The organism is Xenorhabdus koppenhoeferi (assembly GCF_900116635.1).
Classification (GTDB): domain Bacteria; phylum Pseudomonadota; class Gammaproteobacteria; order Enterobacterales; family Enterobacteriaceae; genus Xenorhabdus; species Xenorhabdus koppenhoeferi.
Genome location: NZ_FPBJ01000003.1, coordinates 1 through 57,671 on the forward strand (window position 1 = coordinate 1; position 57,671 = coordinate 57,671).

General features: G+C 43.3%; 42 protein-coding genes, 1 tRNA gene and 2 pseudogenes (1 of these 45 running past the window's edge). 16 read left to right on the forward strand and 29 right to left on the reverse strand.

The genetic code is table 11. The features are described from left to right. Positions 1 to 219: 219 nt before the first annotated feature. From BM329_RS01415 to BM329_RS01425, 3 genes and pseudogenes are all read left to right on the forward strand, one after another. Positions 220 to 1,068 carry a MurR/RpiR family transcriptional regulator gene (locus BM329_RS01415; protein WP_092547830.1) on the forward strand — a complete coding sequence of 283 codons (849 nt, stop codon included), beginning with the start codon at positions 220 to 222 and terminating at the stop codon, positions 1,066 to 1,068. Positions 1,069 to 1,282: 214 nt separating this feature from the next. After that, on the forward strand, positions 1,283 to 2,725 hold the full coding sequence (pyk, locus tag BM329_RS01420; RefSeq protein WP_092547832.1) for a pyruvate kinase: 1,443 nt from the start codon (positions 1,283 to 1,285) through the stop codon (positions 2,723 to 2,725). 252 nt (positions 2,726 to 2,977) lie between these two features. Beyond that, positions 2,978 to 3,121: pseudogene (locus BM329_RS01425) on the forward strand (ATP-binding cassette domain-containing protein); the annotation flags it as partial. A gap of 157 nt (positions 3,122 to 3,278) precedes the next feature. On the opposite strand, the gene lpxM reads toward BM329_RS01425, so the two are convergent. From lpxM to znuA, 3 genes are all read right to left on the reverse strand, one after another. After that, a complete protein-coding gene (gene lpxM, locus BM329_RS01430; protein ID WP_092547834.1) occupies positions 3,279 to 4,247 on the reverse strand; it encodes a lauroyl-Kdo(2)-lipid IV(A) myristoyltransferase in 969 nt (322 codons plus the stop codon). A gap of 123 nt (positions 4,248 to 4,370) precedes the next feature. Next, positions 4,371 to 5,684 carry a murein DD-endopeptidase MepM gene (gene mepM, locus BM329_RS01435; RefSeq protein WP_092547836.1) on the reverse strand — a complete coding sequence of 438 codons (1,314 nt, stop codon included), beginning with the start codon at positions 5,682 to 5,684 and terminating at the stop codon, positions 4,371 to 4,373. A 20-nt stretch (positions 5,685 to 5,704) separates the two neighbouring features. Next, a complete protein-coding gene (gene znuA / locus BM329_RS01440; protein WP_092547837.1) occupies positions 5,705 to 6,661 on the reverse strand; it encodes a zinc ABC transporter substrate-binding protein ZnuA in 957 nt (318 codons plus the stop codon). 76 nt (positions 6,662 to 6,737) lie between these two features. Here znuA and znuC point away from each other — a divergent pair, with 76 nt between their 5' ends. Beyond that, a complete protein-coding gene (znuC, locus tag BM329_RS01445; protein WP_092547844.1) occupies positions 6,738 to 7,496 on the forward strand; it encodes a zinc ABC transporter ATP-binding protein ZnuC in 759 nt (252 codons plus the stop codon). Further along, positions 7,493 to 8,278 (forward strand): zinc ABC transporter permease subunit ZnuB, encoded by a 786-nt coding sequence (gene znuB / locus BM329_RS01450; RefSeq protein ID WP_092547846.1) that lies wholly within the window; start codon positions 7,493 to 7,495, stop codon positions 8,276 to 8,278. Before znuC ends, znuB begins: the two co-directional genes overlap by 4 nt. A 63-nt stretch (positions 8,279 to 8,341) precedes the next feature. Here znuB and BM329_RS01455 read toward each other — a convergent pair whose 3' ends face one another. From BM329_RS01455 to aspS, 16 genes are all read right to left on the reverse strand, one after another. Beyond that, positions 8,342 to 9,067, reverse strand: a complete 726-nt coding sequence (locus tag BM329_RS01455) for a thioesterase II family protein (RefSeq protein ID WP_281245118.1) — start codon at positions 9,065 to 9,067, stop codon at positions 8,342 to 8,344. Positions 9,068 to 9,147: 80 nt separating this feature from the next. Then, complete coding sequence (locus tag BM329_RS01460) at positions 9,148 to 12,438, reverse strand: non-ribosomal peptide synthetase (RefSeq protein WP_092547852.1); 3,291 nt, start codon at positions 12,436 to 12,438, stop codon at positions 9,148 to 9,150. Then, entirely contained in the window at positions 12,435 to 13,652 is a 1,218-nt protein-coding gene (locus BM329_RS01465; protein WP_092547854.1) for an aromatic ring-hydroxylating oxygenase subunit alpha, read from the reverse strand. The genes BM329_RS01460 and BM329_RS01465 overlap by 4 nt, the downstream gene beginning before the upstream one ends. Next, the gene (locus BM329_RS01470; RefSeq protein WP_092547857.1) at positions 13,652 to 14,665 is read right to left on the reverse strand and encodes a ketopantoate reductase family protein; all 1,014 of its coding nucleotides are present in this window, start codon (positions 14,663 to 14,665) and stop codon (positions 13,652 to 13,654) included. Before BM329_RS01470 ends, BM329_RS01465 begins: the two co-directional genes overlap by 1 nt. Position 14,666: 1 nt before the next feature. Then, on the reverse strand, positions 14,667 to 15,917 hold the full coding sequence (locus tag BM329_RS01475; protein WP_092547860.1) for an MFS transporter: 1,251 nt from the start codon (positions 15,915 to 15,917) through the stop codon (positions 14,667 to 14,669). Further along, positions 15,914 to 21,592, reverse strand: a complete 5,679-nt coding sequence (locus BM329_RS01480) for an aminotransferase class III-fold pyridoxal phosphate-dependent enzyme (protein ID WP_092547863.1) — start codon at positions 21,590 to 21,592, stop codon at positions 15,914 to 15,916. Before BM329_RS01480 ends, BM329_RS01475 begins: the two co-directional genes overlap by 4 nt. Before the next feature lie 4 nt (positions 21,593 to 21,596). Beyond that, positions 21,597 to 26,540 carry a type I polyketide synthase gene (locus BM329_RS01485; RefSeq protein ID WP_092547866.1) on the reverse strand — a complete coding sequence of 1,648 codons (4,944 nt, stop codon included), beginning with the start codon at positions 26,538 to 26,540 and terminating at the stop codon, positions 21,597 to 21,599. A gap of 43 nt (positions 26,541 to 26,583) precedes the next feature. After that, entirely contained in the window at positions 26,584 to 27,546 is a 963-nt protein-coding gene (locus tag BM329_RS01490; RefSeq protein WP_092547868.1) for a TauD/TfdA family dioxygenase, read from the reverse strand. Positions 27,547 to 27,571: 25 nt separating this feature from the next. Further along, positions 27,572 to 28,741 carry a pyridoxal phosphate-dependent aminotransferase gene (locus BM329_RS01495; RefSeq protein ID WP_092547878.1) on the reverse strand — a complete coding sequence of 390 codons (1,170 nt, stop codon included), beginning with the start codon at positions 28,739 to 28,741 and terminating at the stop codon, positions 27,572 to 27,574. A 32-nt stretch (positions 28,742 to 28,773) separates the two neighbouring features. After that, the gene (gene blsG, locus BM329_RS01500) at positions 28,774 to 29,952 is read right to left on the reverse strand and encodes an arginine 2,3-aminomutase (RefSeq protein WP_092548139.1); all 1,179 of its coding nucleotides are present in this window, start codon (positions 29,950 to 29,952) and stop codon (positions 28,774 to 28,776) included. Positions 29,953 to 30,342: 390 nt separating this feature from the next. After that, entirely contained in the window at positions 30,343 to 31,350 is a 1,008-nt protein-coding gene (gene ruvB, locus BM329_RS01505; RefSeq protein ID WP_092547881.1) for a Holliday junction branch migration DNA helicase RuvB, read from the reverse strand. A gap of 34 nt (positions 31,351 to 31,384) precedes the next feature. After that, entirely contained in the window at positions 31,385 to 32,002 is a 618-nt protein-coding gene (gene ruvA, locus BM329_RS01510) for a Holliday junction branch migration protein RuvA (protein WP_092547883.1), read from the reverse strand. An 80-nt stretch (positions 32,003 to 32,082) separates the two neighbouring features. Then, positions 32,083 to 32,604, reverse strand: coding sequence for a crossover junction endodeoxyribonuclease RuvC (gene ruvC, locus BM329_RS01515; protein WP_092547885.1), 522 nt, complete (start codon positions 32,602 to 32,604; stop codon positions 32,083 to 32,085). A gap of 105 nt (positions 32,605 to 32,709) precedes the next feature. Further along, positions 32,710 to 33,453, reverse strand: coding sequence for a YebC/PmpR family DNA-binding transcriptional regulator (locus tag BM329_RS01520; protein ID WP_092547887.1), 744 nt, complete (start codon positions 33,451 to 33,453; stop codon positions 32,710 to 32,712). Between the two features lie 93 nt (positions 33,454 to 33,546). Continuing rightward, on the reverse strand, positions 33,547 to 33,981 hold the full coding sequence (gene nudB / locus BM329_RS01525) for a dihydroneopterin triphosphate diphosphatase (protein ID WP_092547889.1): 435 nt from the start codon (positions 33,979 to 33,981) through the stop codon (positions 33,547 to 33,549). After that, a complete protein-coding gene (aspS, locus tag BM329_RS01530; RefSeq protein ID WP_092547891.1) occupies positions 33,981 to 35,750 on the reverse strand; it encodes an aspartate--tRNA ligase in 1,770 nt (589 codons plus the stop codon). The genes nudB and aspS overlap by 1 nt, the downstream gene beginning before the upstream one ends. Before the next feature lie 268 nt (positions 35,751 to 36,018). Here aspS and BM329_RS01535 point away from each other — a divergent pair, with 268 nt between their 5' ends. From BM329_RS01535 to cmoB, 3 genes are all read left to right on the forward strand, one after another. Further along, positions 36,019 to 36,417, forward strand: a complete 399-nt coding sequence (locus BM329_RS01535) for an MAPEG family protein (protein WP_092547893.1) — start codon at positions 36,019 to 36,021, stop codon at positions 36,415 to 36,417. 204 nt (positions 36,418 to 36,621) lie between these two features. Then, positions 36,622 to 37,404: a carboxy-S-adenosyl-L-methionine synthase CmoA gene (gene cmoA / locus BM329_RS01540; RefSeq protein WP_092547895.1), complete on the forward strand. Its 783-nt coding sequence runs from the start codon at positions 36,622 to 36,624 to the stop codon at positions 37,402 to 37,404. Continuing rightward, the gene (gene cmoB, locus BM329_RS01545; RefSeq protein WP_092547897.1) at positions 37,401 to 38,372 is read left to right on the forward strand and encodes a tRNA 5-methoxyuridine(34)/uridine 5-oxyacetic acid(34) synthase CmoB; all 972 of its coding nucleotides are present in this window, start codon (positions 37,401 to 37,403) and stop codon (positions 38,370 to 38,372) included. The genes cmoA and cmoB overlap by 4 nt, the downstream gene beginning before the upstream one ends. A 118-nt stretch (positions 38,373 to 38,490) precedes the next feature. Here cmoB and cutC read toward each other — a convergent pair whose 3' ends face one another. Next, entirely contained in the window at positions 38,491 to 39,243 is a 753-nt protein-coding gene (cutC, locus tag BM329_RS01550) for a copper homeostasis protein CutC (protein ID WP_092547899.1), read from the reverse strand. A gap of 302 nt (positions 39,244 to 39,545) precedes the next feature. On the opposite strand from cutC, the gene argS reads away from it, so the two are divergent. Beyond that, entirely contained in the window at positions 39,546 to 41,276 is a 1,731-nt protein-coding gene (gene argS, locus BM329_RS01555; RefSeq protein ID WP_092547901.1) for an arginine--tRNA ligase, read from the forward strand. 129 nt (positions 41,277 to 41,405) lie between these two features. On the opposite strand, the gene murJ is transcribed toward argS, so the two are convergent. Further along, complete coding sequence (murJ, locus tag BM329_RS01560; RefSeq protein WP_092547904.1) at positions 41,406 to 42,944, reverse strand: murein biosynthesis integral membrane protein MurJ; 1,539 nt, start codon at positions 42,942 to 42,944, stop codon at positions 41,406 to 41,408. A 303-nt stretch (positions 42,945 to 43,247) separates the two neighbouring features. Further along, a complete protein-coding gene (gene rimJ / locus BM329_RS01565; RefSeq protein WP_092547907.1) occupies positions 43,248 to 43,835 on the reverse strand; it encodes a ribosomal protein S5-alanine N-acetyltransferase in 588 nt (195 codons plus the stop codon). Positions 43,836 to 44,009: 174 nt separating this feature from the next. On the opposite strand from rimJ, the gene mdtH reads away from it, so the two are divergent. Together mdtH and BM329_RS01575 are read left to right on the forward strand one after the other, a co-directional pair. Continuing rightward, a complete protein-coding gene (gene mdtH / locus BM329_RS01570) occupies positions 44,010 to 45,215 on the forward strand; it encodes a multidrug efflux MFS transporter MdtH (protein ID WP_092547910.1) in 1,206 nt (401 codons plus the stop codon). Between the two features lie 83 nt (positions 45,216 to 45,298). Next, positions 45,299 to 45,862, forward strand: a pseudogene (locus BM329_RS01575) (lipoprotein). Between the two features lie 314 nt (positions 45,863 to 46,176). Here BM329_RS01575 and BM329_RS01580 read toward each other — a convergent pair. Further along, positions 46,177 to 46,719 (reverse strand): TorD/DmsD family molecular chaperone, encoded by a 543-nt coding sequence (locus BM329_RS01580; RefSeq protein WP_092547913.1) that lies wholly within the window; start codon positions 46,717 to 46,719, stop codon positions 46,177 to 46,179. A gap of 83 nt (positions 46,720 to 46,802) precedes the next feature. Beyond that, the gene (gene ghrA / locus BM329_RS01585) at positions 46,803 to 47,744 is read right to left on the reverse strand and encodes a glyoxylate/hydroxypyruvate reductase GhrA (RefSeq protein WP_092547916.1); all 942 of its coding nucleotides are present in this window, start codon (positions 47,742 to 47,744) and stop codon (positions 46,803 to 46,805) included. A gap of 312 nt (positions 47,745 to 48,056) precedes the next feature. Between ghrA and BM329_RS01590 the strand changes: the two genes are divergently transcribed. Continuing rightward, positions 48,057 to 48,146 (forward strand) — tRNA-Ser (locus tag BM329_RS01590). A 309-nt stretch (positions 48,147 to 48,455) separates the two neighbouring features. Further along, the gene (dauA, locus tag BM329_RS01595; protein ID WP_092547919.1) at positions 48,456 to 50,162 is read left to right on the forward strand and encodes a C4-dicarboxylic acid transporter DauA; all 1,707 of its coding nucleotides are present in this window, start codon (positions 48,456 to 48,458) and stop codon (positions 50,160 to 50,162) included. Positions 50,163 to 50,255: 93 nt separating this feature from the next. Here the strand turns inward: dauA and kdsA are convergent, their stop codons facing one another. The 5 genes from kdsA to hemA all read right to left on the reverse strand — a co-directional run bounded on the left by kdsA (position 50,256) and on the right by hemA (position 55,248). Beyond that, positions 50,256 to 51,110 carry a 3-deoxy-8-phosphooctulonate synthase gene (gene kdsA, locus BM329_RS01600; protein ID WP_092547922.1) on the reverse strand — a complete coding sequence of 285 codons (855 nt, stop codon included), beginning with the start codon at positions 51,108 to 51,110 and terminating at the stop codon, positions 50,256 to 50,258. Positions 51,111 to 51,231: 121 nt separating this feature from the next. Then, complete coding sequence (sirB1, locus tag BM329_RS01605; protein ID WP_092547925.1) at positions 51,232 to 52,041, reverse strand: invasion regulator SirB1; 810 nt, start codon at positions 52,039 to 52,041, stop codon at positions 51,232 to 51,234. Continuing rightward, the gene (prmC, locus tag BM329_RS01610; protein ID WP_092547928.1) at positions 52,025 to 52,873 is read right to left on the reverse strand and encodes a peptide chain release factor N(5)-glutamine methyltransferase; all 849 of its coding nucleotides are present in this window, start codon (positions 52,871 to 52,873) and stop codon (positions 52,025 to 52,027) included. The genes sirB1 and prmC overlap by 17 nt, the downstream gene beginning before the upstream one ends. Beyond that, positions 52,873 to 53,955, reverse strand: coding sequence for a peptide chain release factor 1 (prfA, locus tag BM329_RS01615; RefSeq protein WP_092547931.1), 1,083 nt, complete (start codon positions 53,953 to 53,955; stop codon positions 52,873 to 52,875). The genes prmC and prfA overlap by 1 nt, the downstream gene beginning before the upstream one ends. Before the next feature lie 30 nt (positions 53,956 to 53,985). Next, a complete protein-coding gene (gene hemA, locus BM329_RS01620) occupies positions 53,986 to 55,248 on the reverse strand; it encodes a glutamyl-tRNA reductase (protein WP_092547934.1) in 1,263 nt (420 codons plus the stop codon). A 273-nt stretch (positions 55,249 to 55,521) separates the two neighbouring features. Here hemA and lolB point away from each other — a divergent pair, with 273 nt between their 5' ends. The 3 genes in view from lolB to prs are tightly spaced (at most 59 nt apart) and all read left to right on the forward strand, a layout consistent with a single transcriptional unit that may run on beyond the window. Then, positions 55,522 to 56,139 (forward strand): lipoprotein insertase outer membrane protein LolB, encoded by a 618-nt coding sequence (lolB, locus tag BM329_RS01625; protein ID WP_092547937.1) that lies wholly within the window; start codon positions 55,522 to 55,524, stop codon positions 56,137 to 56,139. Then, entirely contained in the window at positions 56,139 to 57,059 is a 921-nt protein-coding gene (gene ispE, locus BM329_RS01630) for a 4-(cytidine 5'-diphospho)-2-C-methyl-D-erythritol kinase (RefSeq protein ID WP_092547940.1), read from the forward strand. The genes lolB and ispE overlap by 1 nt, the downstream gene beginning before the upstream one ends. Before the next feature lie 59 nt (positions 57,060 to 57,118). Continuing rightward, positions 57,119 to 57,671: the 5' portion of a ribose-phosphate diphosphokinase gene (prs, locus tag BM329_RS01635; RefSeq protein WP_143101199.1), read on the forward strand. The gene runs 395 nt beyond the window's last position; only the first 553 of its 948 coding nucleotides appear in the window; it begins with the start codon at positions 57,119 to 57,121; its stop codon lies beyond the right edge, outside the window.

Genomic DNA, 57,671 nt, shown 5'->3' on the forward strand with positions numbered 1-57,671 from the left:
AAATATCGTGGCGGCGGTATGCAGGCGTGCTCATGGTTAGTTCACTCTGTTTATGGAATGCAAATCTTATTATCGCACAAAATAATTTATGACGACATTATCTAAGTTACCCGGTTTTTACCACTGCCAGCCTTCAATAACAAGTAGTATATTTTCATGAGAATGACATAGATTTCTCCTGTTAATGAAATCGTTAAAAACGAGGTTAAACCGCGTCTTATGAACACATTGGAACGGCTCCAAAATAGTCTTGATGTTTTGAGTAAGTCAGAAAAAAAAGTTGCGCAGGTCATCCTTGCCTCACCCCAGACTGCTATCCATTCAAGCATCGCTACTCTGGCCAAAATGGCGAATGTGAGTGAACCTACGGTTAATCGTTTTTGTCGTCGTCTGGACACCAAAGGATTTCCCGATTTTAAATTGCATCTGGCACAAAGTCTTGCCAATGGTACTCCCTATGTAAATCGCAATGTGGAAGAAAGTGACAGCGTCACATCTTATACCAATAAAATTTTCGAATCAGTCATGGCAAATTTGGAAACGGTTAAAACTAATCTGGATATCGCGGCAATTAACCGGGCAGTTGATCTGCTGACCCAAGCCAGAAAGCTCTCTTTTTTTGGCTTGGGATCATCGGCGGCGGTAGCTCATGATGCGATGAACAAATTCTTTCGCTTCAATATTCCGGTAACCTATTTTGACGATATTGTGATGCAACGAATGAGCTGCATTAACAGTACCGAAGGAGATGTTGTTGTGCTGATATCCCATACAGGACGAACGAAAAATCTCGTGGAAATAGCCAAACTGGCCCGTGAAAATGATGCGACAGTGATAGCCATTACTTCAACAGGTTCCCCATTGGCACAGGAAGCTACCCTCTCTATCCTTCTGGATGTCCCTGAAGATACCGATATCTATATGCCGATGGTTTCCAGAATTGCGCAACTTACCATCATTGATGTGCTGGCTATCGGTTTTACACTGCGCCGAGGCTCAAAATTCAGGGATAACTTGAAGAGGGTCAAAGAAGCATTACGTAATTCCCGGTTTGATAAACATCAATAAATCATAAAATAGACTGTGTTTTTGTTCACTATTTATCAATTCTCCAGACTGATAGCATAGAAAGGTTTCCCGCATCTACATCTTCTACAGTGCGGGGTTGATAATCAAGAAATTAAATGGTTATCCTACGATAATCGGAAACTCATATACCCAATGGATTTCGAATTGTAGTTCGAAAAACGAAGGGATACTTCACAGGTCAACGGAGTAATACATGTCCAGACGGCTCAGAAGAACGAAAATCGTCACTACACTTGGCCCAGCAACAGATCGTGATAGCAATTTAGAAAAAGTTATCAGTGCGGGAGCCAATGTCGTCCGCCTCAATTTTTCTCATGGTACAGCAGAAGATCATATCCAACGTGCGAATAAAGTACGTGAAATAGCTGCCCGCTTAGGCTGCCACGTTGCCATCTTAGGTGATCTTCAAGGACCCAAAATACGCGTATCCACTTTTAAAGAAGGAAAAATTTTCCTCAACGTTGGGGATAAATTCCTGCTGGATGCCAATCTGGGTAAAGGAGAAGGAGATAAAGAAAAAGTCGGTATCGACTATAAAGGTCTTCCATCTGATGTTACGATCGGCGATATCCTGCTATTGGATGACGGGCGGGTTCAATTGAAAGTGCTGGATGTTCAGGGCATGAAAGTCTTCACAGAAGTTACGGTAGGAGGCCCGCTTTCTAATAATAAAGGGATTAATAAACTGGGTGGCGGGTTATCAGCCGAAGCGCTGACTGAAAAAGATAAGGAAGATATTATCACTGCGGCCAAAATTAGTGTTGATTACCTCGCCGTTTCTTTCCCCCGTTCAGGTGAAGATCTGAATTATGCCCGCCGACTCGCGCGTGATGCAGGTTGTGAAACCCAAATCGTCGCTAAAGTGGAACGCGCTGAAGCTGTCAGCAGTGATGCGATTATTGATGAAATCATTCTGGCATCTGATGTTGTTATGGTTGCCCGCGGTGATTTGGGTGTCGAAATTGGTGATCCTGAGCTGGTTGGTGTACAGAAAAAGCTGATTCGCCGTGCCCGTCAACTGAATCGTGTCGTAATTACCGCCACGCAAATGATGGAGTCCATGATAACTAACCCAATGCCAACCCGTGCTGAAGTCATGGATGTTGCCAATGCAGTATTAGATGGCACTGATGCCGTTATGCTCTCTGCCGAAACTGCGGCGGGTCAATATCCGGCAGAAACCGTTGCTGCAATGGCACAAGTTTGTTTGGGGGCTGAAAAAATGCCAAGTATTAATGTTTCCAAACATCGCTTGGATATGACATTCGAAAGCATTGAAGAAGCTATCGCGATGTCAACCATGTATGCGGCTAACCACCTGAAAGGCGTCAAAGCAATTATCGCTATGACTGAATCTGGTCGAACAGCCCGCATGATGTCTCGCATTAGTTCAGGTTTGCCCATCTTCTCTATGTCACGCCATGAATCTACCTTAAACCGCACTGCCCTTTACCGCGGTGTCACTCCCGTTTATTGTAGCTGGCATACTGATGGCATCGCTGCCGCAAACGAAGCGGTAAACCGCCTGCGCGATAAAGGTTATCTTTCTTCAGGTGACCTAATCCTGGTAACGCAGGGTGATCAGATGGGAACTATCGGCAGTACCAATACCTGCCGTATACTTGAAGTAGAATAATCATTCATAAAATATATATAGGGTCGTATTATCATGACCCTATTCTTTCCACAATAAGCATATCATATATTTCGTGTTTTTTATTTTCTTCCAAGGTGTTATTGGCTGTCCTCGTTATCGTAATATAAAAACTAACCACCTCATCAAACTACGCTATTTCACTATGCCCTATAAATTTCACATTGCAGCTTGCAAGATTAAAGTAATTTATTATTTTCCTATAGAGGTTACCCCAAGTCACAAAGAAAGGATAAGGTTATTAATACAATAAATAAATTTGGTTTAAAAAACAGAGAAAGTCATAAACCCATACAACTATCTGGAGGGCAACAACAACGGGTTGCTATTGCCAGAGCAATGATTCATGTTATGGAACAGGTAATTTATTGGAAATAATAAAACAAACAATAAGTTAATATATTTATTAAAAATGTTACTGCAAATATTTAATAGCTTATCCCCCTAATAAAAGAATAATTATCTATTAGGGGGGAGGTTTAATCAGTCAAGAAAAATAAATTTTTACACACCCTTTATTTCAATAAGCCTCGAGTTAAAGATCTTCTCTCTTATAGGGTTCAATATCCCCTTCTTTCCGCGTCTTAAGCAGTTTTAATATCCATGTATATTGTTCAGGATTAGGTCTAACCATCTCTTCTAGCTCATGATTCATACGACGAGCAATATACGCATTATCCTGCCCTGCAATATCATCCATTGGTGGCCGGATATAAATATCCAGTTGATGGGTTTGGCTGTTATAAACAGGAAATAATGGAACAACAGCTGCGCGGCAAACTTTCATTAAACGCCCGACCGCAGGTAATGTCGCTTTGTAAGTGGAGAAAAAATCAACAAATTCGCTGTGCTCTTCACCATGATCCTGATCGGGCAAATAATAACCCAAAAATCCCTCACGTACCGATGCAATAAAAGGCTTAATACCTGCTTCACGGGAATGCAAACGGCCACCAAAGTGTGTGCGAACTTTATTCCATAAGTAATCAGCTACAGGATTGCTCTGATGGTTGAACATGCCTGATATTTTGTAACCACGTGCCGCCAAAAGCATAGCTGGAATATCAATCGCCCACCCATGAGGAACCATGAGAATGATATTTTTTCCTTGTGCTTTTAAATCATCAAGAATTTCAGCACCATGCCACTGAGTTCGCTTTAACGTCGATTTAGTACCTTTTAGGCAAAGTTCTGCCAACATAACAAATGACTGAGGAGCGCAAGCAAACATTTGGTCAATTACGTCTTCCCGCTGCGGGTCTGTTAATTCAGGAAAGCAATAAATCAGATTTATTTTTGCCCTACGACGAGCACTTTTTGCTTTTCTGCCAGCCCAAACACCTATCTTCGCCAGTAATGGATCACGCCATTTTACTGGAATATAAGCTAACCCGGCCAATATTCCCACACCAGTCCAAAGCCCCCAATAACGAGGAAGCAAATAAGAGCAATGAAACTTAGGGATATACCCCAATTTACTATCTGTATCTTTCTCTTTATTCATGAGCTAACTCTGATGATTCCAATGCTCGTTTTCGAGACTCAAACTTCTAACAAAAAATAACACAAAAGCGGATGATACCAATCATCCGCTTTTGTGTCTGTCAATTATCCGGCATTAATTCATTCAATCTAGTAATAATTGAGGTTTAACATCCTTAACTATTGCAACATATTCAGCTCGCTCTTTACCATTTAATCCACCAGAACGTGGTAATTTTGCCGTGAGTGGGTTAACAGGTTGCTGATTATCCCAAAATTCAAAGTGCAAATGTGGCCCCGTTGAACGACCGGTATTACCTGATAAAGCGATGCGTTCACCGCGCTTCACTTTCTGGCCCTGTTTTACCAATAATTTTCTCAAGTGCATGTACCGGGTAGTGTATTGATGCCCATGGCGAATGGCGATGAAATTACCTGCTGCTCCATCAAACTTAGCTACAATGACTTCCCCATCACCGACTGCCAGAACCGGAGTTCCTATAGGCATGGCAAAATCAACCCCTCGGTGTGAAGTGATCCGCCCTGTTACTGGGTTTAAACGACGCGGATTAAAACTGGATGATACTCTGAATTGTTTCGTTGTAGGGAAACGCAAGAAGCCACGTTCTAAACCAGAAGCATGACTATCATAAAAACGACCGTCATCAGCACGGAAAGCATAATAATCACTTCCGCCACTTTGCAGGCGAACGCCCAATAACTGGCTCTGCTCACTCCTCCCATCAAGCATTTCACGGGACATCAGGACAGAAAAACGATCGCCTTTACGTAATTTACGAAAGTCTATCTGCCATTGCAGAGCCTTAGTAACCTCCCGGGCTTCGCTGCCGCTTAATCCAGCAATAAGGGCACTGCCATTAAAACTGCCGTCAACAGTGCCTCGGATAACACTATTTTTCCACTCGCCTTTCTGAAACTCTTTTGTTTCGCTAAACGTATCCCCTTCACGGGTATAATCGCGTGTCTCTCGACGTGATATATTCCACGTCAGCGTTTTTAAATTACCGTTTTCATCAATCGACCAAGATAGCGATTGACCAATTCCTAAATTACGCAGCGCTCTATATTGATTTGCTAACAAAGCCACATCTGAAGAATCAATCCCAAATTGGGTCAAAATGGAACTTAAAGTATCACCATTGGAAACAACATATTGATGAGGGATATTTGCTGTTGTATCTGAACTACCCTCTTCATCATTAATTCCCTCATCAGGCAGTTGTTCATTGATATCGCCGACCTCATCATCGTTAGCATCAGAGATATGATTAGGCGTACTGAGAATAATACTACCTGTCCGTTCTTCTCGCTCATGATAAACAACAGGCCGCCACACTGCGACCGCCAGAGTGACTAACGTCAAAGACCCAAGCATAATCTTGTGTGGTTTAGGTAGGTTGTTGTATACCAAAGCGATAGTTTTAACTATCTGCTGCACTAATAAAATTCCTTATTGTACTAATTCAGGCAGCTCAAATATTGTTTTGACAACTGAGTTATAAATTTTATGTAGCTGCCTTTGTCCAATACAATGCCACTCCCTAATGGGTCAAGTGTCCCGATCTTCACACCGGTATCTTTTGCTATGGCATGAATAACGGCAGGCCTGAATTGAGGTTCAGCAAAAACACATCTTGCTTTCTGCTCAACCAATTGTGTTCGTATATAGTGTAATCTTTGCGCCCCGGGCTGTATTTCAGGATTAACAGTGAAAACCCCTAGTGAAGACAATTTATAATGTTTTTCAAAATAACTGTATGCATCATGAAAAACAAAATACTCCTGCTTTTGTACAAGCTTTAAAATACTAGCAATATTCTTATCAGATTCTATAAGCTGTCCATTGAATTTACGTAGGTTTACTTCTAGTTGCTGTTTTTGTCGAGGGTAACGCTCAACCAGTCGATCATATATTGCCTGAGCTGCTTTCTCTGCAATCTCGGGAGAAAGCCAAATATGCATATTATATTCACCATGATGGTGATGTTTGTGATCAGTTTCATGTTTATGCTGATGCGATTCACCTAAATCATTATCATCACCCCTATTTTTCAATAACAGTGGTTTTATAGTAGATAATTCAGCCAGTGCCAGTTGTTTATTACTGTCTATTCTAGAAATCGGTTTTGCCAAAAATGTTTCCATATCTGGGCCAATCCAAACCATTAAATCAGCTTGATTTATTTTTCTGACATCCAGGGGCCGTAAAGCATAATCATGTGGAGATGCGCCATCAGGTAAAAGCACTTGAGTACCTGTTACACCATCAGTAATGGCCGCGGCAATAAAACCTAGCGGACGAATAGATGTAACAACCTCTGCCTGCGCAGCGTTGTTCACTCCAGCCAGCAGACCAGTCACCAATGCGATTTTACGAAAAAATTTATGCACGTATTTCTGTGGGTTGTGTAACATAATATGAATATTCCATGCAGCAACTTGATATTTGTTATATTATAACATCTCAATGTTTCTGCAAGACACTTTTAACATGCCAACTATGATTACCCTAAAAAATGTTACGGTTGAGTTTGGTAACCGCAAAGTATTAAACAATATTTCTTTCACTCTCAAACAAGGCAAAATCCTGACACTGATTGGTCCAAATGGAGCTGGAAAATCAACGTTGGTTCATGTTGTCCTGGGTTTAATTTCCCCTGCTTCAGGGATTATCGAACACAACCAAACACTGAAAATTGGTTATGTTCCGCAAAAACTTAGCCTTGACCCCACATTGCCCCTGACTGTTAAGCGTTTTATGATGCTAAGACCTGATGTAAAATCGGCAGATATCATACCGGTATTAGACCGGGTCAAAGCTGCCCACTTATTAGATCAGCCGATGCAAAAGCTATCAGGCGGAGAAACTCAACGAGTTTTGCTTGCCAGAGCGTTGCTCAACCACCCTCAACTTCTGGTACTTGATGAACCAACACAAGGCGTAGATGTCAACGGCCAGCTGGCACTCTATGATTTAATTAATCAAATCAGAACTGAGCTTAATTGCGCTGTACTTATGGTATCCCATGACCTGCATTTAGTGATGGCGAAAACAGACGAAGTTTTATGCCTTAATCAACATATTTGCTGCTCTGGTACTCCGGAAGTGGTGTCTATGCATCCAGCATTCATTGCCATGTTTGGTCGTCATGGTGCCGAGCAACTGGCAGTCTACCGACATCACCATAATCATCATCATGATCTGAGAGGAAAAATTATTTTGAAAAATGGTGGAGAACCACGTCGATGATTGAATTATTACTTCCCGGCTGGTTAGCCGGTATTTTATTGGCAATTGCCGCAGGGCCTCTTGGTTCTTTTGTCGTCTGGCGCAGAATGTCCTACTTTGGTGATACATTAGCACACGCATCACTACTGGGTATCGCGTTTGGCTTCTTATTGAATGTGAATCCTTTTTATGCCGTTATTGCCGTCACATTGATATTAGCCATTCTTTTAGTCTGGCTGGAAAAACGTCCTCAGCTGGCAGTTGATACATTGCTGGGCATTCTGGCTCACAGTGCCTTATCTCTGGGTTTAGTTGTTGTCAGTTTTATGACCAGTGTACGGGTCGATATGATGGCTTATTTATTTGGCGATTTATTGTCTGTCACTTATGAAGATCTCTGGCTGATTGCAACAGGTGTTGCGATTGTTACCGGATTGCTGACATGGCAATGGCGTGCGCTGTTATCAATGACAGTTAGCCAAGATTTAGCTTTTGTTGATGGGATTAAAATTCAGCGCCTGCGGGTTCTATTGATGTTAGTGACAGCATTGACCATTGGTCTGGCGATGAAATTTGTCGGGGCGTTGATCATCACTTCCCTACTGATTATCCCGGCTGCCACCGCACGCCGATTCTCTCGCACACCAGAACAAATGGCGGTTTTTGCTATTATTGTCGGTATGTTTTCTGTCACGGGAGGGTTAACATTATCCGCATTCTATAATACCCCTGCCGGGCCTTCGGTAGTGCTTTGTGCGGCAATGTTATTTGCGTTGAGTTTAACATGTAAGGCAAGAAGCTGATTATTGGTGAAATAAGCTAAAGATTGACTACCTCCCATCCCATAGGCCGGTAGTCTGTTTTCATCATATGCCCGAAAGTACAGATGCAACAATCTCTATCACTTTTTCTTTATTTTGATCGATAAAGAAATGATCTCCTGATACAGCCTGTACCGTTAAGTCTTCACTGGTTAATTCTGACCAAGCATAAAGTTCAATCGGTTTAACATCTGGATCAGCATCCCCATTTAAAACTGTTATCGGGCTTTTCAGGACAAATCGCTCTGGTTGATAGGTTTCAGCCATTTTGAAATCCGCCCTCAAAACTGGTAGCAAGATATCCATCAGTTCGTCATTCAACAATACTTCATCAGTAGTACCATTCATTTTCTGTAATTCACGGATAAACTCATCACGCGGTAAATGATGAGTATAAGGATTATTATCTTTCAAATGTGGTGCTGGACACCCTGACGCAAAGAAGTGAGCCGGAGTGGGGTAAGCGCGGGATTGTAACTGACAGGCAAATTCAAATGCCACCCGACATCCCAAACTATGACCAATAAAAATATAGGGAGTTTGCGTGATAAAGGTAACATTAACCATTAATTCATTGACCAGCGAATATAAATTTTCATACAGGGGTTCACCAACCCGAGTTGTCCGTCCCGGCGGCTGCACAGCGACAATTTCAATATCATCATGAAAATAAGTTGCCCAATCATGATAGGTTCTCACTGATCCTCCTGCATATGGAAAGCAAAAGAGTCTCAGCCTCGGTTTGCTGATCGGTTTGTGTATAATCAACACATTATTATTTTCCAAACTCCACTCCTGTATTCCTAAAACCGCGTATTGATATGCACCGCGTTATTATGATGCTCATTATGTCAATGCAACTGCTGCTCCACTAACGCAATCAAATTTGTCAGAGAGGCTTGCGGGTAAAAGGCTTTGAGTTTTATCTCAATGGAGAAATGGGCGTTGATTTTCGCCAACAAACGCGCTGCCATCAGAGAATCCCCCCCTAATACAAAAAAATTATCCTCCAGAGAAACAACATGGTGATTCAGTATCCCGCTAAAATAGGATAGAACCTGCTCTGCTACTTCAGAATTCAGTTCAAATTCCATATGCGGTTCTTCAACAGAAGGAACCTGATTCAGCCCTAACGTCAATAATGCAGCAGTGTCAATTTTGTTGTTAATTGTATAGGGAATGGCTTCAATTACCCGCAATTGTGTTGGGATCATGTAGTTCGGTAATTGGCCCTGCAAATGCTGTTTGACCCTATCAATAAGTTCTCGGTCAGTTCCTGTAAACACTGAAGATACAACCAGATAACCACAAAGCCGTTCATGGGGCTGTTTTTCAACTATAACCACAGCTTTATCAATATCCGGTATCTGCTTAATCCATGATTCAATCTCTTCCGGTTCAATTCGATAACCTCGGAGTTTAAGCTGCTTGTCTTTCCGTCCCAGACACAATAATTTGTTATCTTTGATAAAACAGGCCAAATCCCCTGTTTTATAAAGGCGTTCTCCATTAATCTTCGAGAATGGATCATCAATAAACGCATCGGCTGTTAAATCGGGACGTTGCCAATACCCTTTAGCCACCCCTTCTCCCCCAATGAACAGCTCTCCCATCACACCCAGTGGTTGATGACACCCCCGCTCATTAAGGACATACATTCGTGTATTGGCGATAGGCGATCCTATCGGTAACACCCCCTGATGGCTGTGTATGTCTTCATCCGCGAGACTCAAACGCTCCACGCAGCAACCCACAACAGCCTCCGTCGGGCCGTATTCATTAAAATAGACACTTTCAGGGGCAATCATCTTGAGATAATCCAAATGAGCACGACTCATTTGCTCACCACCGACCACAATCACCTTAATATCCAGTGGAGATTGTTTGTGGTTTAAATTAAGTGCCAAATGTTCCAGTTGTGAAGGTGTAGTTTTCATTAAACCTAATGGCTTATTTAGCTCAAGCAAACGCAATAATGCCTCATCCTGCCTCTCCTGTGATTCAAAAAGCATCACATGCCCCCGAGTCATCAATGGCAGGAGCAAACTGGTTATGGTGGCATCAAATCCAAAAGACGTGGTTACGGGCACTCCCTGACCGTCTAAGTCATTCGCACCTGTCGGCATATAAGTTCGTGCGGCCCAGTTAAGATAGTTGTTAAGACCTTTGCGATAAATTTCAACCCCCTTAGGCTTCCCTGTCGTACCCGAGGTATAAATCATGTAACAAAGATCGTTTTTTTCCTCAGTACGTTTCCAACGAAATATTGAAGAAATACAGTTAGTATAATTATCACCACTCCCCGTTTCCCATTCATTTTTCAACTTAACAACAGGGATATTGAAATGTGTGATTGCCTCCAGCAAAGACACATTCTCACCCGCAGCTTTTTCCTCTATCACGATGGCATCGGGACAGGCATCCTCAACAATCAGGCACAATCGATTGAGGGGTAAGTCACTATCCACGGGTATCCATATTATTTCTTCGGTCAAGCAGGCGACAACCGTCGCTAACGCCAAAGGGCTGGCACTTGAAAAAATCACCACCTTCGCCTGGCGTGATGTATCTGCAATAATATGAGTACGCAATTCATCTGCGATCTGTTGACTCAAACCATGCAATTTCTCATAGCTGAACCTCTCAGCATGTGATCCCTGCCAATATTCAATCGCCGTTAGCCCGGGTTCATTATTCAATTGTCGGAAAAAGTGCTGACAAAAATCGTCCTGAAAGACAACATCAGTCTGGTTGAATGCCACAACCTGACGTTGATAATCCACTTCATTCAACAAAGATAGTGCTGACACCTCTTGATCAACATTAAGCATCATTGCTGTGCATATTTGCTGATAGCTGTCGCTTAATACTTCGGCATAATCGGTCACAACATGTGCGTATTGATATTCAAAACATATCTCTACGGTATCCAGATGATTAATCACAAACAGCGTTAATGGGAACTTCCCCCCCACAGGCGTCAATTCATGCTGACGGGCCTGTGTTCCTGATAATGACCAGTCTCCCTGACCCACAAAATAGTTGTACATCACATTAAATAACGGAGCCTGAGTGATTTGTTGTGCATTGCTGACACTGCGTACAATATGGTTGTAAGGAAATTGCTGGTGTTCGATGCCGTTGTAAAGCTGGTGACTAAGCTGAGCGGCGATATTGGCAAACGTGATTTGCGGATGGAAAACGATTTTAATCGGTAACACATTAATAAAATAACCTATCGTTTTTTCCAAACGAGGATCATCGCGCAAAGACGTGGGCACACCGAAAACAATAGTTTGCTGGCCTGTCAGCCGATACAGCAAAGAAGCATATACAGTGAAGTAACCCAGTGCCGGTGAAATGCCCAAAGTAGCGGCACAATGATTAAAAGACGTGACCAAAGAAGGCGTTAATTGATATCGAACCATCCCCCCTTGCTCATTTTTTGATGGTGCAGGGTTGCCAATAGACAGTTCCAAGCGTCCATCAACCCCCACCAGCTCCTTCAACCAATAGTCTTCATCATCGTTCAAATATTCACCATTGAGCAATTCATTCTGCCACGCGGCAAATTCAGCGTATTCAAGGCACTCATCACCTGTATCTCTGGATAGACTCTCCCCTGCATAGACGGTAGCAATATTATTGAGAATCAATGCCACTGAGTCATTGTCACAAATCAGGTGATGGAGGCAGAAATGCAGAATATGGCTCTGCTCTCCCAACTTCACCAGAGAGAAACGAGCCAGACCCGGTTGATTCAACGTAAACGGCGTTTCCAAATTTCTTTGACAATGTGCCAATGCCAGTTGCAGCCGATCATGGTCATTCAGTGCGATATCCTGCTCAGATAGATCCACAACAGTAACGGGCAGCTCAATCTCAGGATAAATGTGCTGGACTAACCCTTGATCGCTTTCGACAAATGCAGTGCGAAAAGCTTCACTGCTTTGTACCGTCTGCGCAATCGCGTCCAGCAACCTGTTTTGATCCAGTGAGCCTGTCAATTCGTAGGTTACAGGTACAATGTACAGCTGTTTTTCGGTCAGTTGCTCTGCCAGCCACAAATCTTGCTGACCCGCAGATACCAAGACTTCATCAATCTCAAAAGCTGCAAATTTTGCGTCTCTTATCTCGCTCATGCCTGATTTACCTCCTTCCCACCTTGACGCAAAATAGCCCCCAAGTTGCGATGTAACTGACCAATCAGAGATTCTGCTTCACCATAGAGCAAGCTGGGTGCGCTACTGACTTCCAAATTTCTTTGGACTTGTTCAATAGCCTCATAATCCTCTTCCAGGGCTTCCGCCAGATATTCCACATCCAATTGGCATACCTCACTTATCTCTGCGTCAGTTTTATGAATAAAATTGAATGTCTTAGACCAGGTTTGATTCGCTGACACAGGATGATAAAAAGAGACAAAAACATGATAGGGCTGCACCCCTATAATCACATTCGGAAACAGCAAATACGTGGCAACCATTTCCCGGCGAGTTTTATGTGGTGTTTGCCGACGAACCTGCGCCAAATTTTTCAGTGGGGTCAGAATCCGGCCATGCTGCGCAAAAGAATCCAGCGAGTAGAGCTGACCATTCAGTGTAGGAGCGAGACTATTCCGGTGTAAGGATTGGACATGATAATATTCGATAAAATTTTCAATCAGTAATTTCCAGTTGGCCCTGACCATCCTTTCACGGCAATTCAGCAACTGGTGTTGTTCAAAACCGATAGCAGACATCTGATCTTCAATGTCAGCAAACCAATGTTCCAAAGAAAAACCGTGGTTAGGTTCACCGGGCATCTGCCACAACATACTGAATTTTTTCTGGGCAACAATTGAGGTCAACGAACGATATTGCTCGGGTATTTCCGGAAAAGCTTCCTTCCAGCGTGCGGCGATCAGATTACCCTGATGGCTGAATGACCAACTGTGGTAAGGGCAGATAAAGGCCTTTTTGCACCCTTCGCCATGATGTTCAAGTCTGGCTCCACGGTGTGGGCAGACATTTTCAAATACAGCACAGCGATCATCATCGACTTTACTCACAATCATGGGAACACGCCCTTGATAATCGACTGTAATAAAGTCACCGATTTTCTCCAGTGATTGGATAGGTGCTATAAACTGAGGGATCTTTTTCCACAGCGTCTGCTGTTCATTATTAAAATAATTCTGACAAATATAGTGCTTAATTTGGCTCTCATATATTCCAACCGGTTCAGTCGAAATATACGAGTGACGCTGCTCAATAATATCGATGAAATAATCAGCATAAGGAGAAAATACGTCATTCAGAACACTTTCTCCGCCTTCGGGTAATTTGCCTGTCGCATTGATGTTAGTATCACTCATTAAGCATCTCCTTCTACCAAAATAGTATTCGCGAATGTCTGAGATTGGGTTATATATGTGTTGTAAAAATCAAAATAGCGATAAACAAATTCCAGATTTGGCGTGGCAATATTGACACGTTGACTCAATTCAATAAAGGAAGCCAGTAAAGTATCGGCTTCTGTCTCTCTGCCATTGATGACATCCAGCACCAAAGAGGAATTAACATCGGGAATTGACAGGAGATACCCTGTGGATTGATGTCGGAAATGTTCACTATCTTTGACATATCCGGTTTTTTCACCAATAGCAGTGCATTCATCAATGATCGATTGAATCACTGTTCGGGAACCAATATTACTCATCGCTGTCTGTACTCCGGTGCGGATTAATCCGCATACAGACGCTGCCGCATTAAGTGTGTTTTTGGCAAAGACCTTATGTATGATATCTTCGCAGTCTTCAAAAGGTATTCCGGCTTGATTGAGTAAATCCAAAACCGCCAAAATATCAGCTTCTGCCTGTTCGGTGAGTTCAACGCAACCAAGATAACTGGTTTTCAAGAACATCACTTTCAGGTTTTGTTTGCCATGCAATACCACTGAAAAATTGAGCACGCCACGGATCACCGTGACACCTAATTTTTCGTCAATAAAGGGCTGTTCTGTGGCAAAACCATTTTGAAAAATAACAACAGGGCTGCGAAGCCGATATTTATAGCGCGACAATTGCCGACAAATGTACTGATTGGAAACTGTCTTACTACACACATACAATTGATCAAAATCTTTTGACAGAAAATCAGCATAGTCAGTGAAATGACCATCAATAATAATACTGTCGGAGTTTTCACTCACGACCTGTCCATGATTTTCATTATCACTGAGTAGTATTTGACGAATTTGGCGGATAGGATGTGCCTGATTTCTGATACCCCGTGAAGATAATAAGAAAACCTGACACCCTTGTTTTTTACATTGATAAGCTAAATAACATGCAACGGCCCCTGTACCGATAATGCCTATCCTGAGCATCTTATTTCCCCCCTATAGCTAATAACAATTTTCTTGTCGTAATAAGCAAGGGAGGTAATATCAGTAGGGTGATCCCAATAAAATAAAGATCCATCGGGTTATTCTGCCCCCAAATCGCCCATCCTCCCTCTTGAGCCAGCAAAATTTCCAAAACAATCCCAGTGATAAGATAAATAATAAAACTACTGAATGTCTTCACCAAATTACGCAGGGCAAAAACGCGGCCATGATATATTTTCGGCACAACGGTCTGCCATAATGTTTGCATTTTGATAATGCTTATCCGCATTGTGATAAAACTGAGTGCAATACAAATACCGGAAATATAAACATTTTTTATCTGCGTCAATACCACAAAACCAATCGCAAACAGAAACTCCAGCCACAATAACGGCATATGCTTCAATATCCCGGGCTGCCAGGCCGATATCAAGCTGACAATCACCATAGATACCCCACCGATAGACATCATGTAACCCGCGTCTGCGACAGAAAAATAGGTTGTGAAATAAGGAACAATGGTGATTAATGTCCCCCCAACCAAAATGCCTTTAAATAAAGTGTACGCGATCATATAGGTCATTTCTGGTGATGCCTTAACCAATCGGACACATCCCATATCAGGAAAGATGATTTTCCAGTTCAATTTAGATAATGTGCCATTATCGGACGGCAGAAACTGCACAGCACTTATCCTGAACAACAGTCCTGCGGCAAATGCGCTGACCATAAAGGTGAGAAGATCAACCGTCAGCACGATGCCTAACCCATAGTGAGAAAACAGAAACGCACCAACAACCGGAGCCAACATTTGTGGCAATGAATCGCTGAGACTGCCCAACGCATTTGCACGGTTTAATGAAGATTGCGGTACCAGCCGATAGACCAGCGTGCTGTAACAATCAATCTGTAACGCTGTCAGTACACTGGTCAGAGCGATGTAAAGATAAACCACGATGGTATTGATGTAACCAAAGTAATTGAACAAAAGCACAATTGCCAGAGCCAGGCCCGCAATACCTTCCGTCAGTAATAACACTTTGCGTTTATCGTAATGATCAATCACATAGCCTACTAACGGCATCAGTAAAAAGGCCGGAAGCACCAAGACTAAATACATATTCGTATAAGCCATGACTGACATTTGTTCCTCAAGCAGCCATAACCCGAACGCAAATTCCGTCAGCTCACTGCCAAAAATCGATACGGCTATGCCAATCCAAAGCGGATAGAATCCATGTACACCCTTCATTCAGCCATTCCCTTTTTTTTACGACGACGAGCCTGCAATACAGGTCTTTCTTCTCTTTTTTCTGACGATATATGGCTATCTGGTACAACTGATACAGGTATTTCTCTGTTCGTCATCAACATGGACTCGATCCATTCGATAAGGTCAGCCAAGGTTGAGCAAGCCATAAATTCTGGCAATTTGAGGGTAATTCCGTGTTCCTTTTGCAGTGCAGACAAAATTTTAATCGCCGTTAACGAGTCTCCTCCCAACGCGATGAAACTATCGTTCATATCCAGCTCCCGTTGCCCAAGATGAGCCAGCAATAAACGACCCGCAGAACTGTTCAGATCTACTGGTGAGGATGGCTGCTCAACACGGTTGCCATCATGGGACGGTAAAGGATGATTTTGTGAAATATGTCCCGGCAACGGGAACTGCTTTATCGATACTTTGCCATTAGCTGTTTTCGGGAATTCAGGCAGATATACAATGGTATGTGGCTGCATATAATGAGCAAAATGTTCACTGATAAACCGACGTATCCGTTCACTTAGCGCTTTTTGTTCGGCCTTATCTGCCTGAGTCTTCACATAACAGAGTAATTTTGTGTCCGCGACAGGGATACTCACATCAATCACGTTGTTTGTCGTCAGTACAACCTGTTCAATTCCTTCCCACTGGGCAATGGCACTTTCTAACTGAGTGGGTTCAATGCGATATCCCCGCACTTTGATCTGAAAATCGGTACGCCCCAGAAATGACAGGCTTCCCTGTTCATCCATGCTGACCAAATCACCGGTTTTGTACATAAGTGGCGCGGCATGATGACATGCTTCTGCCGGAATATAAGGATCAGCCACATATTTGGCCGCGGTCAGGGCATCATTACCAAAGTATCCCTTAGTTACCAGCGGACCACCGATATACAGTTCCCCCGGCTCGCCACGGGTCACGGGTTGACCAGACTCATCCAACACATAGAATCCCGTATTGGGCAATGGCTTGCCAAGCAGCACCGTTTCACCTATGGGGGTATCAGTCATTACCACGGAATCTGTAGCGGTAATGGTGGTTTCAGTCTGTGCATAAGCATTGGAGAAAATGACACCTTCAGGCACGCACTGTTGCCATTTTTTCAACGTTTGTGGATCAACTTTTTCAGTTCCCACTAAAATGCGCCGTAAGTGGGATGGATAATCCATAGCAGGATCTGCCAGACTATCTACCCATCCCTGCCAATAGGCAGATGGTAAATCAGCCAGAGAAACTTGTTGTTCAATCAATAATTGATTGAAGTCAGCAAAAGTATCCGGTGGTGTATCACCGAAAAAGACAACACTCCCTCCTGCAACCCAAACAGGGAACAGTTCTTCAAGAACAATGTCCCAGCATAAATCGGTAAATTGAAGCATTCTGTCTTCTGGATGAATATCCAAATACTCCTTCATCATCAGACAATGGTGAGCAATCGCGCCATGAGAATTCATCACACAATTGGCTTTTTGGGTACTCCCTGAAGTACAGGTAATGTAAGCTGTCTGGCCGGCTGGTATCTCTTTTCCGGGGTTTTGCAGCAATGTGCTATTTTTCTCAGTAACTCCGCATTGACGCAATAACGTTTCTTCATCGTAAAAGTTGAAAGACCGGACATGAGAAAGCGTTTTCAATAACGAAACAAGCGTATCATTTCTCACCTCGTTGCCATCATTCAGAGCGCCATAATCCCCGTCGATAAGGGCAAATCGCGGGTTCAGTTCTGAAAGCAGGAATTCAATCTGGGTATCAGGCAATTTTTTATCAACAGGCACGTACACACCCCCCGCTTTCAGTACAGCTAATACCGAGACAGCCAAAGGAATTCCACGGCGTACACTGACAAAAACCGGTTCTTCCGGCTGTAGCCCCTGATTCAATAGAGAATGAGCTAACGCATTTGCCTGTCGGTTTAATTCAGCAAATGAAAGCTGACGTTTCCCTGCTTTCAAACTGACATCAATTAATGCGCATGCCTGTGGCGCATCAACAACACCTTCCTCAAATAAAGCATGGATCGGTGCTCTGTACAGCAGATCTTTCCGCAATGGTCCAATCGCTATGGAAGGCGTATCCAGCGAATTCAAATAAGCAATAATATCTGCTAACGTCAATATGTCAGATTCAGGGAAATTAATGAGATAATGCAATAACTGGATCAGCTTGCCTGACAGCGTTTTGATTTGTTCCTTGCTGTAGGCTTGCGCTGCATACTCCCAATGGAGATATAAATCATCTTCGCTATGAAACACATCCAAAGATAATTGACCTACAATGTAACGCTTAGGGTTATCCAACAGTAAAAACCAACTGTCACTGTCATTAAGTTTGAGTTTACGGGGACTAAAGTTGAAATCATAATTGAGATAACGTGTTACCTTGTCCGAACGATACCCCAGACTGCAATTTTGTATCGTCAAATCGTCAACGGTAATATCCTGATTGGAAAAAATATCCAGTAATTGTTCACACGTCAGATCAAAATATTCACTGAAATGTTGTTCATCCCTGCGGGTATTCACCCGAACAGGCAACATTGCGGTCGTTAAACCTACCAGATTGTCGAAGTTATCAAAATTACGCCCTGATACTGAAGTAGACATAACAAACTGAGATTGCTTAAGCACCGTCCCCAGAAAAATAGAATAGACGGTATACATCAACATATAAGGTGTTACACGTTGTTTAGCAGCATAAGCCAGAATTTCAGAGGTCAGTTCAGGCGGCAATTTATCAAGGTGGAAACCACCCGTAGCAAGCACTTCTTCCCCCCCTGTCAGTACCGCAGGATCGGGCGCCGGTAAATTAGCCAGGTCCGTCTGCCATCCAGACAGATACTTATGCCAGAATGATTTTTGATGAATAAACTCTGGTATTTTTTTGAATGCAGCCAGACGGTTCAGATACTCCTCGTATTGCATTGCGGGAGGTAAATCACGGTTTCCATGATAAGCCGCCGCCAATTCATCAATAAGCACATCTAAAGAGATACCATCCACAATCGTATGATGGGCAATCAAAAGGATCATATCCACACGGTGATGCCTGGATGCGTACGATGCCAAACAAGCTTTATCCCAAACCGGCCGGGATAAATCAATCTGAGCAACATGCACTCTGAACATCGGCCCACAATCAAGCCTAAATTCCTCATCCAGACACATTTGCTGCCATTGAAAAAACTGTTCTGGTGAATCAATGCTCGCCGTCTCGGTATGTATTACGGCATGATGGTCAAACTGACCGGCTACCGTTCTAAAGGTTTCGGGACAAAAAATCTGGCGCAATTGTTGATGGCGATTGAATAAGTACTCAATAGTGCTGTTGAAACGGTGTAGATCTAACCCATCGGTGATCACAAGTTGGACAAATTCATTGTAAGACCTTGATGCCGCAGGATCGTACCAGCTGGACATCGCCAGATTTTTTTGCAACTTAAATTCGGGCAAAGTAATGATGCTGGCTTTTACTTCGGTAGTGGCATCCGATTCTGTGGATACGTTCAACAATCTGGGTTTGCCGGAAATTGCCTCAACGGATTGTTCAAAAGCATCGAAACACGCATTCAGCACGCTATCATCATGAGCAGTGGAGAGGAAACAGGTACGTCCTTCCCAAGTATAAACCCCGTTCATCAGCAAGTGATGGAAAAACAGTTCGTGTGTTTTCTTCTGTCTGAACTTAAATAATGAACCAAAATTTGCCACTTCTATACCGCAATTTGCCGCAGTGAACAAACCATTAAGCCGTTCAACAAAACCTGAAGTTCTGTCGTTCAAATCTGTTTGTAACGCTGGTCCCGCTGCTTTCATCCGCAATAACGTTGCTTCGGCCGCTACCATCGTCAGAGGATGTTTACAGAACGTTCCGGCAAAAAAGGTCGTTTCATTCGGCGGATAAGATGTGTCACCGAATTGCCAGAAACCCCCGTCAAGATAATCCATTATTGCCGAATTCCCCGCTAAGATGCCAATCGGCATCCCCCCACCGATGACTTTGCCATATGTCACCAAATCGGCCTTGATCTGATAGTAATGCTGCGCTCCCTCTGGGTGATAACGAAACCCCGTGATGATTTCGTCAAATAGCAGTACAACGTTCTGTTGCGCAGTGATTTTCCGCAACGACTGAATAAAAGGTTTTGGTCGTAAATTGATATTACGTGATTGAACGGGTTCAACCATCACCATGGCAATTTCATTCCCGTGCGCTGCAATATAGTCCAGACTTTGTTGCTCTCCATAATTGAGAACCACAATATCCTGTCCCAACGTTTCAGGAATACCGCTGGATTGAGGATATATCTCGCCCTGTTTCATGCCCCCCATAAAAAGGATTTCCGTATAGTGACCATGATAGGCATTATTAAAGATAACTATCTTTCTTTTCCTGCTGGCCGCTCTGGCTACCCGGCAGGCCAACATAATTGCCTCTGTGCCTGAATTGGTGAAAGAGACTCGTTCAACCCCCGTAATTTCGGATATTAAATCCGCAACAACCATAGCTGACTCATCAATCGGCCCGAGATGAAAACCACGTTGCAGCCGTTTTTGCAACGCGCCCTGAATAAAATCAGGATTATGTCCAAAAAAGTTAACACCAAACCCCATCGCAATATCGATAAAAATATTGCCATTTAAATCAGTAAAGTGTGCTCCTTTTGCCGTTTTTCCTACAATCGGATAACACAACTCTTTGAGTTTACTGTTAAATTGAATAGAGTTTCGATTATCACAAAGCACTTTCCGGTATTTCTGTACCGCCGCTTTGGAAACACTGGTTTTCGCATTGTACTGCTGAATAAATGCAGTTGTTTCAGCATCATCTGGCCCGGATACCGAAACCTCAACGGGTTTATAAGTAAATTTAGCTTTTTCACCAGACGTTATTTGTTCTCCAGATGATGTTGATGGTTTGCTCACCGCAGATGGGGACTGTTCAGGCAGAACCGCCGGTTCATTAATAGAGACTGGTGCCTGTTGTTGGGGGCTTGGTTGAGTGCTGCTTTCAGATAAAACTTTTTTTGTCTGAACAACCTTGTCTGTCTGAACAACACTGCCTGCCGCAATAACAGGATTCCCTCCCCCAAGATTCTGTAATACCGCCAGCTGCTGTTGGAACAATTGCTGCATGGCATTTAACTGGGATGCCATAATGCTCTGTTTGATCTCACTGCCTGAACAGTTCCCTATACCTGATGCGTATTCAATGCTTGGTGTATTCTCAATGATGGGATCAGCTTCACGGCGAATAATATTCTGTTCGTCGGACATGATTGTTGCTGGCGCTACAGCAGGCGATATGGGAGGAAGCGTTATATCATTTTCAGCAATCACCATTGTCTGTGTCTGTGCTTGTAAACTCGGCTCAGGGACAAAAACTGTAGGTGGCTTATCATTCGCATGATCAACCGTAATAGGTTGCGCTTGATTGCTGATAAAATCAGCGACTTTATTAAGATTCGACAATCCCTTGAAAAACTTTCCAATGCCTATATCAACCCCATATTGGGATTTAATATTGTTTTTCAGTCGAATCAACGTGAGAGATTCAATACCCATCGCCAGAAAATCAGTATCTGTAGGCACATGCTCACTCGCTAATTCTGATTGTAACCAGCTTTGCAGAGAGTGTTTAATTTCATTCGGCAGTTGAGTCATTACATTACATTCCCTTCATAATTTCTGATTGGGCTTGGAAAATCGCGTTCATACAGTCAATTTGTTGCTGCATAATGGCGAGAGGCTCACGAGCAGTCGGGTTTAAATGATCATCAGGTTGTTGTGGCTGTAGCTGGTATTTTAATCTGCTTGATGGCAATACAGCAGCTTCAGTGAACCAATAATCGTCTGTCAGTAATGTTCTGGCCGGCAATAGCGCCGGCTTGAACGTAAACGGTACATACATTGTCAACCAATCTCTTGGTGAACCCGATAAATGCTCACTCGCCAACAACGCGACCAAATCGTCATAATTGAGCTGCTGGCTTGTTGAGGAGGAGCAATATGCTGAAGCAAAGCGATGTTGCGGAGCTTCATCAAGCAATGTGCCCAGCATACTTTTAGGGCCAATCTCAATTATTTTCAGCCCTGTCATGGCGGTTAATTTCTCTAGATTACTGCGGAACAGTACTCGTCCTAACATATGCTGTTGCCAATATTCAATTGTGGCGAAACAGTCTGTTTCCGGCTGGCCCGTCAGATTGGATAAAATAGGTATCTCTGCCACCTGAAGAGGAATCCCTGCGAGAAACTGACCAAATTCCTGAGCCGCGTTGTTCATCATGGGAGAATGGAATGCCCGATTGGTATTGATAAAGCGAACATGGAAACCAGATTGTTCCAGTTGCTGCTGAAAATGCTCAAGCGCACTACGCGGGCCACTAATAATTGTATTAGTTTCACTGTTTTCGGCTGCAATAGTCAGATCACTGAGCCATTCTGTTGCAATAAACCCACTAACTTGCTCCGCCGAGCCGTTCACCATCATCATGGCACCTCGGGGATCGCTCATTTCCATCAGTTGAGCTCGTTTAATGATGATCCTCAACCCTTCCTTCAGTGAAAATACATTAGCGACACAAGCGGCGACATACTCACCAAGACTATGACCAAGCAGAATATCGACACGCCCGATAGCAGGACGCAAACATTGGTACAAGGCATATTCGAAAGCAAACAAAATTACCTGAGCAAACTCGGTACGGTGGATTGTTTGTTCATCCACTGAGTCCGTCAGGAGTTTTTTTACTTCCACTTTAACTTGACCGGTTTCATGGGCAATTTCAGAACACAATTGGTCAATGTGATCAAGCCAGCGTGCAAATGGCATATGATGACGATACAACTGTTCCGCCATTGCTACCGATTGAGTTCCCTGTCCGGCAAAAACCAACGCCAGTGTTGTCGCCGGATTTTCACTGGCTTCACTGGCACGATAGCCAATAACTTCTCCTCTGGCCATTGCCGATAGCTGCTCAATCAATTGTTCAGCACTATTGACACCCAACGTACAAACAACCGGTAACACCGTACGCTGCGCCAGCGCCTGACAAAAGTGTGTCAGTACAAATTGTTGCTGTCTCACCTGCTGCTGCACATGAACCAATAAACCAGCGGCTACAGCCTGCAAATGCGCTTGATCGCATCCACTCAAAACACAAGGCAACGTTTCATCTGTTTGTTCTGTACTTATTTTCTCTGTATGAGAAAGACCATCATAAGGAAGCACGTTTCTATTTTCACTTTTAATGACAACATGTGCTCCAGTGCCACCCATACCAAAAGCACTGACAGCCAAACACGTTTTTTCAGCACTCAATGGCTGCCTAATCGTCGGGATTTCCAGTTGGCCTTCAGTCAACGAGATCCGAGGATTAAGCTGCTTAAATGTGGCTACTGGCGGCGCTATTCTGTACTTATCAATTAGCAGTAATTTGATCAATCCGGTTATACCTGCTGCGGCTTCAAGGTGACCGATATTGGCTTTGACCGCGCCGAGATAACAGGGATTCTTCATTTTTTCGTCACGAAAACAGGCGCTAATCCCAGACAGTTCGATAGGATCACCCAAGCGCGTGCCGGTGCCATGTGTTTCGATATAAGCGATATCACTCGCCTTTATACCTGCATTCGCCCAACACTGCTCCAGCAATCTTTGCTGGGAAAGCGGGTCTGGTGCCGTTATACCGTTACTGCGGCCACCATGATAAACTTCGGAAGCCAACAGAGTTGCTTTGACATCATTTCGATCACGAATAGCCAGATCATGACGTTTAAGGATCACCACTCCAGCACCCTCCCCCAAAACCGTTCCGTTCGCCTCGGCATCAAAAGGGCGGCATATCCCATCACAGGATAATACTTCCAATTGATGCATTTCCCTGAAATGGGCCATATCCAATTGCAGATGTACACCTCCTACAATGGCCGTATCACACTCACCTCTTTCAATACTCAGACGCGCCTGGTGCAATGCCACCAATGATGATGAACACAATGTATCGACAATTAACGAAGGCCCCCTTAAATCCAGGAAATACGACAATCGATTGGCGCACACACTATTCTGATTGTTGATTGCGCTGCTTGGATAACCTTTTTCCCCTGTCTCGGTTTGATAATCATGCAACAATTGCCGATAACCATTTTGGCTGATGCCGATAAATACACCTGTTCGGCTTGCTTTCAAATCATTCAGGCTCAGGTTGGCATGTTCAATAGCCTCCCATGCCACCATCAACAATAATCTGTGCTGAGGATCCATCAATCGGGCATCCTTCGGGTTGATTTGAAAGAAGCTATGATTGAATTGGCTGATACCGTCACAAAATGCCCCGCTTAATGGGATGCCTTCAGCGGCAAACTCCGCCAGCAACGGAGCCATAAAGGAGCGTTCTTCTGGACAACGATCAAACATGTTTTTTCCGGCGAGTAAGTTTTCCCATAGCTGTTCACCGTTTTCTGCGCCGGGAAAACGTCCGGCATAGCCAATAATGGCAATATCTGCATGATATTTTCCCAAAGGCAACTGGCCGACGGGATCCGCAAGATCAGAAACATTTTCTGCCATTCGCAGCCCGAGCTTTTGCCAAAGCTGATGGATTGATGAACTGGAAAACAACTCAATTTCTGTAACGGGTTGACCGAAAAACTGGCTTAGGCTCTCTGCCAATTGAACTATCGTCAATGAATTGTAGCCAAAGTCGAATAAAGATCGTTGGGCATCATCATCTGACCATTTTTGGTCTCTGATCTGGCTAATAATGTGAACGAAGGTTTCCCAGCTAAGGGATTCTGTCGGCAGAATGTCCTGAGATAACACTGACGAAATAAGATGATTTGCTGAAATTTTCAGAAATGAGTGACATGCCGGATTAACGTGGAAAGGTATCCCGGTATCATATAGCGCACTCATTACAACATGATAATTTTCGCGTACAGTACGCTGTGATACCTTAAATGACGGAGTAACTTCTCCCTTTTCCATAGACAATGGTGTTTCGGTCAGTGCAACTGCAACCAACTTATGGGAGGCTTCCGTCATCTGATGATTATGTTGTTGCAATACCTGCAAGACATGTTCCTGCAAACGTGACGAATGCTGAAATTCACACTCCTCATTGAACCGCTGACGGCGAAGTTCAGGATTGATAAACAATAATGCAGTGGCGTATGGGCGTTGTTCAATTTCAACAATGACGTGACTGATAATATCCGTCTTTTCAAACAGGCTCTGTTCAATCACATCGCAAGAAACCTTTTCACCATTGGACAATTTTTTGACTGAATCCAACCGCCCCAAGAGTACCAGTTCTCCCTGGATTATTTTGCCGAGATCGCCCGTTCTGAACCATTGTTGTTTGAAGCTGCGCTGAGTCGCGGCTTCATCCGCATAATAACCCAGCATAATATTCGGCCCTTTTGCCAGAATTTCCCCGGTGTCTTCATCAATGCGGAGAGTGACATCCGGTAAAGGATAGCCTACGCTGTTGGTAACCCGGCAGTTTTCCCCCGTAAGCGTCAAACACGGGCTTGTTTCCGTCAGCCCCCATCCTTCAACAACCTGAATATCACAAAGGTTGAAATAATCTTCAACCTCCGCAGGCAATTTGGATGCAGCCGAAAAAATCATTTGCAATGAAGGAACCACTGCGCGGTAAAAATCGGCGGACTGTTTCATTTTATTGGCAACCACCGTCAGTATTTTAGGCACACTAAAAAATCGAGTGGGTTTCAACTGACTCAGATTACTGCACAATTGAGCAACATCCATACCCCGGCTGTTATCAATATGCAGCACCGCCTGACTAAACAGGGCCGTGTATTTTTCAAATAATCCGCCAAAACTATGATGCCACGGTAGATAACTGAGAAAAGACTGCGGGCCATCAAAATGCCATAATGTTTCTAAAGCGCGTTGCTGTGAAAGAATATTGGCCTGACTCAGCAGCACACCTTTGGGCTTTCCACTGGAGCCTGAAGTAAACATTAAACAGAACGCTTGTTCAGCCTGAGCTGCCTGCAAATCTGTCACAAGCAAGTTGATTAACCCAGCCTCCATTCCTTCATGGCTGACCGCTGTCTCCAGAGTAGATTGACAGGTGTCACTATCAACGGTGGCAAAATCAGTAAAAACGTCGGAAACCTCCAAGGTTATAACATTCCATAAAGGATGTTGCGGTAAGGATTGAGCCTGATCGGCGGTTTCTGTAATAACCACAACGGGTTCTGACAACGACAGGCAATAATCAATCATTTCCGCCGAATAATTAGCATACAGTGGCGTATAAATCGCGCCTTTAATCTGACAGGCAAGTTCAATCGCTAATAATTCCCAGCGATTCTGTGAAATTGTCACCACCCGTTGACCACGAACAACCTTCAGTTCGCATAAACAGCGATAAACATGAACAATGCTGCGCAGTAATTGGCGCCAACTTAACTGACGCCCAGCCTGCATATCGTGAAACCGGATGGAATCAACATTATTGAGTGCTTTTTTCAGTAATACCAAAATAAGAATATTATCTGTGTCAAGCCCCCGAAGACAGGTTTGCCATTGCTCAACAAAGCGATCATTTCCTGTATTTTTATCTTTTTTAAGCATTGCATTAAACCAAATAAAAAGAATTAAACAAATACATTACTATTTAAGGCAATACATTAATGCGACCGGGTAACATCATATGTTTGAAATCACGTAATCTTGTTAATATTTGAGTGCGTTTCAACCAGCGATCAGTGCCATCATATTTAGGTTGATACGCCTTGCGGCCGTGAGCACAGCGGTAATTATCAATAAAAGCAATTTCTCCGGGACTTAAGACCAAATCAAATACGGTCGCCTCAGTTAAGGTTTCCAATTCGTTCACAGCCTCACGCTCTTCATTATTCAAGGCATCTTTATCCAGATAAAGTGGGTCATAACGCATATGGATATGATTGCCACTGCCCGTAAGAATGGGACAAATGGTATAATTTTCATCGCGCTCTTCTTTCGACAGACAAGGTCTATCATTAAAAATACGGAATTTATTTTTTTTGAGGATAGTGACGGTTTTCTCACTAAGTTTGGAAAAATTGGGTACTGATACACAGGTCGGAATACGATAATTGTTGCGGATACACATAAAACCAAGATAATCCGCACGATAATCCAACGAAGTATCTTCAGTGTGTAATAATAAATTTACCGCACCAGTACCCAATTGTTTATTGGCATCCTGTTTGATGGGGAATATTTCCTGAACCAACTTACCTTCTTGTAAGTCAGAAAAACCAACCACATCACCACATAAGCTCGACATCAAACAACAATAATAATCATAGTGGCTATTCGTATTGTAAACATCCTTCCAATGATTTGGTGTTGCACCCATTGTCTCTGACATATCAGGGTACCCCTTGATGATCACCAAAGGATAATCCTGATAACGGAATTTCTTTAATTCAATGCGCAATCGAGCGGGTAAGGACTCTACCCATTCTGGCAAAACACTGACAAAATCGTGATCATCGGTAGAGTGATAACGTGCTTGCAGTTTCCCGATAAGTGACTGAATCTCATCCACTTCTGATATTGATAATTCAATTGAATATACAAATGGGTTCATTGTTATTAATCCTCATTGCCATAAATTACCGTAATGCAGCCGCGATCCTTTCGAATCCCCGTTCAATTGCCTCCATCGACGCAGCAAAAGAAATACGTAGATGTCCATGATAAAGACAGGCTTCTGAGGGGATCAGAGCAACCCCGGCCTGAGTAAGCAGGTATTCACATAATTGAGTGGTGTTTCGACAACGTTCATCAAGGTATTTTTCGACATTTGGGAATAGATAAAATGCACCATTGGGTCGCTCACATTCAAAAAGTTCTCGAGCATACTGGTATGATAAATCCCGTCGTTGTTTAAGTAGTTCTAACCGTTCTTGATATAAATCTGCCGGCATTTCAAGTGCTGCAATAGCACCGTACTGAGAAAAAGTGCAAACATTATCCGTCATATGGCCGTGCAAATCAGATATCCGGCTGATTAATTCAGGATGAGCAACCGCATAGCCAACACGGTATCCCGTCATAGCAAAACTTTTGGAAAATGTTTGTACCGTTATAATGTATTCGTTATCGTCAATTGCAGCTAAGCTATGATGCTCAGTATCAAATACAATTTGTTCATAAGCTTCATCAGATAACACGAAAATCTGTTTTCCTTTGACAGATTGACACAATTTCTGCAATGCTGATTTCGAGTAAACAGCTCCAGTTGGATTATTCGGTGTATTGACAATAATTAGTTTTGTTTTGTCCGTTATTGCCTGTTCAATTTTTTCTACATTCAGATCCACACCAATATTTTCAATTAAAATCGCTTTCCCACCAGCTAATTTTACAGCTTCAAAATATGTGGCCCAACAAGGAACAGGAATAATTACCTCATCACCAGAATTAATTAATGAATGGATTATCTCATAAATAACTTGCTTTGATCCATTAGTGACAATAATATTTTCAGGCGTTGCTTTTATTTTATTATCTTCTAATATTTTTCGGCAAATTTCCTCTTTTAATCTTGGTTCACCATTAAGCCAACTATAACGGGTTTTACCTTCAAGTAATGCACGAATAGTTTCATTTATAATTGTAGTATCCGTACTAAAATCTAGCTCACCTTCATTTAACCCAATAATATCATGGCCTTCATTTTTTAATTTAGTGACAATATCAGCCAGCCCTACAGTGACTGAAGCATTAATATTTTTTGATCTATCCGAAATACGCGATAAGAAATTTCTATCGTTTATCATTATAAATATCTCTGTTTATCAAAATGTGAATACTACTCGATATTTTTAGAGGGAATTATTTTTTCATTATTATGCTTATCAGCTAAGTGGTCAAATACGGAAGGAGGTTTGATATATTCGGTAATATCTAAATTTTCTTTTTTATAATTCCTAGCAATAATATTACCATCTTCGTGAGCAGTGATATATTCCCGATTAACAGCCAATTTACCTAATGTCGTTGTCACAACATATTGCGGTACACTAAAACCAGTTTCAAAACCTATCATCGCATCCATAATTTCCTTCCCTTTCTCCAGGGTCGTCATGAAATGGGAAACACCTGATACGTTATCGCAATGATATAAATAATAAGGACGAACCCTGATTCTCAAAAGTGCCTTAAGCAAGGATCGCATTGTTTCCACATCATCATTGATGCCTTTTAACAAAACAGACTGATTCTGTACTGGGATACCATGCCGTAGCAACCGATCACAGGCCCTGGCCGCTTCTTTAGTAACTTCTTTAGGATGATTGAAATGTGTATTCAGCCAGATTGGATGATATTTTTCCAGCATCTGGCAAAATTTTTCTGTTATTCGCTGGGGAGCAAATACGGGATAACGGGTTCCAATACGGATGATATTAATATGACTGATACTTCTCAACCGTTTAATAATAGCTTCAAGAAATTTATCATAATGAATTAGAGGATCACCACCCGTAAGGAGAACATCGTCAATTTCGGGATGACTCTCAATATAAGCGAAATCTTCTTCATATGATGCGGCGAGATCTGAACCAAAATAGGTGCCATTAACATCTGTTGTATGAAACTTACGTGTACAATGCCGACAATAAACAGGACAAGTATCGGAAACCAGTAAAACAATTCTGTTTGGGTATTTATGGATAACTCTGGCTGTCTTAAGATTAGAAGTATCCCCTACCGGATCATTATCAGAGTTTACCTCGGTTCTCATTTCACTTAAATGAGGAATTGTTTGTAATCGAATTGGACAATTAGCATCATACTTATCCATCAGAGATGCATAATAAGGTGTACTCTGCCATAAGTACTTTCCTTTAACAGCTTCAATGGCTTTCTTTTCATCATCCGTTAACTCAATCCATTTTTCTAAACCTTCAGACGTTTTAATTAAGTTACGCAACTGAAATTTAGGATCATTCCACTCCTCATGACTGAACGATTCTTTACTTAAAAACATATCATCTTCCTCATATGCTTCTGAACACTGTTTCAGTGTCGGTTCTGAACGTATAATCACAAATTGCACATTGATTCATAGGAAGACATGATACTGTGTACTTTAATCATCTCTTAGTCAATGTAAGGATAGAAGTTATAATGGTAAAAAATAATAATGTAAATAAACCACATAGCTTTTACATATTTAAAATAAATCCATCCATTAAAAATAAAAATTATTCTAAAAAATAAACAGTCATACAAAAAATATAATCCACTTAAAAAGATTAAACAGAAAATTTAAAAGAATATTATATTTTAACATTGACCTCCTATCGGAAGAAATTTACATAATAGCTACCAGCCAGCACTTCAAAGAACTGAACTGGTATATTGCCGTGGTGATGGCTTATTCGCCCTCTTTACTTAACCGAAAATGTCGGTAAGCATGATTGGTTGCAATTCGCCCTCTTGGTGTGCGTTGAATAAATCCTTGTTGGATCAAGAAAGGCTCTAAAACATCTTCTATGGTTTCTCTTTCTTCACCAATCGCCGCCGCCAAGTTATCCACCCCAACGGGACCGCCCATAAACTTATCAATTATGGCAATCAACAATTTACGGTCAAGATAATCAAACCCTGCCGAATCCACATTCAGCATATCAAGAGCCTGAGCCGCAATATCGTTATTCACAGTTCCATCGCCCTTGACCTGAGCAAAATCACGTACACGGCGTAATAAGCGGTTGGTTATACGGGGAGTACCCCGTGAACGCATTGCGATTTGTCTTGCTCCATTGTCCGAGACACTCAACCCCATATAATGGGCGCTTCGGGAAACAATACTCTGTAAATCATCAACATTGTAAAACTCAAGACGTTGCACAATGCCGAATCGATCACGCAGTGGTGAAGTTAAGGAACCGGCACGGGTCGTTGCACCAATCAGTGTGAACGGAGGAAGATCAATCTTAATCGAACGGGCAGCCGGCCCTTCCCCAATCATGATATCCAATTGGTAATCTTCCATTGCGGGATAGAGAATCTCTTCAACAACCGGCGATAAACGGTGGATTTCATCAATGAATAGAACATCGTGAGGTTCCAGGTTGGTCAGCATGGCAGCGAGATCCCCCGCCTTTTCCAGCACCGGGCCAGATGTTGTGCGGAGATTTACGCCCATTTCATTCGCTACGATATTTGCCAATGTGGTTTTGCCCAATCCAGGGGGACCAAAAATCAATAAATGATCCAGTGCATCCCCACGTTGCCGCGCCGCCTGAATAAAAATTTCCATCTGCTCACAAACATGAGGCTGCCCAACATATTCAGATAGAAATTTTGGCCGAATAGCGCGATCAATGGCTTCATCATCTTGCAGAACTTCTGCTGAAACCAGACGGTCAGCTTCAATCATCACTTAACTCCTGCGATTATAGAACTGCACGAGATTATAGAACTGCACGAAGCGCTTCACGAATTAGCGTTTCACAATCTGCACCCGGTTTAGCCACTTTACTCACCATCCGGCTGGCTTCTTGCGGTTTGTATCCCAGAGAAACTAGTGCTGCGGAAGCTTCTGCTTCAATATCAGCATCAGAATTCGCTTGTCTGGTAGCAGCAGGCAAACTAATGTCACTACTTTGACTAAACAGATCGCCATTAAGCCCTTTAAAGCGATCTTTCATTTCGACCACCAACCTTTCAGCGGTTTTTTTACCCACTCCCGGTAATTTAACCAATGAAGCAATAGCTTCCTGTTCAATAGCCGTAACAAATTGCTGGGCAGACATGCCTGACAAAATGGCCAGAGCCAATTTCGGCCCAACACCATTTACTTTAATTAATTCACGAAAAAGAGCGCGTTCTTGTTTGTCATTAAAGCCGTATAATAACTGGGCATCTTCACGCACAATAAATTGCGTAAATAAAATAGCTTCTTGACCAATTTCAGGCAGTTCATAAAAACAGGTCATTGGCATATGAACTTCATAACCGACACCATTCGTTTCCAGTAACACCAATGGTGGCTGTTTTTCCAACACGGTTCCTCTCAAACGCCCTATCACTGTTTACCCCCTGAAAATGAAAAATAAATCGTTCCGCTAGCTTATAGCACAAAAAATGCTGGACGTATATCCAGCCTCGTTTATTTCAGACGGCCCCTCGTTAAATTTAATCGCACATCCCCGACCTGCAGCAAATTTTGACTGAGATGGCAATGTGTAATCGCGATAGCCAACGCGTCAGCAGCATCGGCCTGAGGGTTAGCAGACAATTTCAACATCGAACGAACCATATGCTGGATCTGACTTTTTTCGGCTGCTCCTGTCCCCACTACGGTTTGTTTAACCTGACGAGCAGCATATTCAAATACGGGAATAGATTGGTTTGCGGCGGCGACAATGGCGACACCACGCGCCTGCCCCAATTTCAAAGCTGAATCTGGGTTTTTTGCCATAAAAACCTGCTCGATTGCAAAGGCACCGGGCTGAAATTGTGTGATGATTTCGGTGATACCGGCATAGATCCTTTGTAAACGACTGGGTAAATCATCGACTTTTGTTCTAATACAGCCACTGCCAAGATAGATAAGTTGCCGCCCCTGCTGACGGATAACGCCATACCCTGTGACTCTGGAACCGGGGTCAATACCAAGAATAATCGCCATATCGAACTATTCGCCTGGATGTATGCCTATGATATGGGATAAAACGTTAGAGAAAGTACTCTGATATTAGAAGCACTTTCTCTACGCTGTGAACCCTGAAATTAATTACAGCAGTGCTGCAATTTCATCAGAGATTTCACCATTATGATAAACTTCTTGAACATCGTCAGAATCTTCAAGCATATCGATCAGACGCAGTAATTTAGGTGCAGTTTCTGCATCCAATTCTGCTTTGGTGGATGGGATCATAGATACTTCTGCACAATCCGATTTGAAACCCGCTGCATCCAGTGCATCCTTCACGTCACCAAAAGTTTCTGGTGTAGTATAGACGTCAATCGCACCATCATCATAAGTTTCAACATCATCAGCACCCACTTCCAATGCTGCTTCCATCACCCTATCTTCATCCAGGCCCGGAGCATAGGAAATCACCCCTTTTTTGGTGAACAAATAAGAAACAGAACCATCTGTACCCAAGTTACCGCCGGTTTTGGTGAACGCATGACGAACTTCAGAAACAGTGCGATTGCGGTTATCACTCAGACACTCCACCATCACCGCTGTACCACCCGGGCCATAGCCTTCATAAATGATGGTTTCCATGTTATCTGCATCATCGCTGCCAACACCACGGGCAATCGCGCGATTTAAGGTATCGCGAGTCATGTTATTAGACAGTGCCTTATCAATGGCGGCACGCAAACGTGGGTTAGAAGTTGGATCTCCACCCCCCAGACGCGCAGCCGTCACCAATTCACGGATAATTTTGGTAAAAATCTTACCGCGTTTTGCATCCTGTGCTGCTTTGCGGTGTTTCGTATTGGCCCATTTACTATGACCTGCCATGAAAATATCTCCGATAAAACGTCTATACCCATCATTTTTCAAATTGCAGCTTAGTAGATAGACTGCACCTTAAAATTTATTGGAAACAATAGACTAAATAACAAATTCTTCAATTGCCTGCCGATTGCTCCATGACTTGGTCAATTCAGCAGCTTCTTCAGCCACCAGCCATTGATAAGCCAGATGTTCAGTCAGCAGGATCATTCGCTCTTCTGGTAACGCCAGCGAGAACCAATGTTCTTTATTACGTGTCACTCCTGATGCATATCTATGTCTTAAGTGCGGGAAAATCTCATAATAGAGACTGCGTTGGCAGTCTATCAGCTCAAGATTTTCCTTAGTAATATCAATGCCAATCTCTTCCTGAACTTCACGCAACGCCGCTTGCAACGGTTTTTCTCCCTCTTCAAGGCTACCTGTTACGGACTGCCAGAATTCGGGATCATCACGTCGCTGTAACATCAGCACCCTTTTGCTGTCAACAGCGTAAATCATAACCAATACAGATTCAGGGCACTTATAAGCCATTATTCGCTCTCTTTTTTAACAACTGAAATAGCCAGTTCTTCCAGTGATGCCGGATTTGCGAAACTTGGCGCATCAGTCATCAGACATGCCGCTGCTGTTGTTTTCGGGAAAGCGATTACATCACGGATATTATCGGTACTGGTCAACAACATGACGAGACGATCCAGACCGAAAGCCAAACCTGCATGTGGAGGTGTGCCATATTTCAGGGCATTCAGCAAGAAACCGAATTTTTCCTGTTGCTCCTGCTCGTTGATACCCAGAATTCGGAATACTGTCTGCTGCATTTCATTGCGATGAATACGAACAGAGCCACCACCTACTTCGTAGCCATTGATAACCATATCATAAGCGTTCGCAATAGCTGATTCTGGGTTGTTTTCCAATTCAGGGGCCGACATATCACACGGAGATGTAAATGGGTGGTGCATTGCCGTCAAACCACCTTCTCCATTGTCTTCAAACATTGGAAAATCAACGACCCAGAGTGGTTTCCAACTTGCCAGATCTGTAATGTTCAGATCACGACCCAGTTTCAGACGCAATGCGCCCATTGCATCGGTAACCACATTTTTCTTGTCAGCACCGAAGAACAGAATATCTCCATCCTGTGCATTTGTGCGGGACAATAAACCTTCAACCACCTCAGCGGACAGGAATTTGGCAACCGGGCTTTGTACTCCTTCCAGACCGAGAGCACGGTTGTTAACTTTCATCCATGCCAGCCCTTTCGCACCATAGATACCAACAAATTTGCCATATTCATCAATCTGCTTACGGCTTAATTCTGCACCACCCGGAACACAAATGGTGGCGACGCGGCCTTTTGGATTGTTTGCCGGTTCTGCGAAAACAGAAAACTCAACATCTTTAACCAGATCTGCAACATCCACCAGTTCCAATGGGTTACGCAGGTCTGGTTTATCCGAACCGAAGCGACGTATGGCCTCTTCGAATGTCATGATTGGGAAATTTCCCAAATCAACACCCCGCACTTCCTGCCACAGTTCACAGATCATTTTTTCCATAATTTTGCGAACTTGTTCGGCCGTCATAAACGAGGTTTCGATGTCGATTTGAGTGAATTCTGGTTGACGATCTGCACGCAGGTCTTCATCACGGAAACATTTCACAATCTGGTAATAACGGTCAAAACCGGACATCATCAGTAATTGTTTGAAAAGCTGCGGAGACTGCGGCAATGCATAAAACTCACCTTTATGGACACGGCTTGGCACTAAATAGTCACGGGCACCTTCTGGTGTTGCCTTGGTCAGCATTGGCGTTTCTACATCAAGGAAACCGGCATCATCCATGAAACGACGGACAAAACTGGTGATTTTTGCCCTAGTCTTCAAACGCTGTGACATTTCTGGACGACGCAGGTCGAGATAGCGATACTTCAGACGCTGTTCTTCGCTGTTGTTTTGATTGCTATCCAGTGGCAATGGCTCTGAGCGATTGAAAATCGTCAGATTTTCCGCGAAAATTTCAACTTCGCCAGTTGCCATTTCTTTATTGATTTGGCTATCAGGACGTGCACGCACAATCCCGGTAATTTGAATACAAAATTCATTACGCAGTTCAGAAGCCTGAGCAAAGGCCTCTTTTTGGTCTGGGTCAAAGAATACCTGAACGATACCTTCACGATCTCGCATATCAATAAAGATCAAACCACCCAAATCACGACGACGGTTTACCCACCCACAAAGGGTCACTTTTTGGCCTTCATGGGATCGGCTCAACTGCCCACAATAATTAGTACGCATACAATATCCTTTTACTCAGCTCGTTATGCTTTCTGCTGCGGAAATTTTGGCATTGTTCTTTTTAGGAAGAATTGTCAAAAAAAGGCAGACATTATACTGGAAATTCTGACCGGAGATAAGGCTATAACATCGTTCTTACTAAGACAATTTTTTGCTACCAGATAACATTCATCGCATTTATTATTAAATACTATGATTTATAGCGACAGTTTTCTTTTTGAGGTTTATCATCATCTGGCCGTTTTTGGATTAGGCAATGGAGTTAAAAATGGTTAGCTCGCTTTATATTGTATTGGGCGCACTATTATTGATTAAGCTGTCTCTGGATGTAGTCAAATTAAGAACGCAATATCGGATAGCCTATGGTGATGGCGGTTTTTACGAATTGCAAACAGCCATCCGGGTTCATGGTAATGCTGTTGAATATATCCCAATTTCAATGCTGTTATTGATCATGATGGAGATGAATGGAGCAGCCGTCTGGATGCTACATATTTGTGGATTGGTGCTGCTTTCAGGTAGAGTTTTGCACTGCTTTGGCCTGCGTCATCGCGAAATACACTGGCGGCGTATGGGCATGGCCGCAACATATATCTCAATGATAATAATGATTATCACCAACATTTATTATTTGCCGTGGGAGCAAATCTTCTCTCTATATTCCTAATACCTGGCTCACCATATATGCACCTGTATCTCATTGATTCCAGATAAAGTGTATAAGCCATACATATCAATGCCAACCTATCATTACCCAAGGCGGTATTACTGCCGCCAGTGGGTTTCTGCTGATCCCTTCTTTCTGTCCTTTTCTGCATCCTGCATTCTGCTAGAATAGCCACTTCTTATTGTTTCCAAAATCAATGCTGTTATGTCAAATCAAGATCCTCATAATCAACGGGATAGCCTGTTATCCACTCCCATTGCCAATTTAGGTGACTGGAGTTTCGGCGAACGTGTAGCCGAAGTCTTTCCTGATATGGTGAAACGCTCCATTCCCGGTTATTCCAATATCATTTCCATGATAGGTATGCTGGCAGATCGTTTTGTCACGCCAAACAGTCAAATTTATGATCTCGGCTGTTCACTTGGTGCAGCCACGTTATCTATCCGCCGTGCTATCAGTACCAATGATAATCCAGACAGCCATACAAATGGTTGCCGTATTATCGCAGTCGATAATTCGCCGGCAATGATAGAACGTTGCCGCCGTCATATTGACTCTTTCAAGGCCAGAATCCCCGTTGAGGTAATCGAACAAAACATTCTTGATACCGACATTAAAAATGCATCCGTAGTTGTGCTGAATTTCACATTACAATTCTTGCATCCTGATGATCGCCAAAAAATGTTGGATAATATTTATGCAGGATTAAAGCCCGGAGGTGTTCTGGTTCTGTCTGAAAAATTTAATTTTGAAGATGAGCACATTGGCGAATTACTGTTCAATATGCATTATGATTTCAAACGAGCCAACGGTTACAGCGAACTGGAGGTCAGTCAAAAACGCAGTATGCTGGAAAACGTTATGCGGACAGATTCCGTTGAAACCCATAAAGCACGTCTCAAAAAAGCCGGATTCCAGCATGTTGAAGTCTGGTTCCAATGCTTTAATTTTGGTTCATTACTGGCAATAAAAGGGACTGAACAATGATCGATTTCGGTAACTTTTATCAATTGATTGCCAAAAACCACCTGAATCATTGGCTGGAATGTCTGCCTGCACAATTAAACCATTGGCAAAAAGCTTCATTGCACGGTCAGTTCAGTTCATGGATAAAAGTGCTAGAAAGATTGCCTGAAATTAAACCGACTCAGATCGATCTGAAAAATGGTGTCATCGCTCTCCATGAACCAGAACTGGCAAACGGTGAAAAAGCCCGTATTCACAATGTCCTGAAAATATTTATGCCCTGGCGTAAAGGGCCTTTTTCTCTGTATGGCGTTGAAATTGATACCGAATGGCGCTCTGATTTGAAATGGGATCGGGTCCTGCCCCATATTTCACCTTTAAAAGACAAAACTGTACTTGATGTCGGCTGTGGCAGCGGCTACCACATGTGGCGCATGGTGGGTGAAGGTGCACAGTTAGTTGTTGGCATCGATCCAACCCAACTCTTTCTTTGTCAATTTGAAGCCGTCAGAAAATTGCTGGGTAATGACCAACGCGCACATCTTCTGCCCTTGGGTATTGAACAATTACCGGAACTAAAAGCCTTTGATACTGTATTTTCAATGGGAGTGCTCTATCATCGCCGTTCTCCACTCGATCACCTATGGCAACTGAAAAACCAACTACTCTCCGGTGGTGAACTCATTTTAGAAAGTTTAGTGATCGAAGGTGATGAATACCAATGCCTCATTCCCGGTGAGCGTTATGCACAAATGCGGAATGTCTACTTTATTCCATCAGCTCAAATGCTGAAAATCTGGTTGGAAAAATGTGGTTTTGTAGATGTAAGGATTGTCGATCAGGCGCTCACGACACCAGATGAACAACGTCAGACAGAATGGATGAAAACTGAATCGCTAACTGATTTCCTTGACCCTGACGATCAGAATAAAACAGTTGAAGGCTACCCTGCGCCACTGCGTGCTGTCCTTATTGCCCGCAAGCCATGATACCATGATATTGATTGTGAACTGCCCATTTTGGCAGTTCACATCCTCAGGAACTACCCCAAATAAAACCGTATCCCGTAGTCCTCAAACTACAGCCTGAAAACGAACGGGATAAATGCTATCTTTTCCGTTGAATTAAGCTAATCACTCCCTTCATAGACTCAACTAGCTGACCATCAACACAATAGTGAGAATATTCATCGACATCGCAATCATCTGAACTCATCGTTACCCCAGCTTTCCGGTATTTCATCGAAGAAGGCTTAAGTTGACCTGCCGAACTGTGAACTTCCGTCATACCAAATTCCAGAAATTTACTGACGTTACTTACCCTGACTCCCGCACCCGGCATAATAATGGGTCCCTGACTGGCTTGAACTAGCTCTTTTAACAGGGGTAACCCCATTTCAGCATTTTGCTGCTGGCCTGAAGTTAAAATACGCTTTACACCGAGTTCAGTCAGTTGTTCCAGAGCGACATGTGGATCAAAGCACATATCAAAAGCCCGATGAAAAGTAACCTCCATATTCCCTGACAACGACATCAATTGTCTCATCCGAAGTCGATCGATATGGCCCACTTCATTCAAAACACCAAAAACAACGCCCGGGAATCCCATATCCCGGAGATAGGCGACATCATTTTTCATGACTTCAAAATCAATGTTGTTGTAACAGAAATCGCCCCATCTTGGCCGCACAATCGGATGTACAGGAATAGATATCTGCTGTATAGCTTGCCGCAATGCTCCTGAGCTAGGGGTCAAACCACCTTCCGGCGGGCTTGCACACAATTCAATGCGATCAGCGCCTGCTTTTTGCGCAATCAAAGCACAATTTACGCTGTAACAGCAAATTTCCAGCTTTATCATTAAAAGCCCCTCATTTCATTATAGCTTCGCAATAGACCATTTATACCCTTCCTTTTTTAAACGGCTGATTTATTGCCCCTTATTGATTGGCTATTCTGCAACTCGAGATCTTATTGGTTGTTCCAATTCAAACAAACAGATTGGCCGTCCATTAATAAAGTAATACCACCACCAGCGGCTGATAGTAGCATGCAGGATACTGAATATGATATAAACCCCGTTATTTTCTCATAACCCACGCGTGCGAAAGCATGTGCATAATTCAAATGCAGCAATTTTCGTGCGTAACTTAAGGTAACACGGTGAATATTCAGGTCATTCTTTCAGAAAAAATCAGCCACGCATTGATTGCAGCTGGTGCTCCGGCCGACAGCGAAGCTCACGTCCGTCAATCTGCAAAAACTCAGTTTGGTGACTACCAAGCGAATGGTGTCATGGCGGCAGCTAAAAAAGTGGGCATGCAACCCCGACAACTGGCAGAAAAAGTCGTTAGTTTGCTGGATCTGCAAGGAATTGCCAGCAAAGTTGAAATTGCAGGGCCGGGCTTTATCAATATTTTTCTGGATAAAAGCTGGATTTCGGCCAATGTTGAATCAGCGCTGAAAGACGAAAAACTGGGTATCGCTCCAGTCGAATCTCAAACTATTGTTATCGATTATTCTGCACCGAATGTTGCCAAGCAAATGCACATTGGCCACATTCGTTCTACTATCATTGGCGATGCGGTGGTACGCACCCTTGAATTTCTGGGTCACAACGTTATTCGCGCCAACCACCTTGGTGATTGGGGAACTCAATTTGGTATGCTGATCGCCTATCTGGAAAAAGTCCAGAATGAAAACGCCAGCGATATGGCTCTCGCAGATTTAGAAGAATTCTACCGTGAAGCCAAGAAGACTTACGATGAGAACGAAGAGTTTGCCGTTCGCGCCCGTAATTACGTAGTAAAACTGCAAGGTGGTGATGAATATTGCCGTGCAATGTGGCGCAAGCTGGTTGATATCACCATGTCACAAAATCAGGAAACCTATAATCGCCTGAATGTCACCCTGACTGAAAAAAATATTATGGGTGAAAGTTTGTATAACGATATGCTGCCAGGTGTCGTTGCAGATCTGAAACAGAAAGGCCTTGCTGTTGAAAGCGACGGCGCTACCGTGGTCTATCTTGATGAATTCAGGAATAAAGAAGGCGAACCGATGGGAGTTATCATCCAGAAAAAAGATGGTGGCTACCTTTACACTACAACAGATATCGCTTGTGCCAAATACCGCCATGAAGTTCTGCATGCCGACCGCGTCCTTTATTATATCGATTCACGCCAGCATCAACATTTAATGCAGGCATGGACGATTGTTCGCAAAGCCGGTTACATTCCTGAATCTATGTCGCTTGAGCACCATATGTTCGGCATGATGTTAGGCAAAGATGGCAAACCTTTCAAAACCCGCGCCGGCGGTACAGTAAAGTTGTCTGATTTATTGGATGAAGCCATTGAACGTGCGCATACCCTGATCCGTGAGAAAAACCCGGATATGCCTGAAGATGAACTGAAAAAAGTCGTTCAAGCTGTTGGTATTGGTGCGGTGAAATATGCAGATCTTTCCAAAAGCCGTACCACAGACTACGTTTTTGACTGGGACAACATGCTCGCATTTGAAGGCAATACCGCACCTTATATGCAATATGCCTATACCCGCGTAAACTCTATCTTCAAACGTGCAGAAATTGATGAAAGCAGTCTGACACAACCAGTCATTTTGAACGAAGAGCGTGAGCAAGCTCTGGCAACCCGTTTGTTGCAATTTGAAGAAACGATCACGACTGTTGCCCGCGAAGGTACACCTCACGTAATGTGTGCTTACCTGTATGATTTGGCTGGCTTGTTCTCTGGTTTCTACGAACATTGCCCAATCCTGAATGCAGACAACGAAGAAGTGCGCCAAAGCCGTCTGAAATTGGCTCTTCTGACGGCAAAAACCTTGAAACAAGGTCTTGATACTTTGGGTATTCAGACTGTAGAACGGATGTAATAACCTTTTGCTAAAACTGGCATGATTTTTTCATGCCAGTTTTCCTGCCTACCCAATATTTTCTCCCTCTTTTTGTATTTCCAATAAATAATTGGGCGGCATTTAACAAAGGTTTGATCAGATAAATAATTAGTTCATTCCCCGAAGAGCAAAATCTTTAAATCGAAAACCCATCAAAGCCAATGCAGCAAAATAACTACCCGCGCCAGCAATCACAACGCCCATTAATCGTAGCAGGCGCATTGCCATATTGCCCTGCTCCCACGCTGGCATAAACCACAATACCGTCAGTAATACGCCGACCATAACCAATATCGCCACAACCAATTTCAGCAGAAATTCACTCCACCCTGCCAATGGTTTAAAGATCTCACGTTTACATAATTGCCAATAAAGCAGAGCGGCATTAAAACAGGCAGCCAGACCGATAGAAAGCGCCAGCCCTGCATGCTTTAATGGGCCAACAAAAACAAGGTTCATTAACTGAGTCAAAATCAGGGTTGCAATCGCAATCTTAACCGGCGTTTTTATATCCCGGCGAGAATAGAAACCCGGCGCCAGAACTTTAACAACAATCAATCCCATTAATCCAAAGCAGTAAGCGATTAATGCCCGCTGAGTCATTTCTGCATCAAAGGCAGAAAAATTGCCGTATTGAAAGAGTGATACAGTTAATGGTTCCGCCAAAATACCTAATGCTACGGCACAAGGTAATGCCAAAAGAAAGCAGAGACGCAACCCCCAATCCATTAATTTTCTATATTCTTCATGATTTCCACTGGAAAAACTTTTTGCCAGTGAAGGCAGCAAGATCGTTCCTAATGCTACCCCCAAGACTCCAGAAGGCAATTCCATTAAACGGTCGGCATAATACATCCATGAAACTGAACCTGAAACCAGAAATGAAGCAAAAATAGTATTGATGATCAAGGAAATCTGGCTAACAGAAACCCCTAAGATAGCCGGTCCCATCTGGCGTATAACGCGCCATACACTGCTGTCACGAAAAGAAATCCGTGGTAATACCAGCATACCTATTTTTTTCAAATGAGGAAGCTGGTAAGCCAGTTGCAAAACCCCACCGGCAATGACCGCCCAACCCAATGCCATGACCGGCGGATTACAGTAAGGTGCAACAAACAGTGAGAAGGCGATCATACTGATATTAAGCAACGTTGGTGCAAAAGCGGGGACAGAAAACCGATTCCATGTATTGAGGATTGCTCCTGCCAAAGATGCCAAAGAGATCAAAAAAATGTAGGGAAAGGTAATTCTCAGCAAATCACGGGTTAAAGCAAATTTATCCGGTGTATCCGTGAACCCCGGAGCCGTCACATAGATAACCCAAGGTGCAGCAATCACCCCGATTATTGTGACTATCGCCAGAATCAGTGTCAGCATCCCTGATACATATGCAATAAACGTACGTGTTGCTTCATCTCCCTGCTGATTTTTGTATTCAGCCAGAATAGGCACAAACGCTTGAGAAAAAGCGCCCTCAGCAAAAATACGGCGCAACAAGTTCGGCAACTTGAACGCAACAAAAAAAGCATCTGTCGCTACACCAGCACCAAATATGCGGGCAATGATAGCATCTCGAATAAAGCCCAGAACGCGCGAAAACATCGTCATTGAGCTAACCGCTGCCAGTGATTTAAGTAAATTCATGGTGTTATTCTAAAAAGTGATTTTTATGCAATGAACATAAAAGATGTAAAGCTATCATCAAGATGTCATAAACGTGGTAGATAAAACATTCCGGTGAGATAGCAGCCGTGTTTCAAGTCTAACAGACAAAAATTATGTCTATACACAATGGATTTCAAGTTGCATCGCGACGGCAAGAGAGCAAATCCCCGGGAGCATAGATAACTATGTGACCGGGGTGAGCGAGCGCAGCCAACAAAGAGGCAGTTTGAAAGACGAAGTGTATACATTGGTTATATAACTATAGTTTCATAAGCTACAAACTTATAAACCCGTCTTTCCCCACATATCATCAGTCAATGATGTCAGTACATGGTCTTGCCAGATACCATCAATCATCAAATAATTCTTGGCATAACCTTCCCGTTCAAACCCTAGTTTCTTGAGGAGATTTCCACTGCGATGATTATGTGGCATATAGTTGGCCATAATCCGGTGCATTTTCTGGTGGCACTGCACGTAACGAATGGCAGGTTGCAATGCTTCATACATCAAACCCTGTCCCTGCCGTTTTTCGCCCAAAGAGTAACCCAGATAACAAGAATAAAATGCTCCACGCACAACATTCGTGAAATTGGCAACCCCTATCACCTCATTTTCATCAGGGTCTAACAGTAAAAAATTAAATGCAGCCTCTTGCCTTTGCAGCTCGGCAAGATAACTCAATCTATTTGACCATCCTGAAGGTTGATAAAAACTACCATCCCTTGTGGGTTCCCATGGTTTAAGAAAATCTTTATTTTCCGCATAATATTCAGCCAATCTATAGGCATCACGTTCATATATCAAACGAACGATCATCCTATCAGTAATAAAGCGAATCTTAGGCGATGCAGAACGATAACCAAACATGCCTTCTCCCAATCTTTTACCTTGAAAAAATGCTCAATAATTTAGCTCTTATAAGAGTTTTTATCACCGTCTCACGATAAAAAAATATCATCTATAATCCTCTACCTTAAGGATAAAATTCAGTCCAGAATAACAAAAAATTATATTTATTTTTTCATATTCTGATGGTGCGAAATGTCATTAGTTTCACAAGCTCGTAGCTTGGGTAAATATTTTCTTTTATTCGACAATTTATTAGTTGTTCTGGGATTTTTCGTTGTTTTTCCCTTAATTTCAATTCGTTTCGTCGAACAACTTGGCTGGGCTGCCGTCATTGTCGGCTTTGCACTGGGTATGCGCCAATTTGTACAGCAAGGGCTTGGCATTTTTGGCGGGGCTATTGCAGACAAATTCGGTGCCAAGCCAATGATTGTTATCGGTATGTTATTGCGTGCATCAGGTTTCGCCATGATGGCAATGGCTTCCGAGCCTTGGATACTAATCCTTTCCTGTGTTTTATCAGCATTGGGCGGAACGCTGTTCGATCCCCCACGGGCAGCGCTGGTAATCAAGTTAACCCGCCCCCATGAGCGCGGTCGCTTTTATTCATTATTATTAATGCAAGATAGCGCAGGAGCTGTAGTCGGTGCTCTGCTAGGAAGTTGGTTGCTGCAATATAATTTTGATGTTGTCTGCTGGATTGGAGCAATAATTTTTATACTGGCGGCACTATTTAATGCATGGTTTTTGCCTGCATATCGCATATCGACAACCCGAACCCCCATCAAAGAGGGTATAAACCGAGTCATTAAAGATCGTCGGTTCTTTTACTATGTGCTGACATTGACTGGTTATTTTATTCTGTCGGTACAAGTCATGTTAATGTTTCCGATTATTATCCATGAAATTTCCGGCACACATACTGCCGTTAAGTGGATGTATGCCATTGAAGCTGTGATTTCTCTGACATTGCTTTATCCTATTGCCCGCTGGAGTGAAAAATATTTTCGACAGGAACAACGCCTGATGGCCGGGCTGTTTTTAATGAGCCTCTGTATGTTCCCAATTGGTTGGGCAGATCAACTGCATCTCTTGTTTGGCCTGATTTGTCTGTTCTATCTGGGCATAGTGACAGCAGAACCTGCACGTGAAACACTCAGTGCTTCACTGGCTGATCCACGGGCTCGTGGTAGCTATATGGGGTTCAGTCGACTGGGGCTGGCGCTGGGAGGTGCATTGGGCTATACCGGCGGCGGATGGCTTTATGACACAGGAAAAACCTTGAATATGCCACAATTACCATGGATTTTACTGGGTTTGACAGGATTAATTACTATTTATGCTCTTCATCGTCAATTCAATCGGAAAAAAATTGAACCCATCATAATGAGTCAACCTTAACCATGTAATACATAAATCATGTAATACGTTCATCATGTAATAAATAGTGTAAAATCTGCCCGTTGAAAATAAAAGGAGACAACATGAGACAGTTTTTATTAGGAGTAGTATTGGTACTGGTAGGGTTAGTCAGTGGCTGTGACCAATTCAAAGAATTCAGCATCAATGAAGGCTTACTCAATGAATATTTATTAAAAAGAGTTCATTATCAGAAGCAAATTAGCCTTGCGGGTGCAGCCAAAGCCAATATTACACTAGGGGATTTAACCAGTCAGGTCGGCCGCAAAGATCCAGAAAAAATTGAACTGTCCAGTCAGGCAAAAATTTAGCTAATCACTTTATTGGGTAATGTCCAGGCTGATATGAAACTTACTATCAGAGCTAAGCCGATATTTGATGCAGAAAAAGGTGCGATTTTCATTAAGGGACTGGAAATCGTGGACTACCAGACAACACCAGAAAAAGTCGCCGCTCCGATTAAGGTGTTAATTCCTTATCTGAATACTTCTTTGAGTGAATTTTTTGACACTCATCCTGTTTATGTCTTAAATCCAGAAAAAAGCAAGACTGAAGCAGCCGCATCAAAATTAGCCAAAGGTTTGGCAGTTAAACCGGGTAAATTAGTTATTGGCTTGGCTGATAAATAATTTTTATTGTCAATGAAATAATAAGGACCTGTTATTAACTATAATTGGCCCTTATTTGATCCACAATCTACCAATAATCTCGTCTATTTAAATATACCTGTCGTCTTTCAAGTTGCAGCTTTGTTGGCTGCGCTCACTCACCCCGGTCACATAGTTATCTATGCTCCAGGGGATTAATGAAAGGCTCCTGCCTTTCACCGGTGGCCAGCCTTTGGCTGGGCAAATTCGTTCCCGACGAATTTGTCATTCCCTTGCCGTCGCGCTGCATCTTGAAATCCAATGGGTATAGTTACCAGCCTGATAAAGTGACATTGTCACTCAGATTCAAATTCTTCACGCAACGCTTGCAGTGCTTCACGGGTAACAATTGCCAATGTTCGATAAAAACTGCTAGTTGCATAAGCTTCCACTTTACCGAGAAACTTTCCGCACCAAGGCAGTAAATATTCATCAAACAAAGTAATTTGGGCCTGAACTTCATCTTCTGCTGCCTGATCTTCCAACCATGACGCAGCCAACAACAAAGAGCCAAATTGATCAGCCGGTGCATCAGACAAGGGCATACCCCGCCCTGCTAAAAACTGACGCACTTCACTTTCTTTTTCATCCGTATAATCAGTTCGGCAAGCTGCAACACTTGCTGACTCTCCGGTAAACAGGGCGTGATAATCCGCTTCGATAACCGACAATTCACTGTTTTGCTGCAATCGCTCCAATAACTCATCCTGCACCAAAGGCCATGCTTGTTTCAATTTTCCATCTGCAATCATGGTAATGAGAGGTTGCAGAACAGGATCTTGTGGTGCCCGATTAAATAACGTTCCTAAAATACGACAAACAATAGAAAACTCGTTCATAACTTCATCCAATCCCAATAACTTACCTAAATAATGAATTCAGTTATTGTCCCTAATCGTCTGCCTTGCTGTAAAGCAGCTTGTTAATAACCGCTGTTAATATCAACGAGACCAAAAGGTTGCTTACCATTTTCCATCCGTCGGATATTTTCGCAAATAGCATCCATAGCCTCATCAGGAATGGTATTTGCTGCAATATGCGGAGTTATATTAATGCGAGGATGAGTCCAGAAAGGATGTAAATTTGATAATGGTTCTTCTACAAAGACATCAAGGGTCGCACCAGCAACATAAGCTTTATCAATTGCAACCAGCAAATCCTGCTCGACGAGTTGAGCACCACGTGCAATATTGATTACATATGAATCCGATTTTAACTGACTGAATAGTGAAAGATTAAGAATACCGCGAGTTTCCGCTGTATCTGGCAGGATATTAATCAGTACCTTACATTCAGAAAGAAAATCGCCCAATTGCTCTTTTCCGTAAAAACTTTCGACGTTATCAATTTGTTTTGGCGTTCTGCTCCAACAACGCACATGAAAATCAAACTCCCTCAGTTTTTCGATAACGCTGCGCCCTAAAACGCCGGCACCCAAGACACCAATAACAAAATCCTTTCTATTGTGTCGAGCCAAAGGTTTCCAAAAACGCTGTTCCTGATACTGCTTATATTCATCCATGCGACGGAAATAGTGTAAGACTGAAGTCATCGCATATTCCTGCATCTGCTGCGCCATTCCGGTATCTTCAAGACGTATCAGCGGAACACCCGCAGGCAGTGTGCCGGGTTTTTTCAACTCTTGCCTGAGAACGGAATCCACACCCGCCCCGAGTACAAATAGACCTTTTATCTCCTGATGATTAGCCAACATTTCATAAGGAGGAAGCCAAACTAAAGCGTAATCGGCAGGAGCATTATCACCATGAACCCATTGCCGAACTTTAGCTTCAGGTAACCTAGCCTGTATCCCCTGAATCCATTCATCAGCATTAAAATAAGGGTGGAAGAAAATGATGTTCATAAAATCTCATTCCTTTTTGTTTTTCTGATAGAGTCAACCTATTGCCTGGAGGTTGCAAGTCTCTGATGTAAAGGAGTGAATGAAAATATTGATAATGTTATCTGGTTAACACATTTTTCATGATTCGTTGCAAAAAAAGAGGGTTCCCTTGCGTAATTGATTGCCAAGCGCACAAATTGTTTTTTATTTGTCTAATCAGTCAAAAAGCCAGAAAAAATACTTATAAGCATGTTGACGCCCGCCCTGCTTTTCCCTATAGTAGCGCCCCGTTGCAACAGTGAACACAATCTGGATTCCTGTAGCAACAAAAATGGTGAGGTGTCCGAGAGGCTGAAGGAGCACGCCTGGAAAGTGTGTATACGTGAAAACGTATCGAGGGTTCGAATCCCTCCCTCACCGCCATATTCTATAAAAAAGCCTGAACATATGTTCAGGCTTTTTTGTTTTTGTTGTCCCATCCTAAAATAAGTATCAACGTATATCAGGACTAGACAGTATTAAAAACATTCAATTTTAAATACAGGCCAGCTTTCTATTTACGTTTTACGTTGCATTCACAAAACCACCCTGGTTATTTGATTTTTATTTCACCAAGGCTAATCTATTAGTTAACTTTTTGACATATAACACCTTTCTGTTCCGGTGAAAACGATATGCTGATACCACTTTTTTCAGACTGTCATCGACATCTTATTTTTGGTTTCTATTTCAATGAATACTCGTAAAATTAAGGGGATACGTCCATTTAGTGCGTTTATTGATTCATGTTGGAAAGAGCCTTACTCTTTTTCCCGTTTTATCAAAGATATCATCGCTGGGATTACCGTGGGCATTATTGCCATCCCACTGGCAATGGCTCTGGCTATCGGCAGCGGTGTTGCTCCGCAATATGGTCTGTATACCGCAGCTATTGCAGGCATTGTTATTGCTCTCACCGGAGGCTCACGTTACAGCGTTTCCGGACCAACCGCTGCTTTTGTCGTGATCCTTTACCCAGTTTCACAGCAATTTGGCCTGAGTGGATTACTAATCGCAACACTCATGTCAGGCATTATTCTGGTCATCATGGGGTTAGCGCGATTAGGCCGGCTTATTGAATACATTCCCTTGTCTGTCACTCTTGGGTTTACTTCCGGTATTGCAATCACTATTGCCACCATGCAGGTGCAAAATTTCTTTGGCCTGACTCTGGAACGTGTACCGGAAAATTATATTAATAAAGTCATGGCGCTCTTTCAGGCTTTCCCTTCTCTACAACTAAGCGATACCCTCATCGGCTTCACAACCTTGCTGGTCTTGATTTTCTGGCCAAAGTTGGGATTAAAGTTACCCGGTCACTTACCCGCCCTGATTGCTGGTACGGGTATTATGGGTCTTATGCACTTACTGGGTCATGATGTGGCAACGATCGGCTCATCATTCAGCTATATGCTGGAAGATGGCACACAAGGTCAGGGTATTCCTCCTATTCTTCCCCAATTCGTTCTGCCGTGGAATTTACCCGATACCCACTCCTTCGATATCAGTTGGAATACAGTATCAGCATTGCTGCCTGCGGCATTCTCGATGGCAATGCTAGGGGCAATTGAATCACTCTTGTGCGCAGTTATTCTGGACGGTATGACCGGAAAAAAACACCATTCCAACAGTGAATTAATTGGTCAAGGCATGGGCAATATTGTCGTTCCCTTCTTTGGGGGGATTACTGCAACAGCGGCTATCGCACGTTCAGCTGCCAATGTGCGCGCAGGTGCCACATCGCCAATTGCCGCAGTTGTTCACTCACTGTTAGTTTTATTGACGCTACTGATCCTCGCCCCCATGCTCTCTTACCTGCCGCTGGCGGCTATGTCAGCAATTTTGCTGATTGTGGCGTGGAATATGAGTGAAGCCCATAAAGTTATAGATTTAATCCGCCGCGCTCCTAGAGATGATATTATCGTCATGCTGTTATGCCTGTCATTAACGGTACTGTTTGATATGGTAGTCGCAATCACTATTGGGATTGTTCTTGCCTCACTCCTATTTATGCGCAAGATTGCCAATATGACTCGGATCAGCGTATCTCCTTTAACAAACAATGATAAAGACCTGCTGATTGTGCGAATTAATGGCCCTCTGTTCTTCGCCGCCGCAGAACGTATTTTTGCGGAGTTAAGAGAAAAAAGTGTGGGCTATAAAACTATTATCATGCAATGGGATGCTATACCCGTATTGGACGCTGGTGGCCTGCACGCCTTTCAGGGATTCGTCCGAGAGACAGGAAAAGAGAAACATATCGTTGTGTGTGATATTCCTTTCCAGCCTTTGAAAACACTGGCAAGAGCTAAAGTCGTGCCTATTGAGGGGCAATTAAGTTTCTATGCTACATTACCTAAAGCGTTGGCAGATATCGAAATAGATTGTAATCCTGGCTGAGTTTAAGTGGGTAATTCACGCCAGTACCTTTATCAGATCAGCATGTTAATCAAAAAGCCGATCTGATAAAGGTACTGGCACTGGATTTAGCTATTATTTGCTGGTATCCAACTCTGGGAGACTTTTCACCACATCATCAATTGCTTTCATCTGCATCAGGAATTGCTCCAGTTTCGCCAGTGGCAACGCAGATGGGCCATCACATCTTGCATTTTCTGGCTCAGGGTGAGCTTCAAGGAACAGACCTGCAATTCCCACGGCCATACCGGCACGGGCCAATTCAGCAACTTGCGCACGACGACCACCGGAAGCAGCGCCAAGCGGGTCACGACACTGCAATGAGTGAGTCACGTCGAAAATGACAGGTAAGCCATTGGTTGCTTGTTTCATCACACCAAAGCCCAGCATATCGACGACCAGATTGTCGTAACCAAAATTGCTGCCCCGATCACACAAGATCACCTGTTCGTTGCCGCCTTCCTTGAATTTTTCAACAATATTTCCCATTTGCCCCGGGCTTACAAACTGAGGTTTTTTAACGTTGATAACTGCACCTGTTTTCGCCATTGCTTCAACCAGATCAGTCTGACGAGCAAGGAACGCAGGAAGCTGAATAACATCAACCACCTCTGCAACAGGTTGTGCTTGTGCGGGTTCATGCACATCAGTGATGATTTTCACGCCGAAAGTCTGTTTCAGTTCCTGAAAAATTTTCATTCCTCCTTCCAACCCCGGCCCACGGTAAGAATGAATAGAAGAACGGTTAGCCTTATCAAAAGAGGCTTTGAATACATAAGGAATGCCCAGTTTTTGTGTTACGGTGACATAATGTTCACAAATACGCATGGCCAAATCCCGTGATTCAAGGACATTCATACCACCAAACAGTACAAAAGGCAGATCATTTGCGACCTTGATGTCACCAATATTAACCACTTTCTGTTGCATGCTTATACCTTCTTGTTGAGGGCAAATAAATTTGCTATATCCATAATAAAATAAATGAGGCACAGAGAACTTTTGTCTTTTTTCATCACAACTTCATAGCTGTGTTGCCTCATAACAAAATTCAATGAAGAACAATCAATCTCCGCTCAATCGAGTGAATCTGCATTTTTATCATTTCTGAGATAGGGTCCTCAGGGCAGTGTTCCACAAAATAACTCAAATCCGAAACAGCAATATGATTGCAATCAAGCTGAGCATAAATCAGCCCTCGGTCACGGATTTCATACGGATCATCGGGGTCAAACATTAGTACGATTTCGCTCGCCCTAAGTGCCAGTTCCATCTTTTTCTCTTCCATCAAGGAAACTTTGATGGTATCGGTGACTTTACGTACGATACTAATGTTATCCGCTTCTTGTAAGTCTTTATTTTCCAAGCAAACAGTTGGACCAATATTGCCTTTCAACCAGACATCGAGTATATGTTCGCTGAGCGTATCGCCATTCATGGGATTAATAAACCATGTTGGCTCATCAACCAAATCCATCTTTAAGATCAACTGGGTCGGGAATATTACCGGCTGTACGGGTAAAGCCAGCATCTGAGCAATGTGTGAAAAAAGTGTTCCAAGTGCCACAGGCGCGCCTTGGCGTGAACGCAGTATACTATCCAACCACAGAGTATCAGACAAACAATACACCCCACTTGCCCCACCAAATTTCCATTCACGATAAAACAGTGTCAGCAATGACTGCACCTTTGCTTTGATATCAGTAATTGAAGAAAGCCTCTGCTGAGCTTCTTCAATCAAAGCAGCTAACTGTTCAGCCACCAATATTTGGGGGAAATCAGGACGAATGGCCTGTGTTACTAGAATAATACCGTCAATCAGGGGAGCATTATTGAATTCATAATTAACTATGGGTTTCATTTTTATTCCATCGACCTATCGTGATACGTTCGTTACCACCATAATCCTGAAAAGTCGCTATCTGCTGATAACCTTTCTCCAAAAATAGATTTCTGACAACGGTTCCCTGTTTCCAGCCATGCTCCAATAATAGCCATCCATTTGCTAACAAGAAATGGTGGGCTTGTTCCACAATTGTTTGCAAATCTGACATACCATTTTGTGCAGCGATCAGTGCAGTGGCCGGTTCAAACCTGACATCCCCTTCGCGCAGATGAGGGTCAGCCTCATCAATATACGGTGGATTGCTGACAATCATATCAAATTGTCGATGTCCAACTTCAGTAAACCACTCACTTTGCAAAAAATTCACATTGTGGAAAGACAGTTTTTCAGCGTTGCGTTTCGCCAATGCCACCGCATCAGGATTAATATCGACCCCTGTTACATGGCAATCACAGCGCTCACTTGCCAGCGCCAGCGCAATTGCACCAGTTCCTGTGCCGAGATCGAGAATCTGCGATGGTGAACCAGGCAATAATTCCAATGCCTTTTCAACCAGACATTCTGTATCTGGGCGTGGGATCAGCGTCGCCGGTGATACTGCCAGGGGTAGTGACCAAAATTCACGCTCCCCTACAATATAAGCAATCGGCTCACCCTGAATGCGGCGAGCCAATAAGCGATCAAGCCGATGGGCTTCCTCCGGTGAGATTAATGTTTCACTGAATGCAATCAAGTAAGTACGGGAACGCCCTGTTACATATTGCAACAAAATTTCTGCATCGCGCTTAGGGCTGTCACTCTCGGTCAATTGCAGGGCCGCATACTGGAGCCAATATTGATAGTTCATCAATCCTGCTCTGACAATGCAGATAACTGATCTGCTTGATATTCTGTAATGATAGGCTGAATAAGCATATCCAGTTTACCTTCCATCACTTCTTCAAGGCGATATAACGTCAGGTTAATGCGGTGATCAGTAACCCGCCCCTGTGGGAAGTTATAAGTCCGGTTGCGATCTGAACGGTCACCAGAGCCAAGCAAATTTCGGCGCTCAGAAGCTTCGGCCTCCTGACGTTTCCGCACTTCAGCAGCACGAATACGCGCAGCAAGCACAGACATCGCTTTGGCTTTATTTTTATGCTGAGAACGCTCATCCTGGCACTCTACGACGATGCCGGTTGGAAGATGGGTAATTCGAATGGCTGAATCTGTGGTATTGACGTGCTGTCCACCCGCTCCAGAAGAGCGATATGTATCAATTTTCAAATCACCGGGGCTGATTTCCGGTAATTCTGCTTCAGGAATCTCCGGCAGAATTGCCACTGTACAGGCAGAAGTGTGAATGCGCCCCTGTGATTCTGTTTCCGGCACACGCTGGACACGATGACCACCTGATTCGAATTTCAGATGACCATAAACGTGTTCACCAGAAACTTTAGCAATGATTTCTTTATATCCACCATGTTCACCTTCATTGGCGCTCATTATCTCAACTTTCCAGCGGCGGGATTCAGCGTAGCGGCTATACATGCGGAATAAATCCCCGGCGAATATTGCTGCTTCATCACCACCGGTTCCTGCACGAACCTCAAGAAAACAGTTGCGCTCATCATCCGGATCTTTCGGCAGCAACAACACCTGTAACTGTTGTTCCAACTCTTCATTACGAATTTTTGCGTCTTTGAGTTCTTCCTGCGCCATTTCCTTCATTTCGGGATCGTCAAGCATCATCTCAGCTGTTTCAATATCATTCTGAATACTTTTCCAGACTTTAAAACAGTGAGTCACATCGGTAAGTTGAGCATATTCTTTTGATAATGCACGGAAACGCTCTTGATCAACGATAACTTCAGCATCACCGAGGTGAGCCAATACTTCTTCATGGCGTTCTTGCAATGCTTCCAATTTAGCGACAATAGAAGGCTTCATTCGTAATATCAGACCTTAATTAGAATAGGATTAGTTATGATCCAGCCCAAGGCTGTCCCGTAATAGATTCAGGCGTTCCAAATCGCCATCACTGGCAGCCTGTTGAAGTGATTTTGTTGGTGTATGGATCAGACGATTGGTCAATTGGTGAGTCAATTGGTTAATGATCTGTTCTGCATCTGCACCCTGCCTTATGGACATCAATGCCTTTGCCGTCATCTCAGCCCTAATTTTCTCTGACTGCTCCCGATATTCGCGGATTGTATTAACAGCCTCTTGGGAACGCAACCAATCCATGAAATGGCTGCTCTCTTGTTGCACAATACCTTCAGCCACAATTGCAGCGGCTTTACGCTGGGCAAGATTTTGTCGAATGATGGCCTGTAAATCGTCCACACTATACAGATAGACATCACTCAATTTTTCAACATCCGGTTCAATATCACGCGGAACAGCTATATCAATCAGGAGCATCGGCTGATTGCGGCGTAATTTCAGTGCCCGTTCAACCATGCCTTTACCGATAATCGGCAGGGGACTGGCAGTGGAACTAATTACAATGTCAGCTTCTGCAAGCCGAGTATCAATATCCGGCAAAGAGATAACTTCCGCATTGACTTCGCTGGCAAGTGCCTGAGCGCGCGCTCTTGTGCGGTTAGCGATCATTATGTGGCGTACTTTGTGCTCTTTAAGGTGACGCGCTACCAGTTCAATGGTTTCCCCTGCGCCCACCAACAGGATGCTCAATTGAGAAAGGGATTCGAAAATCTGCCGGGCAAGTGTACAGGCTGCAAAAGCTACGGAGACAGCATTTGCTCCAATATCTGTTTCTGTTCTGACCCGCTTGGCCACCGAGAAAGATTTTTGGAACAAGCGTTCCAGTTCACCCGACAGAGATCGATAATTCTGCGACTCGGCAAAGGCCTTTTTCACCTGCCCTAAAATCTGCGGTTCTCCCAATACAAGGGAGTCCAAGCCACTCGCAACACGCATCAAATGACTGACAGCATCATTATCCAGATGCCAGTAAAGGCTGGATTTCAGGTCTTCAGGATTGATCTGATGATAACGGCATAGCCAATCAATTAGCTGCTCTTTAAAATTTTCCTGCTGTTCAACACTGAGATATAGCTCTGTGCGGTTGCAAGTTGACAGCACAACGCCACCCCGCACCAGCGGCTGCTGGAGCAAGTCATCAAGCGCAAGCCCTATCGTGTCAGGGGAAAAGACCACCCGCTCACGTAAGGAAACGGGCGCTGTATTATGGTTGATACCGAGTGCTAATAAAGTCATTTTAACTGCGTTGAGTTATCACAGGGATCAAATTCATGATGATATTAATAACTATTCTCATAAACTCACACCCTTCATAAGGACTCTCATTGGCCGAGCATTTTACTTGATGCATCAGTCCAATAAAAGTCAATCGAACGGTTCTGCGTTAATTTATTCGAGAATTTTTGCCAAATTTTCGCTAAATTAGCGTGTTGATTATAGACTTGGATGGCACATCCTATACCCAATGGATTTCAAGTTTCAAACTATCCTATTGCCAAGGGTTATTATATGAAAATATCCTCATTCCTTCGCCTTCTCCCTCTTTCGGGTGTTTTACTGACTGCCTGTACAGTCACTCAGCCCCCTGCGGGTACTGGCTCAGAGGATACCCCACAATGGCATGCCCGTGAACAGCAATTGCAAAAACTGGAGCATTACCAGACCCGTGGTTCATTTGCTTATCTGGCCAATGATAAAAAAGTGTATGCCCGTTTTTTCTGGCAACAATATTCGTCTGATAATTATAAATTGCTACTGTTAAATCCGTTGGGTACAACAGAATTAGAATTGTTCGTCGAGCCAAATATGATTCAACTCACGGACAGCGACGGTAAAAAATATCTCAGTAATGATCCTGAGACCTTAATTTATCAACTTACAGATATGAATATTCCGCTAGATAATCTGAAGAGTTGGATTATTGGCTTACCCGGCGATGCCAATAATTTTCAACTGGATGCAAATTATCTGCTGAAATCCGTGAGTGACCGAAAAAGTGGTGAAGTTTGGCGCGTGAATTATCAAGGATACGATACATCAACAATCCCGGCTTTACCCAATCGGCTTGAACTCACTCAAGGAAAAAACCGCATCAAATTAAAAATGGATAACTGGACGATTCAATAATGACCTTAACCTGGCCCTCTCCGGCAAAATTGAATTTATTTTTATATATCACAGGACGGTGTCCCGATGGCTACCACGAACTGCAAACACTGTTCCAATTTCTGGATTATGGTGATGAAATCACTATAACACCCCGTATGGATAGCCAGATCCAACTGTTGACCCCCGTTGCTGGTGTAGATCATGATGATAATTTAATCGTGCGTGCAGCCCGGTTATTACAAGAATATTTATTACAAAAACATTTATTACAAAAGCATTTATCGCAAGATAGCAGAAAGACATCTCAATTTGAAACCAAACACTTAGGCGCAGATATTCACATTGATAAATGTTTGCCTATGGGTGGAGGTTTAGGCGGAGGTTCTTCCAATGCCGCGACTGTATTGATTGCCCTGAATTATCACTGGAAAGCTAATCTGTCCGATGATGAACTGGCACAGATTGGTATCAGCCTTGGCGCAGATGTTCCTGTATTTGTCAGAGGACATGCTGCGTTTGCTGAAGGAATAGGCGAAAAACTCCAGCCAGCTTCACCAGAAGAAAAATGGTTTTTAGTTGCCCACCCCGGAATTGAGATATCAACCCCGACGATCTTCACAGATCCTGAATTAAAAAGAAATTCGCCGATTCGTTCTTTACCCGCATTATTACAGATACCATTCAAAAATGATTGTGAACCAATCGCAAGAAAACGTTTTCGTGAGGTTGAACAGCTTCTTTTATGGCTGTTACAATACTCCCCGTCACGCCTGACCGGAACTGGTGCATGTGTTTTCGGCGAGTTCGAATCAGAAGCATCGGCCCGTAAGGTGTTAAATCAAGCCCCAGAGTGGATGCAGGGCTTTGTTGCGCGTGGTGTTAACATTTCTCCATTGCATAAATTCCGCTCTGGGATACCCGTGTTATTGAACCAATGAACAATGTTTGTTCGATTGGTCAACAATATCTCTCTGGACGCAAGCCTGAGGTTTATCCCGTGCCCGATATGAAGCTTTTTGCTGGTAATGCTACACCTGAACTAGCACAACGTGTTGCCAACCGCCTGTACACTAGCCTGGGAGACGCTGCCGTTGGTCGTTTTAGCGACGGTGAAGTCAGTGTCCAAATCAATGAAAATGTACGTGGTGGCGATGTTTTCATTATCCAGTCCACCTGTGCACCGACCAACGACAACCTGATGGAATTAGTCGTCATGGTTGATGCTCTACGTCGTGCTTCCGCAGGCCGTATTACTGCTGTTATTCCATACTTCGGTTATGCCCGTCAGGATCGCCGTGTCCGTTCAGCACGTGTACCTATCACAGCCAAAGTTGTTGCTGATTTTTTGTCCAGCGTTGGTGTGGATCGTGTTCTCACGGTAGATCTGCACGCTGAACAGATCCAAGGCTTCTTTGATGTTCCGGTTGATAATGTATTTGGTAGCCCAATCCTTCTGGAAGATATGTTCCAGAAAGGTCTGGAAAACCCGATTGTTGTCTCCCCAGACATTGGTGGTGTTGTTCGTGCCCGTGCGATTGCTAAGCTGCTGA

Excerpts from the sequence above, each read along its gene's own strand:
- prmC (WP_092547928.1), bottom strand. The coding sequence starts at position 52,873 with ATGAACTATCAATATTGGCTCCAGTATGCGGCCCTGCAATTGACCGAG.
- BM329_RS01520 (WP_092547887.1), bottom strand. The coding sequence starts at position 33,453 with ATGGCAGGTCATAGTAAATGGGCCAATACGAAACACCGCAAAGCAGCA.
- pyk (WP_092547832.1), top strand. The coding sequence starts at position 1,283 with ATGTCCAGACGGCTCAGAAGAACGAAAATCGTCACTACACTTGGCCCA.
- BM329_RS01495 (WP_092547878.1), bottom strand. The coding sequence starts at position 28,741 with ATGATAAACGATAGAAATTTCTTATCGCGTATTTCGGATAGATCAAAA.
- znuC (WP_092547844.1), top strand. The coding sequence starts at position 6,738 with ATGCCAACTATGATTACCCTAAAAAATGTTACGGTTGAGTTTGGTAAC.
- aspS (WP_092547891.1), bottom strand. The coding sequence starts at position 35,750 with ATGCGTACTAATTATTGTGGGCAGTTGAGCCGATCCCATGAAGGCCAA.
- BM329_RS01580 (WP_092547913.1), bottom strand. The coding sequence starts at position 46,719 with ATGAACGAGTTTTCTATTGTTTGTCGTATTTTAGGAACGTTATTTAAT.
- ruvC (WP_092547885.1), bottom strand. The coding sequence starts at position 32,604 with ATGGCGATTATTCTTGGTATTGACCCCGGTTCCAGAGTCACAGGGTAT.
- cmoB (WP_092547897.1), top strand. The coding sequence starts at position 37,401 with ATGATCGATTTCGGTAACTTTTATCAATTGATTGCCAAAAACCACCTG.
- ispE (WP_092547940.1), top strand. The coding sequence starts at position 56,139 with ATGACCTTAACCTGGCCCTCTCCGGCAAAATTGAATTTATTTTTATAT.
- blsG (WP_092548139.1), bottom strand. The coding sequence starts at position 29,952 with ATGTTTTTAAGTAAAGAATCGTTCAGTCATGAGGAGTGGAATGATCCT.
- BM329_RS01490 (WP_092547868.1), bottom strand. The coding sequence starts at position 27,546 with ATGAACCCATTTGTATATTCAATTGAATTATCAATATCAGAAGTGGAT.
- murJ (WP_092547904.1), bottom strand. The coding sequence starts at position 42,944 with ATGAATTTACTTAAATCACTGGCAGCGGTTAGCTCAATGACGATGTTT.
- znuA (WP_092547837.1), bottom strand. The coding sequence starts at position 6,661 with ATGTTACACAACCCACAGAAATACGTGCATAAATTTTTTCGTAAAATC.
- BM329_RS01485 (WP_092547866.1), bottom strand. The coding sequence starts at position 26,540 with ATGCTTAAAAAAGATAAAAATACAGGAAATGATCGCTTTGTTGAGCAA.
- BM329_RS01535 (WP_092547893.1), top strand. The coding sequence starts at position 36,019 with ATGGTTAGCTCGCTTTATATTGTATTGGGCGCACTATTATTGATTAAG.
- znuB (WP_092547846.1), top strand. The coding sequence starts at position 7,493 with ATGATTGAATTATTACTTCCCGGCTGGTTAGCCGGTATTTTATTGGCA.
- sirB1 (WP_092547925.1), bottom strand. The coding sequence starts at position 52,041 with ATGAAACCCATAGTTAATTATGAATTCAATAATGCTCCCCTGATTGAC.
- cutC (WP_092547899.1), bottom strand. The coding sequence starts at position 39,243 with ATGATAAAGCTGGAAATTTGCTGTTACAGCGTAAATTGTGCTTTGATT.
- nudB (WP_092547889.1), bottom strand. The coding sequence starts at position 33,981 with ATGGCTTATAAGTGCCCTGAATCTGTATTGGTTATGATTTACGCTGTT.
- rimJ (WP_092547907.1), bottom strand. The coding sequence starts at position 43,835 with ATGTTTGGTTATCGTTCTGCATCGCCTAAGATTCGCTTTATTACTGAT.
- ghrA (WP_092547916.1), bottom strand. The coding sequence starts at position 47,744 with ATGAACATCATTTTCTTCCACCCTTATTTTAATGCTGATGAATGGATT.
- BM329_RS01480 (WP_092547863.1), bottom strand. The coding sequence starts at position 21,592 with ATGACTCAACTGCCGAATGAAATTAAACACTCTCTGCAAAGCTGGTTA.
- BM329_RS01465 (WP_092547854.1), bottom strand. The coding sequence starts at position 13,652 with ATGAGTGATACTAACATCAATGCGACAGGCAAATTACCCGAAGGCGGA.
- hemA (WP_092547934.1), bottom strand. The coding sequence starts at position 55,248 with ATGACTTTATTAGCACTCGGTATCAACCATAATACAGCGCCCGTTTCC.
- cmoA (WP_092547895.1), top strand. The coding sequence starts at position 36,622 with ATGTCAAATCAAGATCCTCATAATCAACGGGATAGCCTGTTATCCACT.
- ruvB (WP_092547881.1), bottom strand. The coding sequence starts at position 31,350 with ATGATTGAAGCTGACCGTCTGGTTTCAGCAGAAGTTCTGCAAGATGAT.
- BM329_RS01470 (WP_092547857.1), bottom strand. The coding sequence starts at position 14,665 with ATGCTCAGGATAGGCATTATCGGTACAGGGGCCGTTGCATGTTATTTA.
- lolB (WP_092547937.1), top strand. The coding sequence starts at position 55,522 with ATGAAAATATCCTCATTCCTTCGCCTTCTCCCTCTTTCGGGTGTTTTA.
- BM329_RS01475 (WP_092547860.1), bottom strand. The coding sequence starts at position 15,917 with ATGAAGGGTGTACATGGATTCTATCCGCTTTGGATTGGCATAGCCGTA.
- BM329_RS01415 (WP_092547830.1), top strand. The coding sequence starts at position 220 with ATGAACACATTGGAACGGCTCCAAAATAGTCTTGATGTTTTGAGTAAG.
- lpxM (WP_092547834.1), bottom strand. The coding sequence starts at position 4,247 with ATGAATAAAGAGAAAGATACAGATAGTAAATTGGGGTATATCCCTAAG.
- BM329_RS01460 (WP_092547852.1), bottom strand. The coding sequence starts at position 12,438 with ATGAGCGAGATAAGAGACGCAAAATTTGCAGCTTTTGAGATTGATGAA.
- mdtH (WP_092547910.1), top strand. The coding sequence starts at position 44,010 with ATGTCATTAGTTTCACAAGCTCGTAGCTTGGGTAAATATTTTCTTTTA.
- prfA (WP_092547931.1), bottom strand. The coding sequence starts at position 53,955 with ATGAAGCCTTCTATTGTCGCTAAATTGGAAGCATTGCAAGAACGCCAT.
- dauA (WP_092547919.1), top strand. The coding sequence starts at position 48,456 with ATGAATACTCGTAAAATTAAGGGGATACGTCCATTTAGTGCGTTTATT.
- kdsA (WP_092547922.1), bottom strand. The coding sequence starts at position 51,110 with ATGCAACAGAAAGTGGTTAATATTGGTGACATCAAGGTCGCAAATGAT.